Annotated in this window: 53 protein-coding genes (2 of these 53 cut by a window edge); 33 read left to right on the top strand and 20 right to left on the bottom strand. The window is 39.5% G+C overall.

The window, feature by feature from the left end:
• Positions 1-559, top strand: partial view of an alpha/beta fold hydrolase gene (locus J536_RS06955; RefSeq protein ID WP_032062477.1) — the end only. The gene continues 755 nt to the left of window position 1, outside the view; only the last 559 of its 1314 coding nucleotides appear in the window; its start codon lies beyond the left edge, outside the window; the stop codon is at positions 557-559.
• 52 nt (positions 560-611) lie between these two features.
• Here the strand turns inward: J536_RS06955 and J536_RS06950 are convergent, their stop codons facing one another.
• Positions 612-1454, bottom strand: a complete 843-nt coding sequence (locus J536_RS06950; RefSeq protein WP_032062475.1) for a class I SAM-dependent methyltransferase — start codon at positions 1452-1454, stop codon at positions 612-614.
• Between the two features lie 325 nt (positions 1455-1779).
• Positions 1780-2799, bottom strand: coding sequence for a beta-N-acetylhexosaminidase (gene nagZ / locus J536_RS06945; protein WP_017482035.1), 1020 nt, complete (start codon positions 2797-2799; stop codon positions 1780-1782).
• Between the two features lie 192 nt (positions 2800-2991).
• Here nagZ and J536_RS06940 point away from each other — a divergent pair, with 192 nt between their 5' ends.
• The 14 genes from J536_RS06940 (at position 2992) to J536_RS06875 (ending at position 17647) form a co-directional block, all read left to right on the top strand.
• Complete coding sequence (locus J536_RS06940; protein WP_017482036.1) at positions 2992-5175, top strand: carboxy terminal-processing peptidase; 2184 nt, start codon at positions 2992-2994, stop codon at positions 5173-5175.
• A 137-nt stretch (positions 5176-5312) separates the two neighbouring features.
• A complete protein-coding gene (locus J536_RS06935; RefSeq protein ID WP_080777103.1) occupies positions 5313-6602 on the top strand; it encodes a glycosyltransferase family 4 protein in 1290 nt (429 codons plus the stop codon).
• A gap of 24 nt (positions 6603-6626) precedes the next feature.
• Entirely contained in the window at positions 6627-7178 is a 552-nt protein-coding gene (locus J536_RS06930; protein ID WP_017482038.1) for a phosphatase PAP2 family protein, read from the top strand.
• A gap of 99 nt (positions 7179-7277) precedes the next feature.
• Complete coding sequence (iscX, locus tag J536_RS06925; RefSeq protein WP_004698764.1) at positions 7278-7478, top strand: Fe-S cluster assembly protein IscX; 201 nt, start codon at positions 7278-7280, stop codon at positions 7476-7478.
• 113 nt (positions 7479-7591) lie between these two features.
• Positions 7592-8023 (top strand): nucleoside-diphosphate kinase, encoded by a 432-nt coding sequence (ndk, locus tag J536_RS06920; protein ID WP_000963851.1) that lies wholly within the window; start codon positions 7592-7594, stop codon positions 8021-8023.
• Positions 8024-8146: 123 nt separating this feature from the next.
• A complete protein-coding gene (gene rlmN / locus J536_RS06915) occupies positions 8147-9382 on the top strand; it encodes a 23S rRNA (adenine(2503)-C(2))-methyltransferase RlmN (RefSeq protein ID WP_002115097.1) in 1236 nt (411 codons plus the stop codon).
• Between the two features lie 14 nt (positions 9383-9396).
• Positions 9397-10197 carry a type IV pilus biogenesis/stability protein PilW gene (gene pilW / locus J536_RS06910; RefSeq protein WP_002114699.1) on the top strand — a complete coding sequence of 267 codons (801 nt, stop codon included), beginning with the start codon at positions 9397-9399 and terminating at the stop codon, positions 10195-10197.
• Complete coding sequence (locus J536_RS06905; RefSeq protein WP_017402542.1) at positions 10188-10979, top strand: helix-turn-helix domain-containing protein; 792 nt, start codon at positions 10188-10190, stop codon at positions 10977-10979. The genes pilW and J536_RS06905 overlap by 10 nt, the downstream gene beginning before the upstream one ends.
• Positions 10980-11000: 21 nt before the next feature.
• Positions 11001-12116: a flavodoxin-dependent (E)-4-hydroxy-3-methylbut-2-enyl-diphosphate synthase gene (gene ispG, locus J536_RS06900; protein WP_002115078.1), complete on the top strand. Its 1116-nt coding sequence runs from the start codon at positions 11001-11003 to the stop codon at positions 12114-12116.
• Complete coding sequence (hisS, locus tag J536_RS06895; RefSeq protein WP_017482039.1) at positions 12113-13405, top strand: histidine--tRNA ligase; 1293 nt, start codon at positions 12113-12115, stop codon at positions 13403-13405. Before ispG ends, hisS begins: the two co-directional genes overlap by 4 nt.
• 28 nt (positions 13406-13433) lie before the next feature.
• Complete coding sequence (locus J536_RS06890; RefSeq protein WP_005066180.1) at positions 13434-14132, top strand: YfgM family protein; 699 nt, start codon at positions 13434-13436, stop codon at positions 14130-14132.
• Entirely contained in the window at positions 14132-15277 is a 1146-nt protein-coding gene (bamB, locus tag J536_RS06885) for an outer membrane protein assembly factor BamB (protein ID WP_005066182.1), read from the top strand. Before J536_RS06890 ends, bamB begins: the two co-directional genes overlap by 1 nt.
• 189 nt (positions 15278-15466) lie before the next feature.
• Entirely contained in the window at positions 15467-16876 is a 1410-nt protein-coding gene (gene der, locus J536_RS06880; protein ID WP_005066184.1) for a ribosome biogenesis GTPase Der, read from the top strand.
• A gap of 114 nt (positions 16877-16990) precedes the next feature.
• Complete coding sequence (locus J536_RS06875; RefSeq protein WP_017482040.1) at positions 16991-17647, top strand: 4'-phosphopantetheinyl transferase family protein; 657 nt, start codon at positions 16991-16993, stop codon at positions 17645-17647.
• A gap of 70 nt (positions 17648-17717) precedes the next feature.
• Here the strand turns inward: J536_RS06875 and secB are convergent, their stop codons facing one another.
• From secB to rsgA, 4 genes are all read right to left on the bottom strand, one after another.
• Positions 17718-18176, bottom strand: a complete 459-nt coding sequence (gene secB / locus J536_RS06870) for a protein-export chaperone SecB (protein WP_002115005.1) — start codon at positions 18174-18176, stop codon at positions 17718-17720.
• Positions 18177-18203: 27 nt separating this feature from the next.
• Positions 18204-18461, bottom strand: a complete 258-nt coding sequence (gene grxC / locus J536_RS06865; RefSeq protein ID WP_002114715.1) for a glutaredoxin 3 — start codon at positions 18459-18461, stop codon at positions 18204-18206.
• Positions 18462-18472: 11 nt separating this feature from the next.
• Positions 18473-18889: a rhodanese-like domain-containing protein gene (locus tag J536_RS06860; RefSeq protein ID WP_000443006.1), complete on the bottom strand. Its 417-nt coding sequence runs from the start codon at positions 18887-18889 to the stop codon at positions 18473-18475.
• 97 nt (positions 18890-18986) lie between these two features.
• On the bottom strand, positions 18987-20048 hold the full coding sequence (gene rsgA / locus J536_RS06855; protein WP_005066188.1) for a ribosome small subunit-dependent GTPase A: 1062 nt from the start codon (positions 20046-20048) through the stop codon (positions 18987-18989).
• Between the two features lie 126 nt (positions 20049-20174).
• Between rsgA and orn the strand changes: the two genes are divergently transcribed.
• The 3 genes from orn to J536_RS06840 all read left to right on the top strand — a co-directional run bounded on the left by orn (position 20175) and on the right by J536_RS06840 (position 22568).
• Complete coding sequence (orn, locus tag J536_RS06850) at positions 20175-20741, top strand: oligoribonuclease (RefSeq protein ID WP_000099436.1); 567 nt, start codon at positions 20175-20177, stop codon at positions 20739-20741.
• Positions 20742-20895: 154 nt separating this feature from the next.
• Positions 20896-21627, top strand: coding sequence for a Bax inhibitor-1/YccA family membrane protein (locus J536_RS06845; RefSeq protein ID WP_017385754.1), 732 nt, complete (start codon positions 20896-20898; stop codon positions 21625-21627).
• Positions 21628-21764: 137 nt separating this feature from the next.
• Positions 21765-22568: an enoyl-ACP reductase FabI gene (locus J536_RS06840; RefSeq protein WP_023274323.1), complete on the top strand. Its 804-nt coding sequence runs from the start codon at positions 21765-21767 to the stop codon at positions 22566-22568.
• A gap of 68 nt (positions 22569-22636) precedes the next feature.
• On the opposite strand, the gene J536_RS06835 is transcribed toward J536_RS06840, so the two are convergent.
• The 6 genes from J536_RS06835 to leuS all read right to left on the bottom strand — a co-directional run bounded on the left by J536_RS06835 (position 22637) and on the right by leuS (position 31668).
• The gene (locus J536_RS06835) at positions 22637-24031 is read right to left on the bottom strand and encodes an efflux transporter outer membrane subunit (protein WP_080612982.1); all 1395 of its coding nucleotides are present in this window, start codon (positions 24029-24031) and stop codon (positions 22637-22639) included.
• Between the two features lie 22 nt (positions 24032-24053).
• Positions 24054-26048 carry a MacB family efflux pump subunit gene (locus J536_RS06830; RefSeq protein ID WP_017385757.1) on the bottom strand — a complete coding sequence of 665 codons (1995 nt, stop codon included), beginning with the start codon at positions 26046-26048 and terminating at the stop codon, positions 24054-24056.
• Positions 26049-26050: 2 nt separating this feature from the next.
• Positions 26051-27391: a MacA family efflux pump subunit gene (locus J536_RS06825; protein WP_032062473.1), complete on the bottom strand. Its 1341-nt coding sequence runs from the start codon at positions 27389-27391 to the stop codon at positions 26051-26053.
• A gap of 107 nt (positions 27392-27498) precedes the next feature.
• Entirely contained in the window at positions 27499-28488 is a 990-nt protein-coding gene (gene holA / locus J536_RS06820; RefSeq protein WP_017398822.1) for a DNA polymerase III subunit delta, read from the bottom strand.
• 18 nt (positions 28489-28506) lie between these two features.
• On the bottom strand, positions 28507-29016 hold the full coding sequence (gene lptE, locus J536_RS06815) for an LPS assembly lipoprotein LptE (RefSeq protein ID WP_002115142.1): 510 nt from the start codon (positions 29014-29016) through the stop codon (positions 28507-28509).
• Positions 29017-29043: 27 nt separating this feature from the next.
• A complete protein-coding gene (leuS, locus tag J536_RS06810) occupies positions 29044-31668 on the bottom strand; it encodes a leucine--tRNA ligase (protein ID WP_017482043.1) in 2625 nt (874 codons plus the stop codon).
• A 535-nt stretch (positions 31669-32203) separates the two neighbouring features.
• Between leuS and J536_RS06805 the strand changes: the two genes are divergently transcribed.
• The 4 genes from J536_RS06805 to J536_RS06790 all read left to right on the top strand — a co-directional run bounded on the left by J536_RS06805 (position 32204) and on the right by J536_RS06790 (position 37849).
• On the top strand, positions 32204-33928 hold the full coding sequence (locus tag J536_RS06805; protein ID WP_017482044.1) for an acetolactate synthase 3 large subunit: 1725 nt from the start codon (positions 32204-32206) through the stop codon (positions 33926-33928).
• Positions 33928-34419, top strand: coding sequence for an acetolactate synthase small subunit (gene ilvN / locus J536_RS06800; protein WP_002114824.1), 492 nt, complete (start codon positions 33928-33930; stop codon positions 34417-34419). The genes J536_RS06805 and ilvN overlap by 1 nt, the downstream gene beginning before the upstream one ends.
• Positions 34420-34451: 32 nt before the next feature.
• Positions 34452-35468 carry a ketol-acid reductoisomerase gene (gene ilvC / locus J536_RS06795; protein ID WP_002115094.1) on the top strand — a complete coding sequence of 339 codons (1017 nt, stop codon included), beginning with the start codon at positions 34452-34454 and terminating at the stop codon, positions 35466-35468.
• Positions 35469-35794: 326 nt separating this feature from the next.
• A complete protein-coding gene (locus J536_RS06790) occupies positions 35795-37849 on the top strand; it encodes an EAL domain-containing protein (protein ID WP_005066201.1) in 2055 nt (684 codons plus the stop codon).
• Positions 37850-38265: 416 nt separating this feature from the next.
• Here the strand turns inward: J536_RS06790 and J536_RS06785 are convergent, their stop codons facing one another.
• On the bottom strand, positions 38266-38838 hold the full coding sequence (locus tag J536_RS06785) for a TetR/AcrR family transcriptional regulator (protein ID WP_002117307.1): 573 nt from the start codon (positions 38836-38838) through the stop codon (positions 38266-38268).
• Positions 38839-39164: 326 nt separating this feature from the next.
• Here J536_RS06785 and J536_RS06780 point away from each other — a divergent pair, with 326 nt between their 5' ends.
• The 6 genes from J536_RS06780 to acnA all read left to right on the top strand — a co-directional run bounded on the left by J536_RS06780 (position 39165) and on the right by acnA (position 47488).
• A complete protein-coding gene (locus J536_RS06780) occupies positions 39165-40028 on the top strand; it encodes a hypothetical protein (RefSeq protein ID WP_017482047.1) in 864 nt (287 codons plus the stop codon).
• Positions 40029-40258: 230 nt separating this feature from the next.
• Positions 40259-41851: a peptide chain release factor 3 gene (locus J536_RS06775; RefSeq protein ID WP_016142208.1), complete on the top strand. Its 1593-nt coding sequence runs from the start codon at positions 40259-40261 to the stop codon at positions 41849-41851.
• Positions 41852-41920: 69 nt separating this feature from the next.
• Entirely contained in the window at positions 41921-42763 is an 843-nt protein-coding gene (locus tag J536_RS06770; protein ID WP_002117238.1) for a hypothetical protein, read from the top strand.
• Between the two features lie 90 nt (positions 42764-42853).
• Complete coding sequence (locus J536_RS06765; protein WP_017482048.1) at positions 42854-43795, top strand: RsiV family protein; 942 nt, start codon at positions 42854-42856, stop codon at positions 43793-43795.
• Positions 43795-44607, top strand: coding sequence for a TatD family hydrolase (locus J536_RS06760; protein WP_017482049.1), 813 nt, complete (start codon positions 43795-43797; stop codon positions 44605-44607). Before J536_RS06765 ends, J536_RS06760 begins: the two co-directional genes overlap by 1 nt.
• 124 nt (positions 44608-44731) lie before the next feature.
• Positions 44732-47488: an aconitate hydratase AcnA gene (acnA, locus tag J536_RS06755; protein WP_017482050.1), complete on the top strand. Its 2757-nt coding sequence runs from the start codon at positions 44732-44734 to the stop codon at positions 47486-47488.
• Between the two features lie 46 nt (positions 47489-47534).
• Here the strand turns inward: acnA and J536_RS06750 are convergent, their stop codons facing one another.
• Positions 47535-48290: a DUF4261 domain-containing protein gene (locus J536_RS06750; RefSeq protein ID WP_032056187.1), complete on the bottom strand. Its 756-nt coding sequence runs from the start codon at positions 48288-48290 to the stop codon at positions 47535-47537.
• A gap of 110 nt (positions 48291-48400) precedes the next feature.
• Here J536_RS06750 and J536_RS06745 point away from each other — a divergent pair, with 110 nt between their 5' ends.
• Entirely contained in the window at positions 48401-49162 is a 762-nt protein-coding gene (locus J536_RS06745) for a ThiF family adenylyltransferase (RefSeq protein ID WP_017482052.1), read from the top strand.
• Positions 49163-49229: 67 nt separating this feature from the next.
• Here J536_RS06745 and J536_RS24945 read toward each other — a convergent pair whose 3' ends face one another.
• Positions 49230-49352 carry a hypothetical protein gene (locus J536_RS24945; RefSeq protein ID WP_080612973.1) on the bottom strand — a complete coding sequence of 41 codons (123 nt, stop codon included), beginning with the start codon at positions 49350-49352 and terminating at the stop codon, positions 49230-49232.
• A 96-nt stretch (positions 49353-49448) separates the two neighbouring features.
• Between J536_RS24945 and J536_RS06740 the strand changes: the two genes are divergently transcribed.
• On the top strand, positions 49449-50348 hold the full coding sequence (locus J536_RS06740) for a LysR family transcriptional regulator (RefSeq protein ID WP_080612974.1): 900 nt from the start codon (positions 49449-49451) through the stop codon (positions 50346-50348).
• 8 nt (positions 50349-50356) lie between these two features.
• Here the strand turns inward: J536_RS06740 and J536_RS06735 are convergent, their stop codons facing one another.
• From J536_RS06735 to J536_RS06715, 5 genes are all read right to left on the bottom strand, one after another.
• Complete coding sequence (locus tag J536_RS06735) at positions 50357-50869, bottom strand: hypothetical protein (protein ID WP_017482054.1); 513 nt, start codon at positions 50867-50869, stop codon at positions 50357-50359.
• Between the two features lie 335 nt (positions 50870-51204).
• Positions 51205-52209: a tRNA dihydrouridine(20/20a) synthase DusA gene (gene dusA, locus J536_RS06730; RefSeq protein WP_032062472.1), complete on the bottom strand. Its 1005-nt coding sequence runs from the start codon at positions 52207-52209 to the stop codon at positions 51205-51207.
• A gap of 142 nt (positions 52210-52351) precedes the next feature.
• The gene (locus tag J536_RS06725) at positions 52352-53542 is read right to left on the bottom strand and encodes an MFS transporter (protein ID WP_032062471.1); all 1191 of its coding nucleotides are present in this window, start codon (positions 53540-53542) and stop codon (positions 52352-52354) included.
• A gap of 15 nt (positions 53543-53557) precedes the next feature.
• Entirely contained in the window at positions 53558-53968 is a 411-nt protein-coding gene (locus J536_RS06720; RefSeq protein ID WP_017482398.1) for a RidA family protein, read from the bottom strand.
• 68 nt (positions 53969-54036) lie between these two features.
• Positions 54037-54963 (bottom strand): DMT family transporter, encoded by a 927-nt coding sequence (locus J536_RS06715; RefSeq protein WP_017387604.1) that lies wholly within the window; start codon positions 54961-54963, stop codon positions 54037-54039.
• Between the two features lie 238 nt (positions 54964-55201).
• Between J536_RS06715 and J536_RS06710 the strand changes: the two genes are divergently transcribed.
• The 3 genes in view from J536_RS06710 to J536_RS06700 are tightly spaced (at most 12 nt apart) and all read left to right on the top strand, a layout consistent with a single transcriptional unit that may run on beyond the window.
• Positions 55202-56329 carry a Re/Si-specific NAD(P)(+) transhydrogenase subunit alpha gene (locus tag J536_RS06710; protein WP_002117245.1) on the top strand — a complete coding sequence of 376 codons (1128 nt, stop codon included), beginning with the start codon at positions 55202-55204 and terminating at the stop codon, positions 56327-56329.
• Positions 56330-56340: 11 nt separating this feature from the next.
• Entirely contained in the window at positions 56341-56655 is a 315-nt protein-coding gene (locus J536_RS06705; protein ID WP_000230434.1) for a proton-translocating transhydrogenase family protein, read from the top strand.
• Between the two features lie 12 nt (positions 56656-56667).
• Positions 56668-57671, top strand: the 5' portion of a protein-coding gene (locus J536_RS06700; protein ID WP_017387605.1) for an NAD(P)(+) transhydrogenase (Re/Si-specific) subunit beta. Its footprint extends 451 nt past the window's final position; only the first 1004 of its 1455 coding nucleotides appear in the window; the start codon lies at positions 56668-56670; its stop codon lies beyond the right edge, outside the window.

Below are 57671 nucleotides of genomic sequence, written 5' to 3'. Positions count from 1 at the left end.
GTTGGTTGCAGCAGGGCAGTACGACAGTTTTACTCTGCCTCATGAAAATGCCAATTTTGCTTTGCAATGTCCAGATATGGAATTTGCGCTTATTGCAAACGCTGATCATGTGCCTCAATTACAGCGCCGTAAAGAAACCATGAGTTTGTTCACTTCATTTTTGAAGGGTGAATCTATCCAAAATCTAGATGGTATTATTCCAATGACGCGTGACCAGATGCAAAAGATGGAGCGCCGTGGTGAAGAGCGAGTTCCAGTTTTGCAACCGAACACTCAACTGAGCCATCGTGAATGTAAAACAGAAGTGCCAGTGACGATTGTTGACGTGACTTTCTTTGGGATATATTTAAAAATGGATGATATTTCGCAGCTTGATTTTGTGAATGATCATCCACGTGATTTGGCACTGCATTTAGAAGATGAAGAAGGTCCTTTCTCGATTGAGTGTTTAATCTTTGAAGCTACTGAACAAGGAATACGTGCTTTATTTAAACATGGCAGTTTTGAGCTTGCTGACCGTTTAAGTCGTTTTATCGCTCGCCAAAAGCTAGCCGTATAAAATTTAATTTTTTCATAAGTGGAAGTCTCAAAAATTATGAGACTTCCATTTATTATTTTATTTGAGCGTGAATAATCCAAACTAAGTCGCCTAAATGCTCTTCATGGCTATCTTGAGAAACTTCCCCAAAAAATATTTGTGGCTGTTCAATAGTAACCTGCTCAAATTCTGTATCTTTAAAAAAGTCATTAACTTCTTGTGGACTTTTGAAATGAAAACTAAATGAACTGCGAGACATGAGTTTAAGTAACTTACTACTATTCCAGATAATACTAGCAAGTTTGTTTTTAACTGGTTCAGGGTAGAGGTCTGTTAAATAGTGAAACTTTTTAAAAGTAACACCATAGTGGCCAATCGATTGGATCAATTGTTTTAATAAATTTTTATCAAAATAATTAATTAAACCTTCACTAATCACAACCAGTGGGCGGTTAGGGTCAAATACTTCAAATGCTTGTGCAAAAGCTTCTGTAAATAAATCAACTGATAAGATTTCAGGTGCATTTTTTTCAATTTGCTGTAACGCATTTTGTTTGGTTTGTGCCATATCGGGCAAATCAAGCTCCCGATAGGTAATAGAAGGGTAATGTTGTCTAAACCACCAGCCACGTGGCGACAAGCCACATGCTATTTCAAGCACCTGTAAATCAGAATTTTCTTGAATGAGTTGTTCTAAATGGTGATCAAGCATGGTGTGGCGTTGTTTGAGCGTCGTGCGCATGCTACCGCCCACATATTTCTCTGCCCATGATTCTATCGGGTGAACTAAATATGCCAATGATTTGCCTTTGGTTGTGGCAAGTGCTTCATGAGAGATTCCCATTTGATACCAGATATAACCCGTATAGTGGGCTGTAAAAGAGATGTGGCGGTGTTTTGAAAGTTGTTGTGTCATTCGTCCTGAACTCGATTTATTGTTTTTGTGTGATCTTCATTATTTATAAAAATGAAGAATTTTTACTGCATTGATGTTGAATGAACCTGCATGACGGAGTCCTGTCAATTAGGTTAGCATTTTGGGATGAACTTTCAGTTGGAGTTACTTTTCTTTCGGGAAAAGTAACCAAAACCATTGTCATACGCAAAACCTGTTCACTTTCTGAATCTATCAAATATATTGAAGCAATCAATATCCTTCAGCAGATGAGTAGGTTGCGTATGACTTAACCGCGTATCAGATAGTGAATAGGTTTTTGTAGCCAATTAAAATTTTTACTAACTTAAATCGAATTTTTAAACTCTTCAATGGCTGTTTTGACAGCTTGCCACTCATTTCCAAGCGATAAGGTTTCACCGATCTGAATTTGTGGAATTTGGCCGCGCATGCGTTCTAAACGCTCTTGGTTTGGTAGTTCTAAGTTTGTAATACCTTCGAGCGCTGTACAGGCTGCACTTCGGTCATTACACACCAGTCCCATGTCACACCCAGCCGCTAGAGCAGCCTGAATACGCGCATCTGCCCCCCCTGCGACACAAGCAGCCTGCATGCTTAAGTCATCAGAGAAAAGTACACCATCAAACTTCAAACGCTTGCGTAGAACTTCTTGAATCCAGAAAGGTGAAAAACCTGCTGGATTTGGATCAACTTGATCATAAATCACATGTGCAGGCATGAGCGCATCAAGCTGAGGCATAAGCTTAATGAAGCTTTGCATATCATGGTTATAAATTTCGTCATAGCTACGGCTGTCGATTGCAGCAGCAACATGAGAGTCGGCTTTCACAGAACCGTGGCCTGGGAAATGTTTGCCCGTATTTGCCATTCCAGCTTTTTTCATGCCTTGCATAAATGCGCCTGCAAGTGGGGCAATATCTTCAATATTTTTAGAGAAGCCACGGTCGCCAATCACGTCACTAATTGCATTAAGATCTAAAACTGGTGCAAAACTAAAATCGATGCCGACTGCAAGAACTTCTGTTGCCATTAACCAACCGCACTGTTCAGCCAGCTCAAGTGCTTTTTGAGGTTGAGTTAAATATAAATCCCCAAAACGGCCCATGGCTGGTAATACGGTAAAACCTGATCTTAGTCGTTGAACTCGGCCACCTTCTTGGTCAACAGCAATCAAAATATCTGGGCGAATTTGACGCATATGGTCGGTTAAAGCACGTACTTGTTGTGGAGATTCAATATTTCGTGCAAATAAAATCATGCCACCGACTTGCGGAGCGCGTAATAGTTCAATATCTTCTTGAGTAAGTTCTGTGCCGGCGATGTCCAGCATCAATGCGCCAATCATATTGGTTCCATTTGAATTTTGATTGAAAAACAATAAGCGAATTTTGCAATGTTTTGCTACATTTTGTCAGTACAGAATATGATAAAACTACACGGTATAAACAATTTAGTTGGTTAAGATTTTGAATCTGCTTAGTTCATATCGAAAACAGAGCGTGTAAGATAGGAACACCCAAGGAAGTATTAAAAATTTATGAAACTTCAAACTATAGCTTGTGCAGTAGCGATCGCGACTGGCGGTTTATTCTTCTCTCATACGATGAATGAAGCGAGAGCGGCAACCAATACTGCTGCGGTTTCTCAATCAATCCAGCCAACGCAAGAACAGGCTTTGGTGGCTCGCCAACTGGCAACTTTAGTTGATCGTCAACATTATTTAAATATGCGTCTGGATGCGAACACATCAAATCGTATTCTGGATATGTATTTAGATAGCCTTGATCCAGATCACTCATTATTTCTAGATTCTGAAGTTCAAAATTATAAAAAACTATATGGTTCAAATTTTGGTGCTTCATTAAAAGCGGGGAATTTAACTGGACCGTTTGCAATTCATCAGCAATATCGTGAACGCTTAAAACAATTTTATGAGTTCATGTTAGCTGAGTTAAAACAACAGCAAAATTTAAAGCAGCCTAATAGTTATATTGAAGTTGATCGTGAAAAAGCACCATATTTTAAAACGACTGCTGAGCAACAGAATCATTGGCGAAAAATGTTGGTTTCACAGTTAATCAACTTAACCATTAGCCGTGAAGAAGAGCAGGCGAAGCAAAAAGCGCTTAAAGAGAATCCTTCACTTGCAAATGGGCAAGACTTAACTGGCCCAGAAGATTTAACGCCAGCCCAAACGTTAACTAAACGTTATACGCGTCAGCTTGAAAGAATTAGTCGTGTGAAAAGCGATGACGTCTTGGATAAAACATTAAATGCAATGTTGGCAACTTATGATCCACATAGTAACTATTACCCGCCAATTGATGCGATAGAACTTAATCGCCAAACTACCTTGCAGCTTGAAGGTATTGGTGTGTCGATTCGTCCAGAACGTGGCAACGAAGATTACACCAAAATTGAAACCATTGTAGAAGGTGGCCCTGCAAGTAAGTCTGGTCAAGTGAAATCAGGAGATCGAATCATTGGTGTCGCTCAAGAAGGCGAGAAAATGATTGATGTGATTGGCTGGACAAGTTCTGAAATTGTTGGGCTTATTCGTGGTAAGCGCGGAACGAAAGTCACGCTAAAACTTCTTGGTGCTGGCGCATCAATGAGTCAGGCTCGTAATGTGACTTTAGTACGCGATGTTATTCAAGAAGAAGATGCTGGTGTTCGTTCACGCACAGTTGAAGTGACACGTGATGGTAAAAAGCATGTGTTGGGCGTAATTGAAATTCCATCGTTCTATTTTGACTATCGTTCACGTCGTGCGGGTAAACAATATCGTTCAGTTTCTGAAGATACTGCAAATGCTTTTGAGGCGCTAAAAGCGAAAAAAGTAGAAGGTATTATTATTGACTTACGTAATGACCCGGGTGGCTCATTAGAAGAAGTTGCACGTATGTTGGGGCAGGTGATTAAGTCTGGCCCGGTAGTACAAATTCGTGATGGGAATGGCAACGTAAGCGTGTTTGAAGATAACGATGGCGGTCAGCAAATTTATACAGGTCCACTCGCGGTATTGGTGAACTTGGCATCTGCATCGGCAAGTGAGATTTACTCTGCTGCAATTCAAGATTATGAGCGCGGTATTATTATTGGTAGTACAACCACTGGTAAGGGTACAGCTCAGGTACAACTTGATACTCTGGCATATGGTCAAGCGACTTTAACTCAGCGTAAGTTCTATCGTATTACAGGTGGTAGTACACAAAATAAAGGTGTAGTGCCAGACATTAAACTCGTCGACATCTATAACGAAGAGTTTGGTGAGCGTAAATCGAAGAATGCGTTGAAGTGGGACACAATTCCTACTGCACCATTTAAACGAGAGGGTTCTGTTCAGCCTTATGTGACAAAGTTGTCCCAATTCTCTGAACAACGTGTTGGCAATGACGCTCAGTTTAAATATCTAAATAAACGTACTGCGATTGCTAAGGTGACGAGTGATCAAAAACAAGTAGTACTTGATATTGATAAGCGCCGTGCTGAATTACTTGGCTTAGAGAAACAAACTTTAGATGCAGAAAATGAACGCCGTGCTGCAACGGGTCAAAAGCCTTTTGCAAACTGGGAAAGCTATCAAGCTTCATTAGATGCTCTAGCTGAATCTCGCGCTAAAATGAAAGCATCGCAACGTCCAGCGTTACCAGAAGAGGAAACTTTTGTGACTGAAGCTGCTAATGTACTCATGGATTATGCAAAATTGCAAAATCGCTAAGAGTTACTAGAATTTAAGAAAAAGCATGCTGTCATCAGTGTGCTTTTTTTATTTTTCATGTCAGTAAACTGTCATGCATTTATCATCAAAATGTCAAAAAAACTGCTTAATCTTTAAGCATGAAAATAAATACATTGATGGATGGCGCTATGCAAAGTTCATATGCGACAGCACTATTAAAACAACAGCAACTTCCTGAAAGCTTCCAATTCTTTTTTAAACAAAAGCAGCAGCTATCTAATGCACATTCATTGCATGATTTGGTGCGCCCACGTTTAAAAATTGCGATTGTAACGGAAACTTGGCCACCCGAAATCAATGGTGTGGCACTTTCATTATTGCAGTTATGCCAAGGTTTACAAAAACAGGGGCATAAGATTTTACTGATTCGCCCAGAGCAAAAAGCGAAATGTCATGACTTTACGCCAGAGCAAGAATGTCTGGTGATGTCGCAGGCGATTCCAAAATATCCAACTTTACAATTTGGTTGGCCACAATATTTAAAAGTATCGAAAGCTTTTGAAAAGTTTGTGCCAGATGTTGTGCACATCGTGACTGAAGGGCCGTTAGGTTTAACCGCCATGCAGGCTGCTAAGGCAAAAGCTATTCCTGTTTCGAGCGGCTTTCATTCGCCATTTCAAGACTTTAGTCGTTTCTTCGATTTGGCTTTTTTAGTCAAACCGATTCAAAAATACCTGTGCTGGTTTCACAATAACACTCAAGTGACCTGTGTGCCGAGTAAAGATACTCAAGAAGCATTACGCGGTTTTGGTATTACTTGTCCACTGGTTGTCGTTGGGCGTGGCGTAGATACGACCAGATTTTCACCGAAGCATCGCTCTGAAAATTTGCGAAAACAATGGGATGCTGATGATAATACTCGCGTTATGCTTTATGTGGGGCGTTTGTCTCCCGAAAAAGAAGTGCAAGTGCTCATTGAAAGTTATGCGAACCTAAAAACCATTCAGCCACATAAAACTAAATTAGTTATTGTGGGAGATGGCCCAGATTTTGCTCGTTTAAAGTCACTACCTGAAGCGAAGGGTGTTATCTTTACCGGAAGTCTAAGAGGTCAGGATTTGGCGGCTGCCTATGCGAGTGCAGATGTATTCGTATTTGCGAGTCAAGTTGAAACGTTTGGTAACGTAGTTTTAGAGGCAATGGCAAGCGGTTTACCAGTTATAGCGTATGATTATGCATGTGCACATCAATACTTAACACATGGTGTGAATGGCTGGTTAAGCCCACTTGGACAAAAAAACCACTTTATACAACAAATTTATCAGCTTCCTTCGGTACAACAACTTAGAGAAATGGGCGTACAAGCCTGTCATAAAGTACAGCAAAGCGGTTGGCAACTTCCGGTTCAGCAATTGGAGCAGGCATTTTATCAGGTAGTGAAGGAGCCCTCGTTGGACTTCACCTAAGTATCCTAAGATAGGAGAATGACCATGAAATTTAAGAATGCAAAAATAAAAATACTCGATTTAGATTTGAGAGGCTGTTTATATCTGAACAATTTCTCTCACTCACAGCGTGTTGCCCTTTTTTTCAAAATTATCAGTCGTGTTGGTGATGGTCCATTTTGGTATCTAATGTTGGCAATCGTGTGGGGCATGCAAGGTATCACCTATAGCTTGCAAATTATCTACTTGTTGCTAGGTGGTTCTGTCGGCACAGCAATTTATAAATTTTTAAAACATAAGACAACGCGACCACGTCCTTATCAGGTGCATCAGGTGATTGTGCTTGGTGAAAGACCGCTTGATCACTTTAGTTTTCCATCAGGCCACACACTTCATGCAGTCATGGTGACAATTGTATTGGGTTACATCCAGCCAGTTTTGCTTGCTGCCATGTTCCCATTTATGGTGCTTGTCGCTTTGTCTCGTATGGTACTGGGTCTTCATTATCCAAGTGATGTGATTGTTGGTGCGCTAATTGGTGCAGCGGTCGCGGCTACGATTATTTTTGTGGCGCCATTATTGAACATCGCTTTATAAGCATCGGTAATTTTTATCAGCTTAAGCTATCGATTAAGTTTGTGGATTTGCTAAAGTACACAGTTCGTGATTTAGCAGATTAAACAGATAGGAGCCGCTATGGGCTTACGTTGGACAGATACCATTGATATTGCCATTGAATTGTCAGAAGCACATCCAGAAGTTGATCCGCAATGGATCCGTTTTACCGATTTACATGCATGGGTGTGCGCATTGCCAGACTTCAGTGATGACCCAAATAAATCGACAGAAGGATTGCTAGAAGGCATTCAGATGGCCTGGATAGACGAAGTTCGCTAAAAATAGTAGAAAAATCGCAACTTTTACACATTCAAAGCTGATTATTGCCTATGACATCGGTATAATGCGGCAAATTTTTTTAAAGTTTAAATCTTAAAATAAAGGAGCCACTCATGGCTATTGAACGTACTTTGTCTATCGTAAAACCTGATGCAGTGTCTAAAAACCACATCGGTGAAATTTTTGCTCGTTTTGAAAAAGCGGGTTTAAAAATTGTTGCGACTAAAATGAAACACCTTTCTCAAGCTGATGCTGAAGGTTTCTATGCTGAGCATAAAGAACGTGGTTTCTTTGGTGACTTAGTTGCATTCATGACTTCTGGTCCAGTTGTAGTATCTGTTCTTGAAGGCGAAAATGCAGTTCTTGCACACCGTGAAATCTTAGGCGCTACAAACCCTAAAGAAGCTGCTCCTGGTACGATTCGTGCTGACTTCGCTGTAAGCATCGACGAAAACGCTGCTCACGGTTCTGACTCAGTTGCTTCTGCAGAGCGTGAAATTGCTTACTTCTTTGCTGACAACGAGATCTGCCCACGCACTCGTTAATCGAAAGCATTCAAACCAGATAAGTGGTATACTACTTATCTGGTTTTTTTATTCTCTTAAGAGAATATTGTTTGATTCTTGAACAATATCTTCAGTTTTTTGACATGGTTTAGGTAAATACACATGAGTTCTGCAGTGGTCGTTTCATCTGAAAATCTTGATGGACAGCAGCAATCTTCGTCCACGCCGGTAATCCCTGCTGCCGAAAATAAAGTGAATTTACTCGGCATGTCTCGTCCTGAGTTAGAAAAATTCTTTGAAGATATTGGCGAGAAAAAGTTTCGTGCCGGACAGGTCATGAAATGGATACATCAATACTTTGTTACTGACTTTGCTGAAATGACCAATATTTCAGGCAAACTACGTGCGAAGCTTGAACAGATTTGTGAAATTAAAGCTCCTGAAGTGGTTCACCGTCATTACTCAAAAGATGGTACACGTAAGTGGGTGTTTCGCGTAGGTGAGGGTGCAGGTTCTTTAGTTGAAACTGTATTAATTCCTGCCGAAGATAAGACTGGATTACGTAAAACGCTTTGTATTTCCTCTCAAGTGGGCTGCGCATTAGATTGCTCATTTTGTTCAACAGGTAAACAAGGTTTCCAACGTGATTTAACGCCAGATGAAATTATTGGGCAACTCTGGATGGCAAATTATTCTTATATGGAAGAAGTGCCTGTTGCTGAGCGCGAACGCTCAGTTACCAATGTTGTGATGATGGGCATGGGTGAGCCATTGCTCAACTATGATGCTGTATTAAGCTCAATGCAGATTATGCTAGATGACTTTGCTTATGGCATGTCAAAACGTCGTGTGACTTTATCGACATCAGGTGTTGTACCAAAAATTGATCAACTTGCAAAAGATATTGATGTGGCTTTAGCCATTTCTTTACATGCGCCAAATGATGAATTACGTAACGAATTGGTACCTATTAATAAAAAATATCCATTGGCTCAGTTAATTGCAGCATGTCAGCGTTATATTGCCAAAGATGGTAATGAAAGTACGCGTAAACATGTGACGATTGAATATGTGATGTTAGAAGGCGTGAATGATCAGCCTGAACATGCACAGCAAATGATTAAATTATTAAAAAATTTACCAAGTAAAATTAACTTGATTCCGTTTAACCCGTTCCCGCATGCGCCATATGGTCGCTCAAGCCGAAATCGTATTATCTCGTTCCAAAAAACTTTGTCTGATGCGGGATTTGTGTGTACGATTCGTCAAACACGTGGTGATGATATTGACGCTGCATGTGGGCAGTTAGTAGGTCAAGTGGCTGACAGAACCCGCCGTGCTGAACAGTGGCAGAAAAAAGTCACACAGCGTCAAGAGATTTTGCGTACACAAGGATAAATTGAGGGCAGGCTTTGAGTATTCCAAAGTTAAAAACGGTCTTATGTATGGGGATTGCAGTTGCATTTCTGGTAAGTGGTTGCCAGACAACGCATACGCAAAAAAAAGACCCAGAGAAAGCGGTAAAGGTGCGTACACAACTTGCTGCTGAACATATCCGTTCGGGTGACTTGGACTCAGCAAAGCGAGCTCTTGATCAAGCTTTAAGTGTAGATAGCCGCGATGCTACTGCAAATATGATGATGGGTATTTTGCTACAGCAAGAAGGTAGCAAACCCAATTTAGAAAAAGCAGAACATTATTTTAAAAGAGCAATTTCATCTGAACCGGATAATGCTCAAGCACATAATAATTATGGTACTTATTTATATCAAATGGAGCGTTATAATGATGCGGTTGAGCAATTTCGTATTGCTGGCGCAACATTAGGTTATGACCAACGCTATCAGGCATTAGAAAATCTGGGGCGTATTTATTTAAAATTGGGTGATGTTGCGAATGCTGAAAAAACATTCAAACAAGCACTCCTTGCTAACCGCGACTCTTATATTTCAATGTTAGAGTTAGCGGAAATTTTTTATTTGCAGCAGCAGATTCCGGCTGCTACACAAATGTATGAGCAATATGTTCGTACAGTGGGGCAGAAAAATCAGGGTGCAAGAGCACTTTGGATTGGTGTAAGAGTGGCTCGAGCCAATGCGGATAAAATGGGAATGCAAGTGTTAGTAAACCAGTTACGTGCTTTGTTCCCGGAAAGTCCAGAATATCAACGTTATTTGCAATTACAGTATAGTACTGAGGCCGTATGGAAATAAATCCTAATTCACAGCAGCCAACTGGCTCAAGCTTACCGACTTCTGCTTTAGGAAATATTCAACGTCCTGGCGAGTATTTACGTCAAATTCGAGTTGCTCAGAATAAAGAGTTAGGGCAAGTTTCTTCAGATTTAAATATGCCGGTTAAGACCTTGACCGCTTTAGAGCAAGATGACTATAAATCATTGCCGGAAGCGACTTTCATTAAGGGTTATTACCGTTCATATGCAAAATATTTAAATACGGACGCGACGGCAATAATTCAGCGTTTCGATGAGATTTATGCAAATGATACTGGGCTGTTACCAAATCATGCCTTAAATAATTCGCCAATTAAAATCATGGGTAAACTCCCGGGTTCTAATAGTGATCGTAATAAGAAATGGTTAAAACGCATATTTCTTGCTGTTGTAATTCTTGCTGTTGTGTCATTGCTTGTTATGGGTGTCCAAAAATGGACTTCAAAGAAAGAAGATGCTGATTTACCTAAAGTAAATCAATCGAATGTTGAAGTTTTACCTATGCAAGGGGCTACCACCTCAACAGTGGGTGACCAATTGGTGTTAAACTTTAACCGACCAACTTCTGTTCATATTGTTGATGCAACAGGTAAAGTTTTGGCGACAGGTCGTCAGTCATCAACTTTAAACTTAAATGGTGAGTCTCCATTCCAGATTCGTCTTGATGATGCAACCGCTGTGTCATTAAGTCTAAACCAAGAACAGATTTCATTGTCTCCATATACGGTAAACGGTAAAGCAGAATTCCGTTTATCCCGCTAATACCATGAGTTGAGCGATACAATGATAGAGAACCCAATTAAACGTCGACCAACACGTAAAATCCGTGTTGGTTCGGTGTATGTCGGTGGCGATGCACCTATTAGTGTGCAAAGTATGACAAATACCGAAACTTGCGATGTCGATGCAACCGTTGCTCAAATCGAGCGTTGCGTTGATGCAGGTGCTGATATTATGCGTGTTTCGGTCCCATCTATGGAAGCTGCTGAGGCATTTGGTGCGATCCGTAAACGTGTTTCAGTTCCATTGGTGGCTGATATTCACTTTGACCATAGAATTGCTCTGGCAGTTGCAGACTATGGTGCAGACTGTTTACGTATTAACCCAGGCAATATTGGCTCAGACCAGAAAGTGCGTGAAGTCGTTGCTGCGGCGCGTCATCATGGCATTTCTATGCGTATTGGCGTCAATGCGGGTTCTTTAGAAAAAGATTTACAAAAGAAATATGGCGAACCTACAGGTGAGGCGCTGCTTGAATCAGCACTACGTCATATTGATATTTTAGATCGTCTCAACTTCCATGAATTTAAAGTCAGCGTAAAAGCATCAAATGTGTTTTTAACCATGGATGCTTATCGTTTACTTTCAAAGCAAATTGATAACCCATTACATCTAGGTGTGACTGAAGCTGGTATTTATCGTACAGGTACTGTGAAGTCGGCGATTGCCCTTGGCGGATTGTTGATGGAAGGTATTGGCGATACGATGCGTATTTCGCTTGCCGCCGAACCGGAAGATGAAATCAAGATTGGTTTTGATATCTTAAAATCACTAGGACTTCGTTCTAACGGTATTAACTTTATTGCTTGCCCAAGTTGCTCTCGCCAAGAATTTAATGTTATTCAGGTAATGCAAGCATTGGAAGAGCGTTTAGAAGATATTCGTACTCCAATGGATGTGTCGGTAATTGGCTGTAAAGTAAACGGCCCAGGTGAAGCAAAAGAAGCCGATATCGGGGTCGTTGGGGCTGCGCCTCGCTCATTGGTTTATCGTAATGGTGAAAAAAGCCATTTAATCGATACCGATCAATTGGTTGATGAAATCGAAACTATGGTTCGTCAACGTGTCCAAGAGCTTGAAGAAGCTAAATCTAAAGAAATTATTCGTAGTTCATCATGAGTTCAATCGTCGCAATCAAAGGTTTTAATGACATCTTGCCAACGCAAACAGTAGCGTGGAGACGTCTCGAGCAACATTTAGCATCTTTAATGGATGCTTATGGATATCAACAAATTCGTTTGCCGATCGTTGAACAAACGGGCTTGTTTAAACGTGCTATTGGTGATGCTACCGATATTGTTGAAAAAGAAATGTATACCTTTTTTGACAAAGGTAATCCACCAGAGTCATTAACCTTACGTCCAGAGGGTACTGCAGGTTGTGTTCGTGCTTTGGTTGAACATAATTTGTTGCGCGGTGCTACGCCACGCGTGTGGTATATGGGACCTATGTTCCGTTATGAAAAACCACAAAAAGGACGTTACCGTCAGTTCCACCAATTTGGTGTGGAAACTTTCGGTGTTGCGACTCCTGATATTGAAGCTGAAGTTATCTTGATGACAGCTCGATTATGGAAACGTATGGGCGTTGATCACATGGTTCAACTTGAGTTGAATACTTTGGGTGAAAAAGATGAGCGTACAGAGTATCGTAATGCTTTGGTTGCGTTTTTAAATGAGCATAAAGATGCGTTGGATGAAGATTCACAGCGCCGTTTAACAACGAATCCACTACGTATTTTGGATTCTAAAATTGAATCGACTCAGAAAATTCTGGAAAATGCGCCGAAATTATATGACTTTTTGAAAGAAGATAGTTTAAGTCACTTCCAACAATTACAAGACTATTTGACTGCTGCGGGTGTTAAATTTGTCATTAATCAAAAATTGGTGCGTGGTCTGGATTACTACAATAAAACCGTTTTTGAATGGACAACAACTGCACTTGGTTCGCAAGGTACGGTGTGTGGCGGTGGTCGTTATGATGGTCTTGTTGGTCAGCTAAAAGGTAAGCCAGATCAATCTGTACCTGCTGTTGGCTTTGGTATGGGGATGGAGCGTTTATTGCTTCTGGTTGAGCAAGTTGAACAGGCTCAAGTTATTCGTGATTGTGAAGTCTTCTTGGTTGCAGAACCTGCTTATCAAACTAAGGCTTTGATTTTAGCGGAACAATTACGTGACCAGTTAGAAGCTGAAAATAGCAGTATTCGAATCAAAACAGGTTCACAAGGCAGTATGAAGAGTCAGATGAAAAAAGCTGATCAGGCTGGGGCTGTTTACGCCATGATTTTAGGTGAGCGTGAATGGGAAGCACAGCAACTTGCTATCAAAGAGTTAGCAACAGCTGAGCAGTCTCAAGTTGCGCTGGCTGAGCTTGTACCATTCTTAATCGAAAAATTTACAAAATAAACTGAAACATCTGGAAAAGGACAATCACATGAGTGTAAGTGATGAAGAACAATTCGACAGCTTAAAGTCGTTCGCCAAAAAATATGGTTCTGCCATGATTAGCGGGATTCTCATTGCATTGATTGCCTTTTTTGGGTGGGAATATTGGCAAAAAAGAAATCTTGCGAGCAGCCAGACAGAAACTGCAAAAGTACAGCAGTTAATGGATGAGGCAAATGCAAGTGCTGATAATCCTAATGCTTTAACTTCGGTCACTGCATCGGCAGATAAAATCGTAAAAGATGATATCAATTCTGTTCAGGCGATACAGACTCAGTTTGTATTAGCAAAATTAGCCTATGAAAAACAGGATTATGCTGCTGCTGAAAAAGCATTGAAGAAAGTTGAAAATTCAAAAGTAAAAGATGAAGGTTTGATTCAGGTTGTAAAATTGCGTTTAGCAGATGCACAATTGGCGCAAAACAAATATGATGAAGCACTAAAAACCTTGTCTGGTAACGTCGATCCTGCATTTAAAGCAACAGTAGAAGAGTTACGTGGTGATATCTTTGTTGCTAAGAAAGATGTTGATTCTGCTAAAAAAGCGTATCAGGCAGCATGGGATTCGTTACTGGAACGTAAACAAGAACGACAAATTTTACAAATTAAACTCGAAAGTGTTGGCGTTTTAGTTGAAGATCCACAGATTGAGCGCCCAATTTTGGAAACACAGGTGGAAGAGTCTTAATGAATCAGAAATTCAAACTGCCTTTGGCAATTGCAATCGCATCAGCTGTACTGGTGGGATGTTCTAGCAACAAAGTAAAAGAAGCAAAACCAAATCCACTACCGAAATTGACTGAGTCGAAAAAGACTCTAGTACCCGTGTTTTCGCGCAGTGTTTCTTCTACTGATAAGGCAGATCCATTACGTTTGCAGCTTGACGCAAGTGAGGGCGTGGTCTTTACGCTTGACCCAAAAGGTGAGGTCGCTGCATATCGTGGCAAGGAACGCATTTGGGAGAAAAAAGTCAGCAAATTAGGCTTGAGCTCTGGTGTTGAAGCTGCTGAAGGAATTGTTGTTGTTGGTAATAGTAAAGGTCAACTTTTTGCTTTAGATCAGGCAACAGGTGAACAAAAGTGGACTGCACAGTTATCTGGTGCACTATTAAGTCCTTCTTTAGTTCAGTCTGGACGCGTTATTACCATTGCTAATGATGGTACTGTATTTGCGCATGATGCTGGTTCAGGCCAACAAGTTTGGGCTTATAAATTACCAAATGTCCAATTTAGTTTACGTGGTCAGGCCTCACCGGTGAGTCTTGACCCGCGTACCGTATTAATCGCATCTGCGAATGCGTATGTTTATGCAATTGATACGATTAGTGGTATTCCACGTTTCCAACGCCGTGTTGCAGTAAGTGAAGGCCGTTCTGATATTCAACGTTTGATTGATATCGATGGTGATCCTGCAGTTGCTGGACAGTTTATGGTAACGACTAGTTTCCAAGGACAAGTGACCGTAACTGATCTAGCTTCTCAACGTGTAGTTTGGAGTGAAGACTCAAGTAGCACGAAGCGTCCAGAAGTTTATGACAATAAAGTATTTGTTTCATCAACTGATGGTAAGTTAACTGCTTATGATTTAACGACAGGCGAACAAGTTTGGCAAAATGATAGTTTATTAAACCGTCATTTAAGTAACCCTGTTGTGTTGGGATCGGATCTTATTGTTGGTGATTTAGATGGCGTATTACATCTTGTTGATCCTGCAACAGGTAAGTTGATTGGTCGTTCAAAAACAAGTGGTGAGGTCAATACATTACGTGTTATTGAGAACCAACTTTACGTTTCGACCAGAAAAGGCGATTTAAGTATTTGGCAGAATCGTTAATTTCGTTTGCTTGTGCTAAAATAGCCGCTTAACAAATTACGCTGTTAAAAAAATATCGGGGTGTTTGAATTAAATCAGTTCAAAGCCCCGTCTTTTATTATGGTCATATCTGACCTTAAAATATATCTCCTGTATTGTTTCTAATGCTCATGCCATGAGATATGGCTGGTCTTGAATTAAGGTTATTGTATGAAACCCGTTATTGCGCTCATTGGTCGTCCGAATGTCGGAAAATCAACGTTATTTAACCAGATTACCAAGAGTCGTGATGCACTTGTAGCCGACTTCGCGGGTCTGACTCGTGACCGTAAATATGGTGATGCGACTTATCAAAATAAGTCTTTCATTGTTGTTGATACTGGTGGTATCGGTGAGAGCGAAGGCGGTATCGATAACTACATGGCCGAGCAGTCAAAAACAGCAATCAATGAAGCAGATATTATTATTTTTGTGGTTGATGCTCGTGCCGGATTATTAGCTTCTGATGAGCAAATTGCTCGTGAACTACGTACTTTAGGCAAGAAAATTTATCTTGTTGCGAACAAGGTAGATGGTGTTCATGCTGAAGCAGCTTTAGTTGAGTTCTATAAACTTGGTATGGGTGAACCATTACAAGTTGCCGCTAGCCATGGTCGTGGCGTACAGCAAATGCTGGAAGATGTACTTGCAGAAGTTCCAGAAGATGAAAACCCTGAAGAACATGACAAAGATACTGGCTTACGTTTAGCAATTATTGGTCGTCCTAACGTTGGTAAGTCAACACTGGTCAACCGTCTGCTTGGTGAAGACCGTGTGGTGGCATTTGACCAACCAGGTACAACTCGTGACTCTATTTACATTCCTTTTGAGCGTGAAGGCCGTAAATACACCTTAATTGATACAGCAGGTGTGCGTCGTAAAGGTAAGGTTGATGAAATGATTGAGAAGTTCTCAATTGTTAAAACTTTGCAAGCCATGAAAGATGCACATGTTGTCGTAGTTGTAGTCGATGCGCGTGAAGGTATTGTTGAGCAAGACTTGCATTTAATTGGCTATGCGCTTGAAGCTGGTCGTGCCATGGTTATTGCCATCAACAAATGGGATAACATGTCTGAATATGACCGCAAGCAATGTAAGCTTGATGTTGAGCGTCGTTTTGACTTTATTCCATGGGCAAAAATCCATTTAATTTCTGCTTTACATGGAACTGGGGTAGGTGATTTATATCCTTCTATCCACCGTGCTTATGAGTCTGCGAACTTAAAAGTATCACCAGCTAAATTGACTCAAATTTTGAGTGATGCGACAGAAGCCCATCAACCACCAATGATTAGCGGTCGTCGTATTAAAATGCGTTATGCACATATGGGTGGTCAGAATCCACCGACTATTGTGATTCATGGTAATAAGGTTGATAAGACACCTGCCGATTATCGCCGTTATTTAGAAAACGTGTTCCGTAAAGTGTATAAACTCGAAGGTACACCAGTTCGTATTGACTTTAAAACTTCTGAAAACCCGTTTGAAGGTCGTAAGAGTCAGGTTGATGAACGTACTGCTGCACGTCGCCGTCGTTATATTCAGAAATTTAAGAAAGCAGAGAAAAAATTTAACCGTTAAGTTTTTTATTGTTCAAAAACCCAAAGTTTTCTTTGGGTTTTTTATTACATGGTTTAATAAGTTATTGGTATTTTTTATATTAGCTTTAGTCCCTCATGGGATGGATTTAGAAAGATGAATGATAGGAAAATTGAAGTTTATATAGGAAAGCTCAATGAGTTTTTAAAACAAGAACAACAAAACTTTCCAGACTTCCGTTCATTTAATCATTATAAAAAACAACAAATACAGAGTGTCAGAAATCGACTGATTGCAGAGAAACTCCAACTCACGTCAATGGAATTGGAGTTTGCCAAGCATGAACATGGTAAACCTTATTTATTGAATCACACTTTGCATTTTAATCACTCACATAGCCAACAATACTACGCTTTAGCCATGAGCGAACAAGTTAAAGATATTGGGGTAGATGCTGAGGAACTGGATCGAAATGTACGCTTAGATGCTTTAGCAAAACATGCCTTTCATCCCGATGAATATGAAACATGGCTAAGCTTAGAACAAGATAGAGAATATTGGTTCAAAGTCTGGACCACAAAAGAAGCCGTTTTAAAAGCTTCAGGATTAGGTATACGTTTAGATTTAAATACGTTAAATACTCAGGCACATTCTACCGATCATGGTGGAGTCTGTTCTCACCCACTTAATGGGACATTTGCTTATCAGAATTTTATTGTTGGCAATATGATATTAACCGTGGCATGGCGTTCAGAGTTATCTTGCCGTGGTTTTCAGTTTCCATCTATTCAGCTTCACTCACTTGATCTTTAATAATTTTAATAGCACACATAAAAAAACCGCGTATTACGCGGTTTTTTTATTAAAGGGGAAAGCTAAAATATTAAGCTTGACCTTCAACAGCAGCAGCTTGAGCACGTTGCATATTCGCTTCGAACTCTGCATCAAAGTTGATTGGAGTAAGAAGTAACTGTGGGAAGCTACCTTTAGTTACTAAATCATTTACAGCTTCACGTAAGAACGGGAACAAAATATTTGGGCAGTATGCGCCTAAAATATAAGGTAAACGCTCTTCTTCAATGTTGTCGATCAAGAAAATACCTGATTGAGTTACATCTACAATGAACGCTGTTTCGTTGTCGTTATCGGCTTGTACCACAACTTTTAAAGAAACTTCAAAGTGAGTCGGGTCAATCTTTTCTGCAGCAGAAGAAAGATTGATATTAAGTTCAGGTTGCCATTGTTTAGTAAAAACCTGCGCCCCTGGAACCTCAAAAGAAATATCTTTTGTATAAATACGCTCTAAAGCTAATTGTGGTTGAACTTGTTGTTCTTCGCTCATTGTTTTTTCCTTAATATGGATGCGATGTTAAGCCAATAATTCGTCGAGTTTACCTTCACGCTCTAAAGCATAAAGTTGGTCAAAACCACCGATAAACTGATCGTTAATGAAAATTTGTGGGACAGTACGATGATTTGTGCGTTGCATTAATTCAACACGTACTTCTGGTGCTTCAACAGAAAGATTTACTTCTTTATAAGCAACACCTTTACGCTCAAGTAACTGTTTAGCACGAACACAATACGGGCATACAGAAGTTGAGTAAACAATGACATTTGCAGCCATGATAATTCTCCTTAAGCTTTTGGTTTGCTTTTAACAAGAGGTAAGCCTTGTGCTTTCCAGTTACTAATACCACCATCAAGACGATAGCTATCGTGGTGAGCAACTTTTTGCAAAGCACTTCCAGCAACTTGCCCCAAGTTGCAAATAAATACCAGTGGACGGTCACTTGCTTTTAATTCGTCAGCATGACTTGCGATTTGGCTATACGGAATATTGCGACTGCCACTAATGTGACCTTCGCGGAAATCTTTGCTATCGCGTAAGTCAATCAAAAGAGCATTTTTCGCTTTCACTAAAATACCAAGCGACTGTGGAGAAATTTTACGACCATTACGTTGACCTTCAAAAATGAAGAACAACACGATCAAGACTCCGAGCGTACCAAACAAAATGGGGTGATTCCCCATAAACTCTAACCAGCGTTCCACAAGTCACCTAAAAAATTAAAAAACAAAATTGACCTAGAGTATAGCGTATATAGATGGTGATCAAAATCACCACTTCAAGGGCAAATAGGGCAGAAAATCAGTTTTTTTGCTGCGCTTCTTGAATCTCATCGATTAAACGCAAAAAGCTATCTAAACGTCGTGGCAAAATTTCACCCGCTTCAACGGCCTGTTTTAGCCCACAATTCTTTTCATGCGTATGTGTACAATTACGGAATTGGCAAGATCCTAGATGTGCGGCAATGTCAGGAAAGCCCATACGAATTTTTTCTAAATCGAGATGCCAAAGCCCAAACTCACGAATTCCCGGAGAATCAATTAAGGCACCATTTTTACCGAAGTTGATTAAGCGCGTAGAGGTTGTCGTGTGTTGTCCAAGTGCAGAGTTTTCAGAAATAACATTGGTTTTTTGCTCTGCATCTGGAATGAGCACATTAATTAAAGAGCTTTTTCCTACGCCTGATTGCCCTACAAATGCTACGGTTTCACCATCTAAACGCTCAGATAAAGCCGAGATATCTCCCTTCTTTGACTGACAAATCATCACCTCATAACCCAAGGTTTTATATTCTTCTAATAGGGTAAGAATTGGGTCATTTTCAGTGAGTAAATCAGACTTATTGAGGACCAAAAGAGCAGGAATATTTGCATCTGCACAAGCAACTAAATACCGATCGATTAGCGTTGGAGCTGGTTCAGGAAGCGGTGAAAATACAATCACAATCAAACTGATATTGGCGGCTACTGGTTTAACTTTGTGATAGCGGTCAGGGCGGGTAAGTAAAGATGTACGTGGGTGAATGGCTGTAATAATGCCTAAACCCGTATTTGGGTCAGCCTGCCATTTAACACGATCACCAGTTACAAGTAACTCAAGATTAGTTCGAGTATGGCAACGCCAAACACTATTGAGCTCGATCGGCTTCCAGAATGGTTCTGGTTCTCCTTCGGCAACTTGTGGTTTTTCTGGGTGATGCTCAGGTACAGAGAGGGCTTGTACTTCAAGTTGACGGCCATAATGTTGTACAACGAGTCCGTCTAGATCCTGTGAAGTATCGATCTCTTCTTGGCGAGTTTTATGCTGTTTTTCAATACGACGTTGCTGTTGTTCAGTTAAACGACGCTTACGAATTAAAGCCATTCATATCCCAAAAAAAACCATTGTTTGAAGACCGCAAAAATAGCATGAAGCAGCTATAGAATTACAGCGCGGAAGCAAGAAATTTGCTACTATTGATGTTTTTACGGCATTTTAGAACGTACATTCATGAGCAGTACTTTAAATACACGATTAATTTGGATTGATCTGGAAATGACCGGATTAGATACCGATAATGACCAAATTATTGAAATCGCAACAATTATTACAGATGATCATTTAAATGTACTTGCCGAAGGTCCAGTTTTGGCTATTCATCAACCTGATCGTATTTTAAATGCAATGGATGAATGGAACACTCGTCAACATGGGCAATCTGGTCTGATTGAACGAGTTCGTCGCAGTAAGTTAACAGCCCGTGATGCTGAGTTACAAACTTTAGAATTCCTAAAAAAATGGGTGAATCCAAAAGTTTCACCAATGTGCGGCAATTCAATCTGTCAGGATCGCCGTTTCTTACACCGTCTTATGCCTGAACTTGAGCAGTATTTCCATTATCGTAATCTTGATGTATCTACGGTAAAAGAACTTTCAAAGCGCTGGCGCCCTGAAATTATGAGTGGCCTGAAAAAGAATGCATCACATTTGGCAATGGATGATATTCGTGACTCAATTTCAGAGTTGAAATATTACCGTGAATATTTCTTTATTATGAATACTGATGGTAAAGATTGATTACGTTGTAGACGTGATATAAAAGGGAGGCTCATGCCTCCTTTTTTATTGCATAAAGGACATTGTTACAATAATGCCGATCGCCTGATTTGGCTTTCATATTCATTTTGCTTAAAATGATGTTTTAAATTTTTATTATAAAAAGAGAGCATTTATGCAAAGTAATAACCCGATACTGACGCGTGTTGAAACGGTCAGTGACTATAGTCAACCGATGACTGTGCAAGGTGCGATTCAAAAATCTGTTATGTTGACTGTCATTGCAGCTGCGGTGGGTGTCGCTTTATTTTTCTATGCAGCCTTTACTGCAAATGTTGGTATTGCTTACGCGGCTTCAATTGTAGGTGCAATTGGTGGTTTGGTTTTAGCTTTAGTTACAACCTTTAAACCAACGACTGCGCCAACCTTGGCAATCCCGTATGCCTTATTTGAAGGGGCTTTTTTAGGTGGTATTTCGTTTACTTTCCAGTTGAAATACCCAGGTGTTCCACTTCAGGCTTTATTAGCAACTTTCGTTACGACTTTGGTGATGTTTGGTTTATATAAATTCCAAATTATCCGCGCAACTGAAAAGTTTAAGTCAGTTGTAATCTCTGCATCTTTAGCGATCTTTATTGTATTTATTGTGCAGATGGTCATGCGTTTAGCATTTGGTTCAAGTGTTCCTTATATTTTTGAAAGTAACTGGTTAGGCATTGGTTTTGCTGCATTCGTCGCAGTCATTGCTTCGCTTAATCTGATTTTAGATTTTGATTTAATCGAAACTAATGCAGCATATCGTGCACCAAAATTCATGGAATGGTTGTGTGGTATCGCATTACTTGCAACTTTAGTGTGGATGTATATTTCTTTCTTACGCTTACTGGGCTTATTGTCTGACGACTAAGATTGAATTCATCTAGAAGTCGCTCCTCATCAGGAGCGATTTTTTTTCGTGCGATTTTTGAAAAAAGATGCATTATGCAATTTCGAAAACCGCCGAATATTGGCATTATGCTTGAAATTGTTTTGAGTGAGATCGGCATGACACAAGGACTTTTAGCAGGTAAGCGCTTTTTGATTGCAGGCGTTGCTAGTAAATTATCAATTGCTTTTGGTATTGCCCAAGCATTACACCGTGAAGGTGCAGAGCTTGCATTTACTTATCCAAACGAAAAATTAAAAAAACGTGTGGATGAATTTGCTGAGCAATTCGGTTCTAAGCTTGTGTTTCCATGTGATGTTGCTGTTGATGCTGAAATTGATAATGCATTTGCAGAACTTGCAAAACATTGGGACGGCGTAGACGGTGTTGTGCACTCAATTGGCTTTGCACCTGCACACACGCTTGATGGTGACTTCACTGACGTGACTGACCGTGACGGTTTTAAAGTTGCTCATGACATCAGTGCATACAGCTTTATTGCAATGGCTCGTGCTGCAAAACCTTTATTACAAGCTCGCCAAGGTTGTTTATTGACTTTGACTTACCAAGGTTCTGAGCGCGTTATGCCTAACTATAACGTTATGGGTATGGCAAAAGCTTCTTTAGAAGCTGGTGTTCGCTATTTAGCATCAAGCCTTGGTGTTGATGGTATCCGTGTAAACGCGATTTCTGCGGGCCCAATCCGTACTTTAGCTGCTTCTGGTATTAAATCTTTCCGTAAAATGTTAGATGCCAATGAAAAAGTTGCGCCATTAAAACGTAACGTAACGATTGAAGAAGTTGGTAACGCCGCATTATTCCTATGCTCACCTTGGGCTTCAGGTATTACTGGTGAAATTCTATATGTAGATGCTGGTTTCAATACTGTAGGTATGAGCCAATCTATGATGGATGATGAATAAGTTTTAAAATTTATTCAGCCATAAAAAAGCCGTAGTTGAAGGACTACGGCTTTTTTAATTGGTACAAGTTATTGCTGCAGTTCTTTTACAGGGGAACCACCTAAAGCTTGCATGAGGGTGACATACGCGTTGTATTGGCTTTGCTTGGTTTCAACGAGGCTTAAGCGAGCAGTACGTGTGGTTTGCTGTGCATCGAGAAGAGCCTTTAATGCAACAGCACCATAGCGATAACGGACTTCGGTTAAACGTTCAGTTTTTTCTGCAAGTTCAACATTACGTTCTTGTAACGCTACTTGTTTGTCGAGTTCGGTACGACTCGATAAAGCATTTTCGACATCAGCAAAAGCCTGATAAAGCGTTTGACGATATTGAATAATCGCTTTTTCATAATCCAGATTACTAATCGCGATATCTTTCTTCATATCGTTATATTGCAAAAATGGTAAGCTTAAACTTGCACCAAGCGTGAGAGCAGGGTTACGTAATAACTCCGTTAACGATGTGCTGCTTGAGCCTAGACTGCTGGTTAAGCTAATCGAAGGGTAGTAGCTCGCCTTAGTAGCATCTTTAGTTGCTAATGCTTTTCTTAAGCGGAGCTCACTTGCTTGCAAATCAGGTCGGCGCGATAAAATGTCGGCAGGTAAGCCAGCACCAATTGCAGGTAGAGCAGTGCGTGGTAAACGCTTTGGCTCTTGAATGTTTAATTGCTGCAATGGTTCATGCAATAGCACTGCAATAGCCGTACGTGTTTCAACCAGTTGTTGTTCAATCTGGCTTAAACTCGCTTTCTGGCTTTGTACTGATTGTTCTGCTTGAGTCAGATCTACACCTGAAACGGCACCAGCTTTATATTGAATCTGTACTAAGTCATAAAGCTTTTGAGAGGTTGCTAGACTTTGCTGGGCAGTTGTGTAGCGCTCATTTAAATAACCGAGTTGCCAATAGAGTTTGGCAGTGGTTGCAATTAAACTTTGCCCCGTGGCTTGTAAGTCTTGTTCTGTCGCTAAAGCTTCCCATTTACTTGCTTCGGTTTGGCGGGCAAGCTTGCCAAACAAATCAAGCTCATAGCTTACCCCAGCACTCATGGAAAGACCTTTAGCACTGTCATCTCCCGAATTTAAATCGAAAGAATGTCCTGTAGAAACACTAGAGCTCGTTCGCAAGCCTTGTTTGTTAGCGGTTAAGTCAGCTTGTAGACGGGCTTGCTTTAAGGTAATACCAGCAACAGCCAAATCGCTATTACGTTCTAATACGTTGTTTACGAGTTGGTTGAGCTGTGCGTCGTTAAAAAGCGTCCACCAACGATCAGAGTATTGATCGGCAGACATGGTTTTTGTTTTTGTTGTGTCATACTGAAAACTACCCGGAACTTGTACCGCAGGCGTTTCATAAGGTGTTTTTACTACAGCTGCACATCCTACAAGAGAACCTGTGAGAAGAAGTGCTGTGCTGAGTTTAGTCATAGAGAAAGACATGCAATTTTCCTTATTCTCGAGATAGTGCGGCAACAGGGTCAAGCTTCGCGGCATTCTTGGCTGGTAAGAAACCAAAAACGACCCCAATCAGTGTTGAACAGACAAAGGCTGCAATAATTGAGGTGCTTGAATAAGCCACACTAAAGTTACCACCAGCAAATTTATTAATAAGTTGCCCAAGGCCAAGCGATAGTAAGACGCCAAGCACACCACCAATTAAACACACCAAAATTGCTTCAATCAGGAATTGCTGCAAAATATCACTTTGACGCGCACCTACGGCCATACGTACACCAATTTCTTGAGTACGTTCAGTCACCGAAACCAACATAATATTCATTACCCCGATACCACCAACGACCAATGAAATTACGGCAATTGCTGAAACCAGAAGGGTCATTGTGCTAGTTGTTTTCTCAATGGTTTGACGGATACTGTCACTGTTCATAGTGAAAATATCTTGTGCACCATGGCGCTGTGTTAATAAATTTACAATCGCATTTTCTGCGGCAGCAGTTGAATATTTGTCATTAATACGAACCACGATATTACGGACATGGGTTTGCCCCAGCATACGGCTCATCACGGTTGTATAAGGCATATAGACATTTAAAGTGTCATCTGAGCCCATGCCACTCGTTTGCGGTTCTACAATGCCAATAATACGAGCTGGTACACTACCGAGTAACACTACTTGACCGATAGGGTTGGTACCGTCACTAAAGAACTGTTTTTGAGTATTGGTATCAATGACTACATCCTGTGAGCGATCACGAACACTACGTTGATCAAAAGTTTGTCCATCTTTAAAGACCAAACCTTTCACATCGAAATAATCGTTACTCACACCATTAATGGTCGCGTTAGCTTCATTTTGTTGATAACGCATGGTTTTGGATGTGCTGACGATTGGGCTTACTGCACTGACATACGGTTGAGTCATTAACGCATCGGCATCGGCAGGGACCAAGGTTTTAAAACTTGCAGTTTTAGAGTTGTCACCAAAACCACGGCCCTGAAACACGGTAATTGTATTTGTTCCCAGACTGCTAATATTGCTTAAAATTTGCTGTTGAGAGCCTTTACCTAGCGCGACAACCGTAACAACCGATGCAATACCAATAATGATCCCAAGCATGGTTAAAAAAGTACGCATGCGGTGGGCATTCATAGACAGTAAAGCCATTTGAAAGGCTTCAGATAAACGGTCTAAAGTAGAACGCCATGCAGAAATACTTTTGCCTTTCTTCTGTTTACCTTGCAAAGCAGGCGCCGCATCAGGATCAGTCTTGATTGGTTCGGCTGCTTGATCTGGGACATTAGGACGGTCACTAATAATTTCTCCATCACTAATCTCGATAATACGAGTCGCATTTTTTGCAACTTGCATATCATGGGTGACTAAAATAATAGTGTGACCTGCAGCATTGAGTTCACGCAAGATACGCATCACCTCAACACCACTATGAGAGTCGAGTGCCCCCGTCGGTTCATCTGCCAGAATAACGTCACCGCCATTCATCAGCGCACGGGCAATAGAAACACGTTGCTGCTGACCACCAGAGAGCTGGCTTGGTCTATTAAGTGTTTTAGTGCCTAACCCTAATTCGGTCAGTAAAGCCGTTGCACGTTGTTTACGCTCAGAAGGCGTAACACCTGCATAAACAGCTGGAACTTCAACGTTACCCTCAGCAGATAAATCACCCAGTAAATGGTAGCGCTGGAAAATAAAACCAAAATATTCACGACGTAGTCGAGCGAGTTGATCTGGCTCAAGTTTACCTGTTTCTTGTCCATTGACTTTGTAACTACCACTCGTAGGTCGGTCCAAACAACCCAGAATATTCATGAGGGTCGATTTACCAGAACCCGACTGGCCGACAATGGCAACCAGTTCACCTTCATAAATGGTCAGATCAATGCCTTTTAAAATTTGTATCGTGCTTTCGCCAGCAGGGAATTCCCGGACTAGATTGCTGACTTCAAGCAAAGCTTGTTTTGTCATGCTTACATTCCCATTGGGCCACTACGGCGACGGTTATTACTACTATTTGCTGATGCAGCAGAAGTATCGGCACTATCGGCAATGACAACTTGATCACCTTGTTTTAAGCCCGCAAGAACTTGCGCATTTACACGGTTGTTAATGCCAACCAAAATTTGAGTTGGTTTAGTTGTGCCATCAGCTTGTAATACGCGTACAACACTTAACGTCAATTTACCTTGTTCAACCAGTTGTTTTTGTTCAGCAGTCAAGTTTAGGCGTTGTAGACGAGCTCCGTTTCCTTGAGATTTTTTAGCTGCTTCAGGTGAAGAACTTGATTTATCAGAGGATTGGCCTGATTTTCTTTGACCTGAAAATTGTTTAGAACTCAGTGCTGATGATGGAACGAGTAGAGCATTTTTAGCTGAATTTAATACGATATAAACTTGTGCAGTCATATCAATACGCAATTTACCATCGGTATTTGGCACATCGAATAAGGCATTGTAGTAAACAGCCGAACTGGTTGTTGAGCTTGTTGTACTTGTTGATTCGCTAGAAATTGAGTCAGGAGCAGGCTCAATTTGACGTAAAGTTGCGTAGCGTTTAGTTTCATCACCTAAGGTTGTAAAGTAAACTTGTTGTCCTTTTTCAACTTTCATAATGTCAGCTTCACTGACTTGTGCCTTAATCGTCATGTTTTGTAATTTTGCAATTTTGACGATTGTTGGTGCGCTTTGGTTTGCGTTTACGGTTTGGCCTTCTTCAGTCACAATCGCGACAACCGTTCCATCAGTTGGAGCAACAATACGTGTGTAACCAATGTTGGTTTGTGCCGTAGATTTTGTCACTTTTGCAGATTCAATCTGTGCATCTAATGCTTTAATTTGCGCCTGAGCTGTTTTATAGCTTGCCTCAGCCGATTCTAAATCTGCACGAGGCGTTGCATCTTGCGCATACATTTGTTGCTGACGGAGGTATTCAAGTTGTTTTTCGTTTAAAGAAGCAACTTGTTGAAGGCGCTGCGCTTCTAAATTTTTAATATTCGCATCAGAAGTTTTTAAACTATTTTCTTGGGTGGTTGAGTCAATTTGTGCGATAAGTTGACCTTGTTTCACTTGATCGCCCAACTGTACATACATCTTTTTGACCTGACCAGATACCTGTGCACCCACACTAATCAGTTTGGTTGCATCAAGTGTACCTGTTGCAAGGACATTATTTTCAATATCTCCGCGTGTTACCTCAGCTGTAATATATTGAGGCTGCTGCTCTTTAGGCTTTAAAAATTTCCAAGCTAATACAGCAATAACTGCTATACAGAGGATAATAATAACAAGTTTGATTGGCTTTATTTTTGGCATGGTGAGAGGTCGAAAAGTTTAAAATTTAATTTAGTATAAAAGCGAAATGAGGATAAAACGTGAATTTTTATTATATTTCAAGAATGAAGAAAAATGATTCCGCCGAATTATTGTATAAATAGCGTTTTACCACATAATTCAGCAATGGCCTGCTGCATCAAATGTTGGGCATTTTCATTCGACATTCCTTTAATTGCCGCATCAACTTGCAATAGAAGGGTAGACCAGCCTAAAAACTGTTGAGGATTTAATCTTCTTAAAGCTTGTTGATATAAACCAACCTTTGTTTTCCAGATACCAAGTTGTAATGCATTATGAGGCTGCTCAAATAATTGCATCAATAAACGCATTTCTTTACTTAAAGTCCATAAAATTAGACTTTCTGGTTCGCCAGCAGCAATTAAATATTGAAAAATTTTAATGGATTGAGCGAGATTACCTTCTAATAGCGCGTCGCTTAAATCGTAAGTGGTATAACGAGATTGATCTTGTAGACAAGCATATAACTGTTCAATTTGAATCAGTTGTTGGTCTGGAAAAGTATCTCTTACACGCATCAAGCTATTCTTAGCTGCGAGCAAATTATGTTCATGATGCTGCATGAGCCATTGCCAGGCATCATTATCGAGTTGAATTTCAAGTTTCTCTGCTTCGGCAGATAAAATTCTTTGGCGGTCTTGCGGATAGTTTGCCGTTAGGGCAACAACAACACCATTTGCTTCCACAACTTGGAAAAAAGCAGACTTTAAGCTACTACTATCTTGCTTAGGTAAAACAATTAAAAGCAGGTTAGTTTCATTATGTTGAATATAGCTTTTAAGCTGTTTTAGTCCATTTGCGTCAGGCTTTATATTGCCATGCACTTCAATGGCAAGCTGCTGAGAAAATAAAGATAAGCTGTTAAGAGCGTTAAAAACATTCTTCCAGTCGCTCACGCTACTAATATCATAGCGCTGTCTTTCAACTTCTTGTTGTTGCCAACTTTTACGAAAAGCATCTAATAAATTTTGTTCCAGTAAAGGTTCTTGGCCATGTAAAATCCACGCACCCCGTGCTTCCGGAATGCGTTTTAAGGCTTGTAAATAGTCAATTTTCATTGCTGGTAAAAATAAAGATTAAGGCTGAGCTTTTGGTAAACGGTTTGCTGAAATCTGACGAGTAATTTGCTGTGCAATGTCATCGATCACAATACGTTGCAAATAAGATTCTTGCTGATTTTCGGTGTTAACCGTTGCAAGATCATATTGGTAACTACGAGATGCAGTTAATGAACGTGGTTCAGTAATTTTATTACCCTGACGGTCTTCAATCTGGAAGGTTACGGTTAAGCGTAATAATACTTCCGTTAGTTTTCCATTTAAAAGCTGACGACGTGGTGTGTACTCTAAAACACGGAGTACGTAGGCATCATTATCATTGCTGAATTGAACACCATTTGCAGCTAAATAAACTTTTAACTGGGTTTCTAAATCATCAGTTTTAGCTGGTAACTCAAGGCTTAATTTTTTATAAACAAGCGGAGTTGCAGTCGGGTTGGTTCCTTTTAAATGAAATCCACACCCGACTAAGCCTGCACTAAGGCCTAAGGTCAAAACAACAGCGGCTAAACGTTTGGCAAAGTGCATGCTTGATCCTCTCATTAATAACTTTAATTAAACCACGAGGTTAACTAATTTATTTGGAACCACAATTTCTTTCTTTGTTGGTCCTGTTAAGAATTGTTGAACTTCTGGAAGAGCTTTAGCTTGAGCTAATAGATCTTCTTTAGAAATATCAACCGAAACTTCAAGTTTACCGCGAAGTTTACCGTTAACCTGTACAACAATCGTTTGTGTATTACGAGTTAATGCAGAAGCATCGACTTCAGGGAATGTCGCTTCTGTTACATCTGTACCAAACTGAGCCAATAATGTTTGACTTAAATGTGGTGCAAATGGAGCAAGTAAAGTTAACAGTGTGGTGATCGCTTCACGTTCTACAGCAACGTCATTATCATCTTTTGCTTCAAACTTGTTGCTCGCATTTAACAATTCCATCAAAGCAGCAATCGCAGTATTGAATGCATGACGACGTTCGATATCATCACTTACTTTTTGAATAGTTTCGTGTGTTTTGCGACGTAAATCTTGAGCGTCTTTAGACAAGTTAGCTGCATCAATCGTAGAAGCTTGGTTGCCCTTTTCAAGGAAGCTCGCTACAAGGCGCCACACACGTTTTAAGAAACGGTTTGCACCTTCAACACCTGCATCAGACCATTCTAAAGATTGATCTGGTGGAGCAGCGAACATCATAAATACACGTGCTGTATCTGCGCCGTATTGATCAATAATCGCTTGTGGGTCGATACCGTTGTTTTTCGACTTAGACATTTTTTCTTGTCCGCCGATCACAACTTCTTGACCGTCACCTGAATATTTTGCAGAAAGAATACGACCTTTTTCATCGCGTTCTAATTCGATATCAGCAGGGTTAAACCAAGTCTTCTTACCATTTTCTGCTTCACGATAGAATGTATCCGCAAGCACCATGCCTTGAGTTAACAAGTTGGTAAATGGTTCATTACCTTGTACTACACCTTCATCACGCATTAATTTGTGGAAGAAACGTGCATAAAGTAAGTGAAGAATCGCGTGTTCAACACCACCAATATATTGGTTTACAGGAAGCCAGTTTTGAGCAGCTTCAGGTTTCACCATTCCGCCAGTGAAGTCTGGAGACGCATAGCGTGCGTAGTACCAAGATGACTCTACAAATGTATCCAATGTATCTGTTTCACGGCGTGCATCGCCACCACAACAAGGACATTTCGTTTCATAGAATTCAGGCATTTTATTAAGCGGGTTACCTGAACCATCTGGAACAACGTCAGTTGGTAATACAACTGGAAGCTGGTCTTCTGGAACTGTGACTTGACCACAAGTATCACAGTTAATCATTGGAATTGGACAACCCCAGTAACGTTGACGAGAAACACCCCAGTCACGTAAACGGAATTGAACTTTAGAATTTGCTAAACCTTGTGGTTCTAATTTTGCAAGGAATGCATCAAATGCAGCTTGGAATTCTAAACCATCAAACTCACCAGAGTTAACAAGTTTACCTTCTTTAGAACCGTACCATTCTTGCCACTCAATTGCAGAGTAGTCTGCATCGTCACCGCCTTTGGCATCAATTACTTGCTTAATAGGCAAGTTGAACTTGTTGGCAAATTCGAAGTCACGTTCGTCATGCGCTGGTACAGCCATCACTGCGCCAGAACCGTAAGACATTAATACGTAGTTTGCGATCCAGACAGGAAGCTCTTCACCAGTTACAGGATGCTTTACAAACAAACCTGTCGCCATGCCTTTTTTCTCGGCTGTTGCCAAGTCCGCTTCTGCAACTGAACCCATGCGGCACTCTTCAATGAATGCAGCCAATTCAGGGTTCTTTTCAGCCGCTTTAAGCGCAAGAGGGTGTTCTGCTGCAACGGCAACATATGTCACGCCCATAAGCGTGTCAGCACGTGTTGTATAAACAGTTAAGCCATCAGCATAAATTTCGGTATTGGCAGATGGGAAAGTAATTTCCATGCCTGTAGAGCGACCAATCCAGTTACGTTGCATGGTCAACACTTGTTGAGGCCAGCCGTCTTGTAGGGTGTCTAGGTCGTCTAATAATTCTTGTGCATAGTCAGTAATACGGAAGTAGTACATTGGAATATCGCGTTTTTCAACCAATGCACCAGAACGCCATCCGCGACCATTTTCAACTTGTTCGTTTGCTAAAACAGTTTGGTCAACTGGATCCCAGTTTACTGTTGAAAGTTTACGGTAGATCAGGCCTTTTTTATAAAGCTGAACAAATAACCATTGTTCCCAGTGATAATACTCTGGTGTACAAGTTGCAAATTCACGATCCCAATCTACAGATAGACCTAATTTTTTTAATTGGTCACGCATGTACGCAATGTTTTCAAATGTCCATTTTGCCGGAGCAACTTTATGGGCAATTGCTGCGTTTTCCGCAGGTAAACCGAATGCATCCCAACCCATAGGTTGTAATACAGTTTCACCTTTTAAACGGTAAAAACGGCTAATCACATCGCCAATTGTATAGTTACGCACATGCCCCATATGCAGCTTGCCGCTTGGGTAAGGAAACATCGACAGGATGTAACGATGTTTACCTTCGACAGTGTCGGCAACTTTAAAGACTTTACGATTTTCCCAATCTTGTTGAACTGATGGTTCAATCGTGTTTGCTTGATATTCGGGGTCAATGTGAGAAATAGTCATAGACGTAAGCTATACAACAAAAATTGATATTAAAGATTGTTGCACAGCATAGCGCAAAATCGACAAAAATGCAGTTTTGGGATGGATTTATTTTCCGTTAAAAATTAAACAAGAATAAACCTGAAAAAAGCGGGGTAGTCATAAAAAAAGAAAAGTGGAAAAATCAAATAAGATGAAAAAATAGTCAGTTAAAAAATAATCATAGAAAAGTGTTTCTTTAATCTTGACTTTAGTGAATTAAACAACAAAAATGCTTCCTTTAGTTTTATATGCGATTATTTGATCACCCTTCGAATAACCGTCATGTTTTGTAATAGACATTCTCTCTAGCCGAGAGATTGATTTTACTTAAAGTATGTATATCCAGACATGCTTTATTAATGTTAAAAAAGCTTATACGGCTGAAAAACAGAAATTTTTCTATTGCAACGAAAACTAGACAATATGTGTGCTATAACAGTGCAGACAATTCAATGAATGAAACACTATTTGTGCCTTCCATAAATAGTGATAAAGATTTTTAGGGTGAATCACGTTGGAACTTTTATCTGGTGGTGAAATGCTCGTTCGTGCTCTTGCGGACGAAGGCGTTGAACATGTTTTTGGTTATCCAGGCGGCGCTGTATTACATATTTATGATGCGCTATTTCAACAAGACAAAATTAATCATTACCTCGTACGTCATGAACAAGCTGCTGGTCATATGGCAGATGCTTACTCGCGTGCTACAGGTAAGACTGGCGTAGTACTGGTCACTTCTGGACCTGGCGCAACTAATACTGTGACTCCAATTGCAACAGCTTATATGGACTCAATCCCAATGGTGATTTTGTCTGGCCAGGTTGCATCACATCTTATTGGTGAAGACGCTTTCCAAGAAACTGATATGGTAGGTATTTCACGTCCTATCGTGAAACACAGCTTCCAAGTTCGTCATGCAAGCGAAATTCCTGCAATTATCAAAAAAGCATTTTATATCGCAGCAAGTGGTCGCCCTGGTCCAGTTGTAGTCGATATTCCTAAAGATGCAACAAATCCTGCAGAAAAATTTGCATACGAATATCCTGAAAAAGTGAAGATGCGTTCTTATCAGCCACCTTCACGTGGTCATTCTGGCCAAATTCGTAAAGCAATTGATGAGCTTTTAAGTGCAAAACGCCCTGTAATTTATACGGGTGGTGGTGTTGTTCAAGGTAATGCATCAGCATTATTGACTGAACTCGCACATTTACTAGGTTATCCAGTAACTAACACACTTATGGGCCTTGGTGGCTTCCCTGGTGATGATCCACAATTCGTGGGTATGTTAGGTATGCACGGTACTTATGAAGCAAATATGGCGATGCATAATGCTGACGTCATTCTTGCAATTGGTGCGCGTTTTGATGACCGAGTAACCAATAACCCAGCAAAATTCTGTGTGAATGCTAAAGTTATTCATATTGATATTGATCCGGCGAGCATTTCAAAAACAATTATGGCGCACATTCCAATTGTAGGGGCAGTTGAGCCTGTACTTCAGGAAATGTTGACGCAATTGAAACAATTAAATGTGTCTAAGCCAAACCCTGAAGCAATTGCTGCGTGGTGGGATCAAATTAATGAATGGCGTAAAGTTCATGGTTTAAAGTTTGAAACCCCGACCGATGGCACAATGAAGCCACAGCAAGTTGTTGAAGCTTTATATAAAGTCACTAACGGTGACGCCATCATCACTTCAGATGTGGGCCAACACCAAATGTTTGGTGCGTTGTATTACAAATACAAACGTCCACGTCAATGGATTAACTCAGGCGGATTGGGCACCATGGGCGTAGGTTTACCTTATGCAATGGCTGCGAAGCTCGCTTTCCCAGATCAACAAGTTGTTTGTATTACTGGTGAAGCTTCAATTCAAATGTGTATTCAAGAGCTTTCAACGTGTAAGCAATATGGCATGAATGTGAAGATCTTGTGCTTGAATAACCGTGCTTTAGGTATGGTGAAGCAGTGGCAAGATATGAACTATGAGGGCCGTCACTCAAGCTCATACGTTGAATCATTGCCTGATTTTGGCAAGTTAATGGAAGCTTATGGTCACGTTGGTATCCAGATTGATCATGCTAATGAACTAGAGTCGAAGCTTGCTGAAGCAATGGCGATTAATGATAAATGTGTATTCATTAATGTCATGGTTGATCGCACGGAACATGTTTATCCAATGCTGATCGCAGGTCAGTCTATGAAGGATATGTGGTTAGGTAAAGGGGAGCGTACATAATGAGACATATTATTTCTGTACTCGTTGAAAACGAAGCTGGTGCGCTTTCTCGCCTTGTTGGTTTATTTAGCCAACGTGGATATAACATTGAAACACTGAATGTTGCGCCAACCGAAGACCCAACTTTGTCACGCTTAACATTAACAACTTATGGTGATGACCATAAGATTGAACAGATTACAAAGCAGCTCAATAAACTTGTTGAAGTTGTAAAAGTAGTTGATTTATCAGAAGGTTCACACATTGAGCGTGAACTGATGCTGATTAAAGTAAAAGCGTTAGGTGCTTCACGTGCTGAAATTAAGCGAACGGCGGATATTTTCCGTGCGCAGATTGTAGACGTGACACCAACTACCTATACCATTCAAATAGCAGGGACAACTGAAAAATTAGATGGTTTTATCGATGCGCTTGCAGAAAACACTATTCTAGAAGTCGTTCGTTCAGGTGTATCTGGTATCGCCCGTGGCGAAAAAGTATTAGCCATTTAATTTTTTAAAAAGTATTTTAGCGGAGAACACAAATGCAAATTTTTTACGATAAAGACTGTGACTTATCAATCATCCAAGGCAAGAAAGTAGCGATTATTGGTTACGGTTCTCAAGGTCATGCTCATGCACTTAACCTTAAAGACTCAGGCGTAGACGTAACTGTAGGTTTACGTGCAGATTCAGCTTCTTGGAAGAAAGCTGAAAATGCAGGTCTTAAAGTTGCAGAAGTTCCTGCTGCTGTTAAGCAAGCTGACCTCGTAATGATTTTGACTCCAGATGAATTCCAATCACAACTTTACCGTGACGTGATTGAGCCAAACATCAAAGAAGGCGCGACTCTTGCATTTGCTCATGGTTTCTCTGTTCTTTACAACCAAGTTGTTCCACGTAAAGATTTAGACGTAATCATGGTTGCTCCAAAAGCACCTGGTCACACTGTACGTTCAGAGTTCCAACGTGGTTCAGGTGTTCCTGACCTAATCGCAATTCACCAAGATGCTTCTGGTAATGCACGTAACGTTGCTCTTTCTTATGCTTCTGGCGTAGGCGGCGGCCGTACAGGTATTATCGAAACTTCATTCCGTGAAGAAACTGAAACTGACTTATTCGGTGAGCAAGCAGTTCTTTGTGGTGGTGCGGTTGAATTAGTGAAAATGGGCTTCGAAACTTTAGTTGAAGCTGGTTATGCACCAGAAATGGCTTACTTCGAATGTTTACACGAACTTAAATTGATCGTTGACTTAATGTTCGAGGGTGGTATCGCTGACATGAACTACTCAGTATCTAACAATGCTGAGTACGGCGAATATGTAACTGGTGTTGAAGTAATCAACGAACAATCTCGTGAAGCAATGCGTAATGCATTGAAACGTATTCAATCTGGTGAGTACGCTAAGATGTTCATTCAAGAAGGTGCGTTAAACTACCCATCTATGACTGCTCGTCGTCGTCAAAATGCTGCACATGGTATTGAAGTAACTGGTAATAAGTTGCGTGCAATGATGCCATGGATTCAAGCAAACAAAATCGTAGACAAAGAAAAGAACTAATTTTCTTTATCTAACGCTTTAAAAGAACCCTGCTTTAAGCAGGGTTCTTTATTTATACTATTTTATTTGAATGCGAAAATTGCGATTAGGTCAACTTGACTAGATTAAATAAATTCTATATTTTTCATATAATTGGCTGCTTAATTTTTATTTACTTTATTGATTTATAAAGTAAAAAATACTTGACCAAAAGATAGATAATGTTATTGTTTATAACTGACTGAATAAGTCAAATTTACTAAAATTTCTTTAACATGTTTAATTGTATTTTGGGCAATGAGTTGAACAAAATAAAAAAAAGTATTGAATAATCATGGAAGTCCAATATGGGTCATGTTGATTACGATAGCACATTGATCGTCGGCTCTTTTATTGCAGCTGGCTTCATTTGTTATATTGTAATTTCCATGGAGCAGCTAATATTCAAGCAAGTCTATAAGAAATTTGAGTCCTTAATTTTATTTATTAATGGATTGCTACTCGCCTTAGCAATTAGCATCGTCCATATTGTTGGTATACAAGCTTATCATCTGTTTGATACTGCTCACTCTAATATTCCTTTAATTGCAATTTCTTATGCCATTAGTGCATTGTTATCTTGCATTGCGATGTGGTTGACTTCGCGTTTTACGCTCCCTTTATTTAGACTCATTTTGAGCTCGATTATTATGGGAATCGGAATTTCAGCTTCATATTACATTAGCATGTTGGGCTGGAATATTAATGTTTATAAAAAAGATTACACTTCGTTTTTACTTTTATTTTCTGTATTAATTGCAATGAGTGGTTCAGGGCTAGCGTTTTTACTCGCCTATAAATTAAAAGACACTGAACGCTATCGCTTAACTTTAAAAATCGCATTTTCGGTTATGATGACCTTAAGTATTATGGGGATGCACTACACAGCGCTTATTGCGACGAATATTACTGATAAATTTATTAGCCAATATCAGGCTGAGCATGACTTATTATTATTTACAATTATTCTAGTCACCTGTTTGGTACTCGTAGCAAGTTTTATTGTTGCAATGTTAGAGCAACGCCTTACTCAACAGAATTTAGAGCTGCGTAAGGCAAATAAAGAATTAGCTAACCTATCTATACAAGACAATTTAACCAAATTACCTAACCGCCTTTATTTAGTGGATTATGCTGAAGTATTACTTTCAGATCATCGATACAAAGACCAGAAAATTGCTTTCTTATATATTGATTTAGACCGATTTAAATCGGTGAATGATGCATTTGGACATCATGTGGGTGATCAATTACTTATTCAGATGGCGAACCGCTTACATTGGCAACTCAATGAGAAGTGCAAACTACTTAGAATTGGCGGTGATGAGTTTTTACTTATTGCTGAAAATACAAATGCCGATGAAGCAGTTATTTTGGCTGAGAAAGTTTTACAGCTGATTCAAGAGAGTTATCAGATTTCTGGTAAAGAAATTAATATCTCTGCAAGCTTAGGAGTGGCACTATTTCCTGAGCATGGACAAAATGTTCAGGACTTACTCATGAACGCTGATGCCGCGATGCTCATGTCTAAAGAACAAGGCCGAAATACTTACACCATCTTTAGTTATTCAACCCACCAACAAGAAACGAGAAGTCAGTCAAAACTGATCAATGATCTTTATAAGGCCGTAGAAGAAAAGCAGTTCATCCTATATTACCAACCAAAATTTAATACGAATCTTGAGGTCTGTGGTGTTGAAGCATTAATCCGTTGGAATCATCCAGCTTTAGGAATACTCACACCGCATATGTTTATAGAAGGTGCAGAAAAAACGGGTTTGATCATTCCAATGGGATATTGGGCACTTGAGCAAGCTTGCCTGCAAATTCAAGAGTGGGAACGCAGTAACACCCCATTTTATCCAGTCGCAGTGAATTTATCGGCCTTACAGTTTGAAAATAAAAAATTATTTAGTACGCTCGAAGCATTGTTAAAAAAATATCAAATTCAACCCCATCACTTAATTGTTGAGATTACTGAATCAACAGCAATGCGGCATATTGATTTAAGTATTCGAGCTTGTGAGCGACTACGTGATATGGGCATTCGAGTCGCAATTGATGATTTTGGAACAGGCCATTCAAGCTTTTTATATTTAAAAGATTTACCTGTAGATGAATTGAAAATTGATCGTGGTTTTATCGTTGACTTAAAACCAGGCTCAAAAGAAGAAGTTATATTAGAAAGTATAATACATTTAGCTAAAAAGTTAGGTTTAACCGTAACAGCGGAAGGGGTGGAAACTCAACAGCAAGTTGAAATTTTAACCCGTTTAGGTTGTCAGCAATTTCAGGGGTATTTATTAGGAATGCCTGTTCACGTCGATCAACTGATTGAATCTCAAGGTGCTCACTTCGCTTAATCTTTTCTATATCGATTTTTAAACCTAATATTTCCTTTTAATTTTATCTTTAAAGAACAATTAATTAAAATAAATTTATCTTCTAAAAAACACCTATATATTTGTAGTAGTGAATAGTATTAGCTTCTCAGTTAGTTGAGTATTTTACATATAATAATTTATGAATATATACTGCGAGTATAAAGTATTACTAACAAATTGATGTTTATATTTTATAGAATATAAGGAGTAAAAAGAATTATTATAAAATATTGTGAAGTTTATATAATAATTGGAATTAATGAGGATGAAGCTAAATAGAAATATTAATTTTTAAGGTTTGGATAAATTTTGGGTGGAGTTGGAGATTAGACTCCACCGAATTAAAAAATACTTTTTATCTTTATTAAAATATAACTATTTAATTAATTTATAAATTAAATAGTTGCATACTCTCGAACTGTTTCTAATTCAATAATTTTGTTTATATAAGACCACGTTTGTTCTGGATTAATCTTTCCTTTATTTATAGTGCCATCAATAATGATTCCATCTACAATGTTAAGAAAGAGCCCTGTTAGGATTTTTGTGTTTTCTACTTCTAACTCTGAAAGAGCTGAGAAAACTAATGAGTAAATCCACTCCCGATACTCATTAATTTGATGCTTAATAGAAGGGTACAATTGCATGACTTCTATTGTCGCTTTTTTAAATAAGCAGCCATTAAAGTCATCTGTATTAATCCAATCGATATACCAATTAAATATCTTTTTTAATTTAATCAATGGGTTGTTGGTATTTTTTATTTTTTCCAATATTGAATATTGGATCTCTAAATTTCTTTTATAAAGACATTCTTCAATTAAGGCTTCTTTAGAAGAAAAGTATTTATAAAAAGTCATTTTTGCAACATTTGACTCAGCAATAATGCGATCAACACCAATAGAAGTATAGCTTTTTTGGTTAAAGAGGGATGTTGCTGTTGTTATAATAGTTTCTCTTTTTGTCATCGGGTTCCCCGTTGCGGATATTTTTTGATTAACTTTGCTATTGTAAAGTGTATAAGCTTAAATAAAACTTATTTTATAGTATTTAAAAAATTATATTTATTCAATAGCTTGGTTGATTTAAAAAACAACATATTATATATTTAATTGGTAATAGTTTACTTTTTTAAATATTATTAATTAATCCGTTGATTTGTTGAGATAATACACATAGTATCAACTTGTTAAGTATGGGTGTGCGGAATTTATTTTAGCAATTGAATGCAAAATTGTAATAAAGAGAGAGCCTATAACTTAACTATAAGAAAAACTTTTTACAGAGAATCATTATGTTAAAAAAATTTGAAGATTTTAATAATCCAAGAGAAAAAGCATTGCAGGGGATGAAAAATAGTATTCCTGCAAAACAATGGGATGAAAATTTACAATTTCTTAAACAGTTAAGAAAAACGATTGCAGAGTTACCAGTTTGCAACCATCCTGCTATTGAACTGTTAAACGGTGGATATCTTGATAAACAACGTTTGACTCTTATTCATTTAGAATATCGTCATGCGATTGTACAAATTTTTACTGATGCTTTATTAAAGGCTCAATTTTTAACAAAACAATTGGAACCTAAACTCCACTCTGGAGCGAAGATGTATCCACGGGTATTATTAAGTTTAAATATACTTGATGAGTTTGGTTTTCGCCCTGGTTTAGACAAAGATAATTACTATCTGGGTAATCCTGAATATGCTCATTATCCTTTATATGAAGATTTACTAAATGATTATGGTTTAACGGAACTTGACCGTCGCAATTATAAACCATCAAAAATCGCTAATCAGGTTAGATCATTTTTAGAATCTTCTTATGATAGTTATATTAACGTCGTGGCATTATTAGCTGTTGCAGAGGAGGAAGTCATTCTTTTTAGTCCTCCATTACGTCAAGCAACTAAATTCGTAAATATCGATGTTGAAGGTGGTGGTTATTACCATGTACATGGGGTATCTACGGATGAAACATCTGAGGCTGCTGATGACGATCATGAAGATGACTTGTGGTTTGCATTAGCACAAGCAATTACAAAAGATGATTATGAAAGCTTAACCAAGCTATGTATTGATTACTGTGCTTTATGGAATGAGTTCTGGGATGCACAAATTGCCGATGTTCAATTCATTGAAGAAAAGAAATTGGCGTAAAGATTCTATTAAGTCTTAATCAAGCCCATCTTAAACAGGTGGGCTTTTTTAATTGTAAAATTTCTAAGGAGCTAAACTACATTCTCAAAAAAGATCTAAAAAGTTTGTGAATAACTCATGGCTTATCAACAATCATTAAACAGTTCTATAAATCTGCTACAATTACGCCAATTTTTATTTTGATCGACTTTAGGTCTTTGGCACTGCAATCTCCGCAGTAGGTGTATTTCATGAGTTTTAAAGATGAGTTAGCGGCACAGGTTGCTCAACGCCGCACATTTGCCATCATTTCCCACCCCGATGCCGGTAAAACGACCATGACAGAGAAATTACTGTTATGGGGTAAAGCAATTCAGGTTGCAGGGATGGTAAAAAGCCGTAAATCTGACCGCGCAGCTACATCTGACTGGATGGAAATGGAAAAAGAGCGTGGAATTTCTATTACCACTTCTGTTATGCAGTTTCCTTATAAAGGTCACACCATTAACTTACTTGATACACCGGGGCATGAAGACTTCTCTGAAGATACTTATCGTACCCTAACTGCAGTTGACTCTGCATTAATGGTGATTGATGGTGCAAAAGGTGTCGAAGAACGTACCATCAAATTGATGGAAGTTTGTCGTATGCGTGACACTCCGATCATTTCATTTGTAAACAAGATGGACCGTGAGATTCGTGAACCACTTGAGTTACTGGATGAAATTGAGAATGTCCTCAATATTCGCTGTGTACCAATTACATGGCCATTAGGGATGGGGCGTGATTTTGCGGGTGTATACAACATTCTTGAAAACAAATTGTATGTCTACAAAGCAGGTTTTGGTTCAACTATTACAGATATTGAAGTACGCGATGGCTATGACCATGCAGATATCCGTGAAAAAGTAGGTGAGCTGGCTTGGGCGTCTTTTGAAGAGTCACTTGAGCTCGTACAAATGGCGAATGAGCCTTTGGACCGCGAATTATTTTTACAAGGTAAACAAACTCCAGTTCTATTTGGTACAGCATTAGGTAACTTTGGTGTTGACCACGTGTTAGACGCATTTATGAATTGGGCACCAGAACCTAAAGCGCATCCAACACAAGAGCGTGTTGTCGATGCTAAAGAAGAAGGTTTTTCTGGTTTCGTCTTTAAGATTCAAGCAAACATGGATCCGAAACACCGTGACCGTATTGCCTTTATGCGTATTTGCTCAGGTAAATATGAAAAAGGTTTGAAAATGAATCACGTACGTATTGGTAAAGATGTTCGTATTAGTGATGCATTGACATTCCTTGCGGGTGAACGTGAACATCTAGAAGAAGCGTGGCCAGGTGATATTATTGGTTTGCATAACCATGGCACAATTCAAATTGGTGATACTTTCACAAGTGGTGAAGATCTACATTTCACAGGTATTCCTCACTTCGCACCAGAGATGTTCCGTCGTGTGCGTTTGAAAGATCCATTAAAGTCAAAACAATTGCAAAAAGGTTTGAAAGAGTTGTCTGAAGAAGGCGCAACTCAGGTATTTATGCCACAAATTAGCAATGATTTGATTGTGGGTGCAGTGGGTGTGCTTCAGTTTGACGTTGTTGCTTACCGTCTGAAAGAAGAATATAAAGTTGACTGCGTGTATGAGCCTGTAAGTGTTAATACGGTTCGTTGGATTCATTGTGATGATGACAAGATTCTCAATGAATTTAAGAAAAAAGCACATGATCAGCTTTCTATCGATGGTGGTGGTCACTTAACTTATCTTGCACCAAGTCGTGTGAACTTGCAGATTATGCAAGAGCGTTGGCCTGATATTCAGTTCCGTAACACGCGTGAACACTAATCTTTAAGATTTGACAGACAGCTTCGAACAGAAGCTGTTTTGTTTTGAAAAATAAGAAAGGATGATGAAATGAATTTGAATAGAAAGACAGTTATTGCACTTTTAGTTGCGGTAATCATATTACTTTTAGCTATTTGCCTTTTTGTCTGGAAAAGCTTTCAACCTTCATCATCTTCTCAAATGAAATCAGCTTCTAACCAAAATCAAAATATAGAGAAAGCTGAAGTACTCCCATTTCTAAACTTGCAACAAGTAAAAGCTGATTATGCTTTGCCATTTTGTGAGAAGAAAAATTGTATTGATGTCGATATTCAAACGATAAAGACTCAAGATGCATGGCTAAATGAATGGATCGCGAAAAGTCAGGCTAAGGTAATTCAAGATCAAATTGATTTGAAAAAAGACTTAAGTTTGCAGCAAGCCATTAATGCCTATGTTAAAAAGTCTGATGAATGGCAAGATAAATATTCAAAGAATCGGGCTTATGAATTGCATCTTCATACCCGTATTGCATCGCAGCGTAACCAATATGTTTTATTGCAATTAGGACTTGATACCAAGCAAGAAGAGCTCACGATTAAAGACCGTTATTACTTTTTTGTGGCTGACCGAAAACTGCATAAGAGCTTAACTTTATTAGATGTTTTGAAAAAAGATCAACAAACTACTGTGCATCAAATGGTGCAGGTGGCATATCAAGACTGGTTAAAAAAGCAGACTGCTGACATAAAGAAAGAAGCACCAAAAACTTTATATTGGGGGCAGGCAGATTGGTTCTTTGATGGTGAAGGGGTTGGCTTACATTATCAGGCAAACCAGATTACTAAAGAAGCTCCACAGCTCGATATTTATTTATCTAAAGAACAGACCAAAAAAATATTACAACCCGAGGTTTATGAACAAATGTTTTAAGATAGTAGCAGAATTTGCAACCTCTATTTATATGCGCTAATTTCTTAGAAAGGCACAGCGTAATCTCCTTAGAATAAAAGGCAAAATATGATGTTATCTTCTAAAGCTTCACTGCGATTAACTTTGCTTGCTTCTGCTATATTTCTGGCAGCATGCCAACCTAAAGCTGATCCTAAGGATTCTCAAGAGCAGCAGAAATCAACTGTTCAAGAACAAAAGCCAGTAGAGTTGACTTTGAAGGGTGAAACAACTCCTAGTAAGGTGGTTTTACCTGATTGTGATGGTAAAACTTGTCCAGAATTTACGGTAGAGCGCTTACAGAGTAATTTTCCTTTTATTGACAAAATTATAGATCAACAAATCTTAAGTACATTAAATCAAATTTTAGAAATTGCTGAACCTGATGCTAAGGGCACGCAAGCGGAACAAAAAGCAGAAACTTCAGCAGTTGCGGGTGCAGAGCAAAAAAATAGCTTTGATGCACAGGTGCAGCGCTATGCAAATTCATTTATTGATCTAGATAATGAGTTAAAAGCTTTAAGTAGTAATCATCAGATTAATCTTTTAGTTAAACCTAAGATTTTGCAGGCTCAAGGTAAAGTTGTAACTGTAGTGCTTAACAGTAGTAGTTATTTAGGTGGGGCTCATGGCTCTGCTGCACAGCATTATTATAATTTTGATTTAAAAGAGCAAAAGCAAATTAAGCTTGAAGATTTATTACGTCCTCAGCAAAAAGCAACTTTAGAGAAGTTAGCGCATGAAGCCTTTAAGACATGGGTGACGGACTCTAAATTGGCTGATAATGTTGCTGACTATGAACAAGCATGGCCATTTAAATTATCTAATAACTTCTTGTTGGGTGAGCAAGGTTTAATCCTTCAATACGGTGAGTATGAAATTGGCCCATACGTGGTTGGGCTCCCTCGATTAGTCATTCCTTATGACCAATTGCAAGATGTATTGAAAGAAGAGTATTTGCCACAGCCTAAAGCCAAACCAGCTTCGGCACCAGTTGCAAAAAGTGCTGGCTAATGCATTTGTTTGATACCCATACCCATTTCGATGTTGCCGATTTTGATGAAGATCGGCAGCAGCTAGCACTCGAGGCTAAAAAAGTGGGTGTAGATGCTTTGGTTTTAATTGGCTTTCTACAGTCACGTTTTGATGAGTTGGTGCAGACTTATCATCAGTTAAAAAGTTGGGAAAATGTGCCTACTTCTTATTTAGCACCAGGCTTACACCCGTTTTATATTGAACAGCATCAACCAGAGCATCTTTCTCATCTTGAACAAATCTTGCAGCAAGAAAACTGCGTGGCTGTAGGTGAAATTGGCTTAGATACTTTCTTGAAAGAACATAAGCAGCCAGATGTATATGCGAAACAAAAACAATATTTTGCAGATCAGTTAGAGCTGGCAACGCAATATCAAAAACCAGTGTTACTCCACATTCGAAAAGCGCATGGTGATGTGCTTGCTATATTAAAAGCTCAAAAATTTAAATTGGGTGGAATTGCTCATGCATTTAGTGGTGGGGTAGAAGAGGCAAAAGGCCTGATTAAGCTTGGTTTTAAAATTGGTGTGACAGGACAGATTACCAACCCGAACGCAAAAAAACTTCATACGGTTGTGCAGGCTATAGGTGCAGAGCACTTGGTGATTGAAACAGATTGTCCAGATATGACACCGCTTTGCTGTCAAACCGCAACAGAACAGCGGACTCGTAATACCCCTGTTAATTTACCTTACGTTCTACAAAGTTTGGCTGAAAATTTAAATATGTCAGAGCCAGATTTAGCTGAGTTACTGTGGAAAAACTCTCTCACTGCATTGAAATTATCGTAATAAAAATCAAAGATTAGAAATAGTAACTAAAACAAAACACAGCGATTAAAAAAGAAGCTTAAAGTAAGAAAACAACATGTAAAAACGTGAAAAATAACATTGCCAGACGTGGGAGGATAACCCAATGGCTAAGTATAGCAATATCAATAGTTTTAATGCTTTACAGACGCTAACAGTAGGTTCCAGCAATTATCAGATTTTTAGCTTAGCCCAAGCAGAGAAAACGCTAGGGGATATTGCCAAACTGCCGAAATCTTTAAAAGTATTATTGGAAAACTTATTACGGTTTGAAGATCAGCATAGCGTTAAAACGGAACACATCCATGCTTTAGCAGAATGGCTAAAGACCCGTACCTCAGATCAAGAAATTCAATATCGACCTGCACGGGTTTTAATGCAAGATTTTACGGGTGTGCCTGCAGTGGTTGATTTAGCTGCAATGCGAGCAGCGATGGCGCAAGCGGGTGGCGACCCTGAAAAAATTAACCCATTATCTCCCGTTGATTTGGTGATTGACCACTCTGTCATGGTCGACTATTTTGCCGATGATCAGGCCTTCGAAGAAAACGTACAAATTGAGATGCAACGTAATGGTGAGCGATATCAATTTTTACGTTGGGGACAGTCTGCATTTAATAACTTTAGTGTAGTGCCACCGGGTACGGGAATTTGTCATCAGGTTAATTTAGAATATTTGGCTCAAGCGGTGTGGTTAGGCGAAGATAACGGCCAGACTTTTGCTTTTCCAGATACTTTAGTGGGTACAGACTCACATACCACCATGATTAATGGTTTAGGTGTTTTAGGTTGGGGTGTAGGAGGAATTGAGGCCGAAGCGGCTATGTTGGGCCAACCGATTTCGATGCTTATTCCTGAGGTCATTGGTTTTAAACTCACAGGAAAACTACCAGAAGGGATTACTGCAACTGATTTGGTGCTGACTATTACTCAAATGCTTCGTCAAAAAGGTGTAGTTGGGAAATTTGTAGAGTTCTATGGAGATGGTTTAGCCGATTTACCACTGGCTGACCGAGCGACCATTGCCAACATGGCACCAGAGTATGGTGCGACTTGTGGTTTCTTCCCGATTGATGAAGTGACTTTGGGTTATTTGAAATTAACTGGCCGTCAAAGTGATCGTATTGAACTGGTAGAAGCGTATAGCAAAGCACAAGGCTTATGGCGTAATGCGGGTGATGAACCTGTTTTCACCGATACTTTAAGCCTTGATATGAGTACGGTTCAGGCAAGTCTAGCAGGACCAAAACGCCCTCAAGACCGTGTGCTTTTATCAGAGGTGCCGAAAACCTTTAATGCGCTGATGGAGTTAACTTTAAAACCAGCCAAAGAAGCTAAAGAGCGTTTAGAAAATGAAGGTGGTGGCGGTACTGCTGTCGAGGCAAAAAAAGCAAATATCCAACATGAAAGCCCATCTTGCGTAATTGAAGGAAAAACTTATCCATTAAATCATGGTGATGTTGTTATTTCGGCAATTACCTCTTGTACCAATACTTCTAACCCAAGTGTAATGCTAGCAGCAGGTTTACTTGCTAAAAAAGCGATTGAAAAAGGTTTGCAGCGTAAACCGTGGGTGAAAAGCTCTCTTGCACCAGGTTCTAAAGTCGTGACTGACTATTTGCTGGCTGCTGGACTTACGCCGTATTTAGATGAGTTGGGTTATAACTTGGTAGGATATGGTTGTACGACTTGTATCGGTAACTCAGGTCCACTACCAGAACCAGTGGAAGATGCAATTCAATGCCATGACTTGAATGTTGCCTCTGTACTTTCTGGTAACCGTAACTTTGAAGGGCGCGTACATCCATTAGTTAAAACAAACTGGCTTGCTTCGCCACCTTTGGTAGTGGCATATGGTTTGGTTGGTAATATTCGTACCGATTTGACTACGCAACCTATTGGGCAAGGTAAAGATGGACAACCTGTTTACTTAAAAGATATCTGGCCAAGTCAGGCAGAAATTGATGCTGTCTTACAGAAAGTAAATACGGATATGTTCCATAAAGAATATGCTGCGGTGTTTGATGGTGATGAAAGCTGGCAATCTATTCAGATTCCAAAAAGTAAAACTTATGAATGGGCTGATGATTCGACTTATATCCGCCATCCGCCATTCTTTGAAGGAATTGGTGAGCCACCCAAACCAATTAAAAATATTGAACAGGCACGTATTTTGGCAGTGCTTGGTGACTCGGTAACGACTGACCATATTTCACCGGCTGGTAATATCAAAAAAGACAGCCCAGCAGGTCGATACTTACAAGAGCAAGGTGTTGAGCCAAAAGACTTTAACTCCTATGGTTCTCGACGCGGTAATCATGAAGTCATGATGCGAGGTACTTTTGCCAACATTCGTATTAAGAACGAAATGCTTGGTGGTGAAGAGGGTGGTAATACCATTCATGTGCCAAGTGGTGAAAAGCTCGCTATTTATGATGCAGCAATGCGTTACCAACAAGAACATACACCGCTTGTGATTATTGCTGGTAAAGAATACGGAACGGGTTCTTCACGTGACTGGGCTGCTAAAGGAACGAACTTGTTAGGTGTAAAAGCTGTCATTGCTGAAAGTTTTGAGCGTATTCACCGTTCAAACTTGGTAGGTATGGGCGTGTTGCCATTACAGTTTATTGATGGACAAACTCGACAATCTCTCAACTTAACTGGTCATGAGGTGATATCAATTCGAGGTTTGTCTGATGGCGTTCAGCCTCATCAAATTCTTGAAGTTGATGTCAAAGGACCAAATGGAGTAGCGAGCCATTTTAATGTGTTATGTCGAATTGATACGTTAAATGAGGTCGAGTACTTTAAGGCGGGTGGTATTTTGCATTATGTACTTCGGAATTTGATTGCTGGTTAGTTAAAAAAGAAACCCCGTAAAATATGGGGTTTCTTTTTATGAAAATCTAACTAAATTTAAATAATTTCTTCCAGCTAAATGATGACGTCAGTACCCAAACATCGAATGGATTAAAATATAGTGAATCTACATCAAAAAAATCGCTAGATGCTTTTAGGGAAAGCTTTAGTGGTTCTGATTCTTCATCAGCCGAAAAAGTTTGATTTTCTAATAACTCTGGGTTTTCTATAAGAAGATATAACAAGAAGTTATTCAAAATATAGGATGCTTGATCTACCTTTAGGTTTATACATCCATCTGGTTTGCCGAATTGCTGCATTCCACAAGAGTAGAGTAAATTATCATCAGAAATAATAGGGATAAAGGCTTTAAATAGATCTAATATATTTTCAGCGTTATAGCTAAGCCAATCGCTTTTAAGGTGTGTAAGACCCGAAGTCTCAACTTTAATTGCTAAGCCACCTGCTTTCATGAGGGTCTGACCTAATAACAGAGCTTGTTGTGCTAACTCTATTGATCCTCCATCACAAACAACATAAATAACCATATTATGTTGTTCAATTTTTTTTAATTCGCTTTCAGAAAAACGACCTAGACTAAATGATCTAAAAACCTCACTGACATTCGGATCATTTTCATATTCTTCAACTTCAGCGTAATATTCGTTTGTTAAAGATTTAATAATTGAGCCCGCATAAATATATCCAGTTTCATTAACAAGTAGGGCATGTAATAGAGCTTGATGATTTTCCCAAATACCAGGAATACATAAGATAATTTTTTGATTAAATTCTTGATTCATTATTAATAAGTTCTAAGGAGCTTTTCCCACTCATAATATCGTAAAAGATATGCGATACCAATTGATTGAGGTAAAATACCTCCCGTGTTTTATATCCCCAAAGAGTAGCAATGACCGATCTCCAACAAGATGAATATGACCGCCGTTTTGCAGGTGTAGCCAAAGTTTATGGTGATTCATCGTTCCAGCACTATGAAAAAAGTCATGTGATGGTGATTGGTATTGGTGGTGTCGGCAGTTGGGCGGTAGAAGCTTTAGCGCGTACAGGTATTGGTGAGATTACATTAGTCGATATGGATGTGGTTGCAGCATCAAATGTAAACCGTCAGCTACCTGCGATGACATCAACTTTGGGCTGTGAAAAAGTTGAAATTATGGCGGAACGTTGCCGCCAAATTAACCCACGTATTAAAGTTAATATTATTGATGACTTTTTAACGCCTGAAAATGTCACAGAGCTTTTAAACCCTGTACCAGACATTGTTTTGGACTGCATCGATGACGTTAAAGCAAAATTGGCTTTGATGCTTCATTGTCGTTTTAATAAAATTCCTTTGATTGTTTCAGGCGGAGCAGGTGGTAAGATCGATCCCCTTAAAATCCGCGTAGCTGATTTATCAAAAACAGAACAAGATCCAATGTTAGCGAAGCTCCGTAGCCAGCTTCGTGCTCGAGGTATTTGTAAAAAGCCAAAAGAGAAATTTGGTATTACCTGTATTTATTCAATCGATAATCCATTTTCTAGTGCAGATATTTGCCCATCGGCGGGATTACGTTGTGGTGGCTATGGTTCAGCGGTAGTGGTGACTTCAAGCTTTGCTATGATTGCTGTGGCTGAAGTTTTGAAAAAGCTTGATTTAAAGAAAGCCTAATTTAAATATTGAAAAGGCATGTGCTTATGTAAGTGCATGCCTTTTTATTTTTGAGAGAAACTATTATTTAATCATACAGCTCTATGTTGTCTTGTTTGGGTTGTGTGGGTAACTGCTGATCATAAAATTTAAAGCACCATAAAATTAGAACAACAACGGTGAAAATGACAAACCCTTTTAAATACTTCATGAATAATTCAATCAATTGAATGGTCTTGATAAAATTCTAGCGAAGGCTATCTATCTAATCTAATATATAAAATAGACCTAATAATCTAATTTTGAGATGGTTATGCTCACATTAAAACAATTCCAATATTTTATAAAAATTGTTGAAGAAGGGAGCTTTACCGCTGCTTCAGAGAAATTATTCATTGCTCAGTCTGCTTTAAGTCGGCAAATGAAGCTATTAGAGGAAGAAATTGATTTTCAGTTATTTGATCGTACTGATAAGAAAGTAAAACTCACGGCGGCAGGAGAGGTCTTCTATAAAAAAATTAAAGATAATATGCATTATTTAAATGAGATCATTGGAGTTTCTAAGAATATTGCAGAAGGAAAAAATCGTCAGATTAAAATTGCTCATTCGAGCAGTATTATTATGGATGATAAAAAGGTTCAGATATTAAAAGAAATTAGCTTAACGCAAAAAATTAACTTTGAGATAAACACGTTGTCATCTGAGCATCAAATTTTGGCTTTACTGAATGGGGAGATTGATATTGGTTTAATTAGACCGCCAGTTCGGCATACACTAGATGACGTCAATGTTATTAAATTATATGAAGAACCTTTAATGGTGGCCGTGCAGATTGATCATGCTAAATTTGCAAATAAAGAGAAGGTCGAAGTCAAAGATTTAAAAGAAGAATACTTTGTTTCTACACCCCATTCTAAAAGAGGTGGATTAAGCTATTTGGTCTCAAATCTATGTTTAGCCGCAGGATTTACCCCACAAAAAGCTCCAATTCAGTCGCGTAAGATTTCACAGTTACAACTTGTAGCTGCAAATGTTGGTGTAAGTATTGTGCCTAAAGAATTTCAGCAGATCTTGCCTGCTCAGGTAAAACTATTGCCTTTAACCGATCAGCTATCACTTTCGGAAGTAGTTTTGGTTTATAGAAAAGATCATGATGAAATAATTCAACATTGTGCCGAACGCATTCATCAAATTTTTCAATTTTAGGAAATTGATTAGGCAGCTAATCTATAATAAGTATAAGTAACATTATCGTCTTTATAGACATCATAACTACTTTGTTTGAAGTCAGAAACCCACTCACTTCCAGTATATCCTGCGATGTGTCCATAAACGTGGTTGCGGGTTCTGTGAATGATGTAAATGTCACCTTCTTGAGGTTCGTCGAAGGCTGGATCAATTTGTTTATAGCCAATCTTTTTGAGAGTATCGCCCCAATCTGAAGCTGCGATTGGATGGTTTTCAACATTAGCACCAGCAGATTCGAGTGCAAGACGGATACTACGTGCGCATCTAGCTTTACTGCGTCTAGAAGTAACGCTTTCTAATTTTTCTACAAACTTTTCTACATCGATCGGTGGGTTGGTTGAAGTTTGAGTTTGATGATTATTGGGTTTCATGGTGAAAGGATAAGGGAGGCTTGGTGCGCTGTGCGATACAACAATGGCTGCCTGATTTGAATCCTGATACATGTAATTATCAGCTACTTGTCCGTCATAAATAATCATCGTGAAATCTCTACCGTGCTACCCATATCCATATTAAAAAAATCACCACCTACCTGTGGCGTTCAGAGATACTAATAGGCGTATCTTAAAAGTTTTGTGTATGTTATGTAATAACGTATCTTTTTTCCAGAGGTGTCTGCTTTGGAGCGAAAATATACTTATCAAAAGAGGTGGTCAAAAATTGTGAAATTTAAATTATTGATATCATTATAAATAAATAACTAATCAGAGCTTAAATTTGAATATTTTTTTCCAACATTTGCGAATATACTCAAAATCTAAGTCTCTGATTTAAAATGCCACATTTTCTTACAATTTAAGAAGTCGTCGCCAACTTAAACCTGCTGCTCTTTTACATACTCTTCAGTGCGAATCATAGCTGCTCGCATGTTCTGAATTGCATTTTCAACATCGGCTAAAGTTTTTGCGTTTCCGCCACTTAGCGCCTGACGCCATTTACGAGCACCCGGTAAGTTTTGGAATAAACCTAAAATATGACGTGTAATGATTGAAAGGGGAGCACCTTCAGCCATGCGTTGCTCAATATAAGGCAGCATTTGTTCCATAATATCGAATCGATCTGGTGCTTCTAAATTCCAAAGTTGGCCGAGCTCAGCAAGTAGGTAAGGGTTATGGTAGGCTTCACGGCCAATCATGACACCATCAACATGTTGTAAATGAGCTTGAGTTTCGGCAAAAGTTTTAATTCCGCCGTTAATTTCAATGGTTAGGTGCGGACGTTCTTGCTTTAAGCGGTATACATCTTCGTAGCGTAAAGGAGGAACTTCTCGATTTTCTTTTGGAGACAAACCTTTCAAAATAGCAATACGGGCATGCACAACGAAATATGTACAACCTGTTGCAGCGACAGTATCTACGAAATGTAGCATTTCTTCGTAAGACTGCATGTCATCGATACCAATACGGTGTTTGACTGTTACAGGAATCTTTACTGCTTTTTGCATATTGTGAATGCATTCAGCAACCAAGTCTGGCTCTGCCATTAAACATGCACCGATTTTATTGTTCTGTACGCGGTCACTTGGGCAGCCTACATTCAGGTTGACTTCGTCATAACCCCAGTCTTCAGCCATTTTTGTGCAAGTGGCAAGCTCTTGTGGGTTTGAACCGCCAAGTTGTAATACGATTGGGTGTTCTTGAGCGTTATAGTCTAAATGACGTTTTGCATCGCCAAATAGAATCGCACCTGTAGTCACCATTTCTGTATAGAGCACAACGTTTGGGTTAAACAAGCGTGCAAAGAATCGGTAGTCCTTTGTAGTCCAGTCCATCATAGGTGCGACAGAAATACGAGGTTGTAACGATTGAAGTGATTGCATAGCCAATAGACCCAAAAGTCGCTAAATGAATGAAAGGGCAGCATTATACGGGGTTTAGCCCTGAATCGACAGTGGCATTTAACCGAGTAATTTATAACCACCCTTATGTTGAATATAGAAAGATGATTTATAACAATTTACTTTATGAGTGAGTGAGCTGCTTTTTTTGTAAGAAAGCATCAAGGACACTAAATAAAATACAAAGCAGAACAAGAGCCACCCCTGCAACACATGTCATAGTCCCCCCGCCATGATTCCAAGCAAAAATCCCTAAGGCAGAGCCACCAGCTCCTCCAATAAAATAAGTGGTCATATAGATGGCATTAATACGAGATTTAGCATCCGGACGTAAACGGAAAATAATGCTCTGGTTGCTCGTATGAACGAGCGCGAGTGCTAATTGAATTAAAGCAAAGCCAATAACATAACTAGAAAGGAGGGTTTGTCCGAAATAGAAACAAAGCCAGCTTACCAAAAACAGTCCACAACCCATCCACGTAAGTAACCTTGTGTAGCCTTGGTCGGCATATTTACCAATATAGCGTGTTGATAATGCCCCAAAGATACCAACTAGTGGGACTAGTCCGATAAATAGATCGGGCAAATGGTGTGCCGAAGTTAAAAGTAAGGCGATGGTGGAATACAGAATACTTACTGCGGCAAAGGCGAAAGCACCTGTAAGCGCTCTTAATAATAGTCGCTTTTCCTCTTTTAAGAGTTGAGCCATGGAAACAAATATTTGTCCATAGTTCATTTTCATGCGTAAGACATAAGGCAGACGGCTTTTTAAGGTAAATGCCAACAGAAGCATTAATACGCCGCTGACGACATAGACTATTTTCCAGTGGAAAAGGTTGGAAAATAAGCCAGCTAAACTGGTAGAGAGTAAAATTCCGACCAATAAGCCACTCATTAAAAAACCAATGATCTCGCCAGTTTTTTCGGGCTTTACGGTCATTGTGGCAAGTGGGATCAGGACTTGCGCAGCAACAGAAAACAATCCCGCTAAGATTGTACCAATCCACAACATGGGTAAGTTCACAGCAAAAGCAGATGTAAATAGACCAACTGCGCAAAGTACCATCAAAAACGGAATAGCTTTGGCTTTATTGACAATATCACCCAACGGGACAATAAAGAGTAAACCGAGGGCATAAGACACCTGAGCAAATGTCACTGTTAAAGCGGCTTGTGCTTGAGTTACAGCAAACTCTTGCTGAATAGAGTGAATTAGAGGCTGACAATAATAATTCACACCTGCACATAAACCGCATGCTGCTGCCATCAACCAAAGCAAAGGTTTATTTTGACTGATATCTTCAGGGGTAGACATGACGTTCTCTCAGTTTTATTGGGTGTATGCCGTTGCTTCAACTTCAATAAGCATGTGTTCTAGTGCAAGGCGCGGCACAGGAATAAGTGTACAGGCAGGAAAAGGATGATTTTTCCATAAATTTTGCATAATTTTAATCAGAATTTGATGTTTTTCGACCGAGTGGTCAACAACTAAAACTCTCAATACAGCAATATTGCTAAGCTCTGCATTGGCCGCTTTTAAAGCATGTTGAATATTATCAAAAACTTGATTCGCTTGTTCTTCAAAACTTGGGCTTAATTCACCTTGGGAATTTTCGCCTCCTTGACCTGCTACATGAATAATATTCTTAAAGCTTTCCACTACAGCAACATGACTATAAGCGTTTGGCGTTGGGTCATATAAAGTTGATGGATTTATGATTTTAAAAATTTCTTGACTCATTGGAACTCAACCGTTTATTAAAATTTAGATGAGTATCCAACCTCAACTTAAGTTGAGGTCAAGAGAATTTAATGTTTTAGTCTTTTCTTTCTAAGTGTAATCATCATGACGCCGACAATATTAAGAAGGCAGCCGACCCATTGCCACATATTGAGATGTTCATTTAAAAAAGCAACGGCAAGCAAAATCGTTAAAACTGGTCCAATTGAAGCAATCATTGCAGATTGAGAGGCACCTAATCGTTCAATACTTTGCATGAGCATAACGGTAGGTAACACGGTAACTAAAAAGCCTAAGCCAATGCCATACCAAATTACACTAGAAGGGAGTTGTAATAGGAGTTGAATTGGATGAGGTGTGCTTAATGCGTAATGAGTTAATGTGCCGATACAGGCCACGGTTAAGGCTAACCCTGTGAAATTCCAAGAGCCAAATTTCTTAATGAGAGGTGGCGTCAGCAACAAATAGCCAGCGAAAGCCACGGCACTTGCAAATACGAAACTTGTCCCTAACCAGAAGTTGCCCTGAATTGGTGCGTTGTTGTGCTCCTGAAGCATAACCAGCACGGTTCCACCATAACTAAGAAAAATGGCAAAGAAACTTTTTACATCTAATTTTTGTTTGTAGAGTAAGCTTGATACGATGACTGTAAGCGTGGGATATAAAAATAGAATAATTCGTTCTAAAGAGGCACTAATAAACATAAGGCCCATGAAATCGAGCCAACTTGCAAAGTAGTAGCCTAATAGACCGGCAAAAATTAAAATTAGCCAATCCTTCTTTTTTATGCCCTGATTATGATGCCTGTTAAACCAGCAAATTAATAGAAAGAACGGTAAAGCGCTTAACATGCGTAAAGCCATCAGGACCGTACCGTCTACTAATGGAGAAAGGGCATAAGTCTGTTTAATAAAGATTGCTTTTGTACTGAATAGAAACGCAGAGCAAAGAGCAAAAAAAGACCCGATTTGAAACGAAGATAAAGAAATTTTCATATACAGGACTGTATAAGAGAGACTATTGTCTGCAAAAAAAGAAAAATCTTCCTATGTTACACCTCTAAACTAATATCGTGAATCATCAGTTCAAAATATGGGTATTTATTAAATAAATAGTGGGTGGTATTTTAAAAAAGTTCAATTAGAATCCAAATTCTGTACAAAGAATACACATGGGGGAAACATTGCAGCTTGCAATGTTTTTGACAATGAGAAATTAGCTTGAGGAACGCTCATGCAGATCGGAATCCCAACCGAAACTGTCGTCGGTGAAAATCGTGTAGCTGCTACGCCAGAGACAGTAAAGAAGTTGATTAGCGCTGGTCATAGCGTTGTGATTGAACGTGGTGCTGGTGTAAAGGCTGCGTACATTGACAGTGCTTATGAACAGGTCGGTGCAACCATTACGGATGATGCCTATACGGGTAGTCAAATTATTTTGAAAGTTCGCGCACCACAGGGCGGGGAAATTCAGAAACTTGCAGCAAATACTGCTGTTGTAGCAATGTTTGATCCTTATCGTAATACCGAGCTAGATCAGTTTGCGAATCAACAAGTGTCTGCTTTTGCTTTAGAACTGCTTCCTCGTACGCTTTCTCGTGCACAAAACATGGATGTGTTGTCTTCTCAAGCAAACTTAGCTGGTTATAAGTCAGTTTTACTTGCTGCTGCTGAATATCAACGCATGTTCCCAATGCTTATGACTGCTGCGGGTACTGTAAAGCCTGCGCGTGTTGTGATCATGGGGGTTGGGGTTGCTGGTCTACAGGCGATTGCAACTGCAAAACGTTTAGGTGCAATTGTTGAAGCGACAGACTTACGTCCTACAGCTAAAGATCAAGTTGAGTCTTTAGGTGGTAAGTGGTTAGACGTCCCAATGTCTGAAGAAGAGCAACAACGTGCAGCAGATGCCGCTAAAAATGGTTATGGATGGATGCCGGGTGAGCAATACATCAAAGACCAAGCTGCGATTGTAGATAAAGCTGTTTCTAATGCTGACATCGTGATTACTACTGCATTGTTACCAGGTCGTGATGCACCACGTTTAATTAAAGCTGAAACTGTTGCCAAGATGAAACCGGGCTCTGTCATTTTAGATATGGCTGTTGAAACTGGTGGTAACGTTGAAGGCTCTAAAGTTGGTGAGACTGTGTTTACAGAAAATGGCGTGAAAATTTTGGGTGTTCCAAATATTCCGGCAACTGTAGCAACAGAAGCTTCTGCATTGTATGCGCGTAACGTTTTTAATTTCGTAGAGACCTTATTCGACAAAGAGAAAAACTTTGCGATTAATCAGGAAGACGAAATCCAAAAAGCCCTATTGGTCACTCATGGCGGTCAAGTACTGCTTAAGCGTGGTTAAGGAGATTTCTCATGGTTGAAACTATTACAATTTTCGTCCTTGCCATCTTCGTAGGTTATTACGTGGTTTGGGGAGTTACGCCAGCTTTGCATACACCACTTATGGCGGTAACCAATGCGTTGTCATCTATTATTGTGGTAGGTGCGATGTTGCAAACTGTAGGACTGCCAGTTTTAGGTGTAGATGCTAACGTTGCATTTCAAAGTGTGAATGTGGTGAGCGTACTCGGTGCGATTGCAGTATTTTTGGCAAGCATTAATATTTTCGGTGGCTTTGCAGTAACTGCACGCATGCTGGAAATGTTCAAGCCTAAGCAAAAGAAATAAGAGGGCTTTGACATGGAATTTATTCAAGCAAATGCAAACTGGTTGTACCTTGTTGGCGCAATCCTCTTTATCTTGACGCTTCGTGGCTTATCTGGCCCTAAAACAGCAATTCAAGGTAACCGTTACGGTATGATCGCGATGGCGATTGCAGTTGTAACCACCTTCTTTGTTGCGAATAACCCAGTTATTTGGATGATCGTTGGGGCAATGGTGTTAGGTGCAATCGTGGGTATCGCACGTGCACGTACAGTGCCAATGACTCAAATGCCGGAAACTGTTGCGCTTATGCACTCATTAGTGGGTTTGGCTGCGGTATTAATTGCGATTGCTGCAATTTTACATAATAACCAACTTACTGAACTATTCGCTCAAAATGAGGCGGCTTTAACAGCAGCTGGCGTGCAGCATGCACACATGAGTAAGGTTCACTTATTTGAATTGTTTGTTGGTTGTTTCGTTGGTGCGATTACCTTTACTGCATCTGTGTTTGCGTATGGTAAATTGGCTGCGAAAAAATGGGCTAAAACAATTTCTGGTGCATGGGTTAAACCTGTTCAAGCACTTATCTTTGTTGCGATGTTGGCTTGTGGTTTCTACTTCTTTACAACTGGCAATATGACTGCTTTCTGGGCAATGACAGCACTTGCACTTGCATTTGGTTGGGTTTGGATTGCACCGGTTGGTGGTGGTGATATGCCTGTAGTGGTATCGCTTCTTAACTCATTCTCTGGTTGGGCAGCGGCAGGTATTGGTTTTACTCTTGAAAACAACATGTTGATCGTTGCAGGTTCGCTTGTAGGCTCATCTGGTGCGATTCTGTCGTACATCATGTGTAAAGCAATGAACCGTTCTATCATCAATGTATTGTTTGGTGGAGCAATGGGCGGTGCAGCAGTTGCATCTGCAGATAAAGGTGAACAAGTTCAACGTAACTACCGTTCAGGTTCTGCTGATGATGCTGGCTTCTTAATGTCAAATGCGGACAGCGTTGTGATTGTACCTGGTTATGGTATGGC

Origin of the sequence: Acinetobacter sp. 809848 (assembly GCF_000581275.1) — a bacterium.
Classification (GTDB): domain Bacteria; phylum Pseudomonadota; class Gammaproteobacteria; order Pseudomonadales; family Moraxellaceae; genus Acinetobacter; species Acinetobacter pittii.
The sequence above is the reverse complement of the archived record's forward strand: the minus strand, read 5'-3'. Positions and strand labels throughout refer to the sequence as shown.

Coding starts and splice junctions, on each gene's coding strand:
- J536_RS06890 (WP_005066180.1), top strand. CDS start 13,434: ATGAGTGTAAGTGATGAAGAACAATTCGACAGCTTAAAGTCGTTCGCC.
- J536_RS06770 (WP_002117238.1), top strand. CDS start 41,921: ATGAATTTGAATAGAAAGACAGTTATTGCACTTTTAGTTGCGGTAATC.
- holA (WP_017398822.1), bottom strand. CDS start 28,488: ATGAAAATTGACTATTTACAAGCCTTAAAACGCATTCCGGAAGCACGG.
- J536_RS06715 (WP_017387604.1), bottom strand. CDS start 54,963: ATGAAAATTTCTTTATCTTCGTTTCAAATCGGGTCTTTTTTTGCTCTT.
- J536_RS24945 (WP_080612973.1), bottom strand. CDS start 49,352: ATGAAGTATTTAAAAGGGTTTGTCATTTTCACCGTTGTTGTTCTAATT.
- rsgA (WP_005066188.1), bottom strand. CDS start 20,048: ATGGCTTTAATTCGTAAGCGTCGTTTAACTGAACAACAGCAACGTCGT.
- J536_RS06785 (WP_002117307.1), bottom strand. CDS start 38,838: ATGACAAAAAGAGAAACTATTATAACAACAGCAACATCCCTCTTTAAC.
- orn (WP_000099436.1), top strand. CDS start 20,175: ATGAGCAGTACTTTAAATACACGATTAATTTGGATTGATCTGGAAATG.
- J536_RS06725 (WP_032062471.1), bottom strand. CDS start 53,542: ATGTCTACCCCTGAAGATATCAGTCAAAATAAACCTTTGCTTTGGTTG.
- der (WP_005066184.1), top strand. CDS start 15,467: ATGAAACCCGTTATTGCGCTCATTGGTCGTCCGAATGTCGGAAAATCA.
- J536_RS06835 (WP_080612982.1), bottom strand. CDS start 24,031: ATGACTAAACTCAGCACAGCACTTCTTCTCACAGGTTCTCTTGTAGGA.
- nagZ (WP_017482035.1), bottom strand. CDS start 2,799: ATGATTGGCGCATTGATGCTGGACATCGCCGGCACAGAACTTACTCAA.
- J536_RS06710 (WP_002117245.1), top strand. CDS start 55,202: ATGCAGATCGGAATCCCAACCGAAACTGTCGTCGGTGAAAATCGTGTA.
- ispG (WP_002115078.1), top strand. CDS start 11,001: ATGATAGAGAACCCAATTAAACGTCGACCAACACGTAAAATCCGTGTT.
- J536_RS06905 (WP_017402542.1), top strand. CDS start 10,188: ATGGAAATAAATCCTAATTCACAGCAGCCAACTGGCTCAAGCTTACCG.
- iscX (WP_004698764.1), top strand. CDS start 7,278: ATGGGCTTACGTTGGACAGATACCATTGATATTGCCATTGAATTGTCA.
- secB (WP_002115005.1), bottom strand. CDS start 18,176: ATGAGCGAAGAACAACAAGTTCAACCACAATTAGCTTTAGAGCGTATT.
- J536_RS06735 (WP_017482054.1), bottom strand. CDS start 50,869: ATGATTATTTATGACGGACAAGTAGCTGATAATTACATGTATCAGGAT.
- J536_RS06845 (WP_017385754.1), top strand. CDS start 20,896: ATGCAAAGTAATAACCCGATACTGACGCGTGTTGAAACGGTCAGTGAC.
- acnA (WP_017482050.1), top strand. CDS start 44,732: ATGGCTAAGTATAGCAATATCAATAGTTTTAATGCTTTACAGACGCTA.
- ilvN (WP_002114824.1), top strand. CDS start 33,928: ATGAGACATATTATTTCTGTACTCGTTGAAAACGAAGCTGGTGCGCTT.
- ndk (WP_000963851.1), top strand. CDS start 7,592: ATGGCTATTGAACGTACTTTGTCTATCGTAAAACCTGATGCAGTGTCT.
- J536_RS06750 (WP_032056187.1), bottom strand. CDS start 48,290: ATGAATCAAGAATTTAATCAAAAAATTATCTTATGTATTCCTGGTATT.
- ilvC (WP_002115094.1), top strand. CDS start 34,452: ATGCAAATTTTTTACGATAAAGACTGTGACTTATCAATCATCCAAGGC.
- dusA (WP_032062472.1), bottom strand. CDS start 52,209: ATGCAATCACTTCAATCGTTACAACCTCGTATTTCTGTCGCACCTATG.
- leuS (WP_017482043.1), bottom strand. CDS start 31,668: ATGACTATTTCTCACATTGACCCCGAATATCAAGCAAACACGATTGAA.
- J536_RS06935 (WP_080777103.1), top strand. CDS start 5,313: ATGGATGGCGCTATGCAAAGTTCATATGCGACAGCACTATTAAAACAA.
- J536_RS06720 (WP_017482398.1), bottom strand. CDS start 53,968: ATGAGTCAAGAAATTTTTAAAATCATAAATCCATCAACTTTATATGAC.
- J536_RS06705 (WP_000230434.1), top strand. CDS start 56,341: ATGGTTGAAACTATTACAATTTTCGTCCTTGCCATCTTCGTAGGTTAT.
- J536_RS06830 (WP_017385757.1), bottom strand. CDS start 26,048: ATGACAAAACAAGCTTTGCTTGAAGTCAGCAATCTAGTCCGGGAATTC.
- J536_RS06950 (WP_032062475.1), bottom strand. CDS start 1,454: ATGACACAACAACTTTCAAAACACCGCCACATCTCTTTTACAGCCCAC.
- J536_RS06930 (WP_017482038.1), top strand. CDS start 6,627: ATGAAATTTAAGAATGCAAAAATAAAAATACTCGATTTAGATTTGAGA.
- J536_RS06780 (WP_017482047.1), top strand. CDS start 39,165: ATGTTAAAAAAATTTGAAGATTTTAATAATCCAAGAGAAAAAGCATTG.
- J536_RS06740 (WP_080612974.1), top strand. CDS start 49,449: ATGGTTATGCTCACATTAAAACAATTCCAATATTTTATAAAAATTGTT.
- J536_RS06765 (WP_017482048.1), top strand. CDS start 42,854: ATGTTATCTTCTAAAGCTTCACTGCGATTAACTTTGCTTGCTTCTGCT.
- rlmN (WP_002115097.1), top strand. CDS start 8,147: ATGAGTTCTGCAGTGGTCGTTTCATCTGAAAATCTTGATGGACAGCAG.
- lptE (WP_002115142.1), bottom strand. CDS start 29,016: ATGCACTTTGCCAAACGTTTAGCCGCTGTTGTTTTGACCTTAGGCCTT.
- J536_RS06940 (WP_017482036.1), top strand. CDS start 2,992: ATGAAACTTCAAACTATAGCTTGTGCAGTAGCGATCGCGACTGGCGGT.
- J536_RS06875 (WP_017482040.1), top strand. CDS start 16,991: ATGAATGATAGGAAAATTGAAGTTTATATAGGAAAGCTCAATGAGTTT.
- J536_RS06745 (WP_017482052.1), top strand. CDS start 48,401: ATGACCGATCTCCAACAAGATGAATATGACCGCCGTTTTGCAGGTGTA.
- J536_RS06825 (WP_032062473.1), bottom strand. CDS start 27,391: ATGCCAAAAATAAAGCCAATCAAACTTGTTATTATTATCCTCTGTATA.
- grxC (WP_002114715.1), bottom strand. CDS start 18,461: ATGGCTGCAAATGTCATTGTTTACTCAACTTCTGTATGCCCGTATTGT.
- J536_RS06790 (WP_005066201.1), top strand. CDS start 35,795: ATGGGTCATGTTGATTACGATAGCACATTGATCGTCGGCTCTTTTATT.
- J536_RS06760 (WP_017482049.1), top strand. CDS start 43,795: ATGCATTTGTTTGATACCCATACCCATTTCGATGTTGCCGATTTTGAT.
- J536_RS06775 (WP_016142208.1), top strand. CDS start 40,259: ATGAGTTTTAAAGATGAGTTAGCGGCACAGGTTGCTCAACGCCGCACA.
- J536_RS06840 (WP_023274323.1), top strand. CDS start 21,765: ATGACACAAGGACTTTTAGCAGGTAAGCGCTTTTTGATTGCAGGCGTT.
- hisS (WP_017482039.1), top strand. CDS start 12,113: ATGAGTTCAATCGTCGCAATCAAAGGTTTTAATGACATCTTGCCAACG.
- bamB (WP_005066182.1), top strand. CDS start 14,132: ATGAATCAGAAATTCAAACTGCCTTTGGCAATTGCAATCGCATCAGCT.